Source organism: Lactobacillus sp. ESL0679 (assembly GCF_029433515.1).
In the GTDB taxonomy this organism is placed as follows: Bacteria; Bacillota; Bacilli; order Lactobacillales; family Lactobacillaceae; genus Lactobacillus.
In genome coordinates this window covers 288,356-337,582 of the sequence record NZ_JAQTIG010000002.1, presented here as the reverse complement: position 1 = coordinate 337,582, position 49,227 = coordinate 288,356, and the positions used below count along the sequence as shown (strand labels likewise).

The window sequence follows — 49,227 nt, the reverse complement described above, 5'->3', positions numbered from 1 at the left end:
TTTGTTTTTGAGCATAAAAAATATCCTGTTAAAGAATACCATAAGGAAATTCATCAACAGGAAAAAGTGTACAGCCATTTAATTCTAAGCCCCCTTTTTTCTTGGCGTAAAAACATCAATTAAAGAAATAAGTAAAGAGTAAAAGAATGCGTTTTAAAAAAATATTTTGCTTGTTCAAACTATCATTTGACTTGATAAGTCAATGTAATTGTCTATATTACGGAAATTTGGATGATTATTTCTTTAAAAATCCGTTTAAATGTAAGCGGTTATGTGATATAGTACACTTTAGTAAAAATAAAAATTTAATTATAACTATTGTCAAGAAGAGGCAAATTTTATGCAAATTAAAGCAGCTGTTTTAAATGAACAAAAAAAAGATTTAGATTTAGAAAATGTTGTATTGGACGATCCTAAGAGTAATGAAGTCTTAATTAAGACTGTTGCTTCGGGAATTTGTCATAGTGATATTGAATTCCAAGATGGTGGTTTTCCAATTCAATTGCCAGTAATTTTAGGCCATGAAGGTGCAGGGATTGTCGAAAAAGTAGGTTCCAATGTGACTGCTTTTAAGAAGGGTGATCATGTTGCCGTGGGCTTTGCATCAGACGGCACGTGTCATTTTTGTCGTAATGGCTTGCCTGGATCATGTGTCAACTTTAATAAACTTAACACTAGCGGTGGCCCAATGGCTGATGGTACCTATCGGTTACATAAGCAAGATGGTAAAGATATTGGTAACTTCTTTGGTCAATCTTCATTTGGGGATCATATGGTAGCTAACGTCAATAATTTAGTTAAAGTTCCTGATGATTTAGATTTGAGACTTGCTGGACCTCTTGGCTGTGGTTACATGACTGGTGCGGGAACGGTACTGAATTCTTTGAAACCAGAATTGGGTTCTAATTTAGCTGTGCTAGGAACAGGTTCAGTAGGTTTATCTGCAATTATGGGTGCAGCTGTATCTAACTGCAAGCATGTAATTGCAATCGATAAAAATGACATGCGTTTAGATATGGCCAAAGAGTTTGGCGCAACAGATACAATTAACAATACTAAAGAGAACATGATTGAAGAAATTCAAAAGATAGTTGGTTCCCAAGGATTAAATTATGTTGTTGATACAACTGGTGAGCCTGATGTTATGAAGGCAGGTTTAACTGCTTTGACAATTAAGGGACAATTTGCAGTAGTTGCAATGGGAACAAAGACAATTAAAGAACTTAGTCCAATGATTGATATTTTATCGTTCTCTAAGAGCATTACCGGTATTATTGAAGGTGACTCTGTTCCACAAGAGTTTATTCCAGAGATGATTGATTTGTATCGTTCCGGTAGATTCCCAATTGACAAGATTGTTAAGTTCTATAAACCAGAAGAAATTAATCAAGCAATCAAAGATTCGGTTGCTGGAACAACAATTAAACCGATTATTATTTTTGATGATCAATATCAAGCATAAAGATAGGAGCTTTCGATGATAAAAGATGGAACATTTCAAGGAACTGCACAAGGTCATAACGCTAATATCGAAGTTGCTGTTTCTGTAGAGAATAGCAAAATATCTGCAGTTAAAGTTACTGATCATAAAGAGACGGCATTACTTTCAGATAATGCACTAAAGTTAATTCCAGAAAAAATTGTTGCCAATCGATCAACTGCAGTTGATGCAATTACTGGTGCAACGTTTACTTCAAAAGGAATTTTAAATGCTACAAGAGCTGCTTTGACTAATGCAGGGGCAAGCAAAAATGATTTTTCTGGCTCAGAAAAAATTACTAAGCAAGAACATCAAATTACTACTGATGTTGTAGTTCTGGGTACAGGATTGGCAGGGTTAAATGCTGCAATCACTGCTAAAGAAAGTGGAGCAGATGTTGTCTTAATTGAAAAAACAGGACGTTTAGGCGGTAATTCTGTTGTTTCAGGTGGATTCATGTATGCTACTGGCAGTAAATTTAATAAGGATCAAGATAATGACCCAGAAAATTTACTACAGTTTTATGAAAACTTTGCTAAAAAAGACGGTGGCGAAATTGATCACGACTTAGTTAAAACTATTGCTGATAATTCTGGCGCTGCAGTTGATTATTATGCTGATAAATATGGCGTAGAATTTATGGCTATGTCATTGGGAATTTCTAAGAAACCTCGGACACATATTAATTACAAGCTAGGGCCAGTGGCAATTATGGCACCACTTTATAAGCATATTGAAGAGCTTAACATCCCTGTCTTATACAACCAAAGTCATGAAGAAATTAAAACTGATAATAGTCGAATCGCCGGTGTAACTACAGTTGGTAAATATGACGATTACGATATTTCATGTAAGTCTGTAGTTATTGCAGTTGGCGGTTTTGATGGCTCAAGAAAAACTCGTGATAAATATGCACCAAGTGCTAAAGGCACTCGTTCAATGTCAACACCGTATAATGATGCTGATTATCTTAAACTCACGGAAAGCTTACATGCAGCTTCAGAATTCAAAGATGGCGTAATGGGAATTATGACTGCTAACTACTTATCAGTTGGTGGTGCCGCTAATTCATTAGTTGTCTTAGGTAAAACAATAGCAGTAAACAACTTAGGCAAGCGCTTTACTAAGGAAGGGCAACATTATTCATTAATGTATAATGATGCTCGTAAATCCGAAGGTAACAAGTTCTTCTGGATTTTTGACAAGGATAATGAATCATATAAAGTAGCTGCTACAATACCAGAAGCTAAAAAGTGTGCTTCATTAGCTGATGTTGCTCAAGTAGTGGGCTGTGATCAGCAAGAACTTAGTGATACTGTCTCCCGCTATAATTCTTTTGCTGGTAAAGAAGACCCTGATTTTGGCAGAGATGATATTAAACCTGTTGCACAAGATGGCCCTTATTATGTAATCGAAGGTTACCCAACAACTGTTGCCGGCTTTGGTGGCTTAAAGATTAATACGAATGCCCAAGTTTTAGATACTTCTGATAAACCAATTGCTGGAGTTTATGCGGCTGGTGAATCAGCTACGGGACAAATTTTTGTTCATACTTATCCTTCAACAGGGACAATGCTTACTACTTGTACTGTGTTTGGCAGAATTGCAGGTAAGAATGCCGCAAATTATGCTAAAAAGTAAAGCTCTTTATTAACCGAGGTAAAACTAATGATTGTAAATAAAAATACGTATTATGACGCAAGCTATGATGTAGTTGTTTTAGGCTTTGGTGGTGCCGGTGCTACTGCTGCCCGTTTCGCTGCAGATAATGGCGCTAAAGTTTTAATTGTTGATTCAGCTCCAGAAGGTCACGAAGGTGGTAACACTAGATATGCAGCTGAATTAGTTGGTTATAGCAGCAGTGAAGCTGACTATCGCAATTACTATGAGCATTTAGCACAACATTTTGAGATTGATCCAGAAATTGAAAACACAGTAGTTCATGGTATTACTCACATGAAAGAATATTTTAAGAAATATTTAGGTGTGGACAATCCAGTAAGTTATAAGACCATTTTAGGACTTCGTGACGATGCTGTAATTGCGGATCATCCTGATCTTCCGGGTGCTAAGAGCTACGATATGATTACTTTGAAGCCAGGAATTTTTAATGCTTCATTATGGAATGTATTAAGACAAAATGTCTTAGACCGCAGTGATCAAATTGATGTCTGGTATTCTTCACCTGTTAAGCACTTATTGCAATTGCCAAACAAAAAGATTGTTGGTGCACAAATTGAACGTGATCACGTTTTGCTTAATATTTATGCTAAAAATGGTGTAGTACTGACAACAGGTGGGATTGAAAACAATCCGCAAAAAGTACAAGACTATATCGGCTCTAACAAGTTGGTTCCTTTGGGAACACTGTATAACAAAGGTAAGGGTATTGACCTCGCTCATGAAGCTGGCGCAGACATGTGGCACATGTCAATGTATGCAGCTGGTGGAATGCAACAAGCATTTGCATTTTATGAACCAGGAATGAAGCGGGCACCATTTTACATGGGCAACCCAATTTTCTATACTGGCAGTATCTTTACTGTGGGCGACGACGGTACCCGTTACTTTAAAGAAGACCAAGGGGCACGTGAGGGTTATGTTGAAAATCATGGTTCATGGTATAAACCACTGAATCCAATTCACCCATACTTTGTCTTTGACCAAAAGCAATACGACAAGATTAGCAAGATTGACACGTTCCCTGACAACAAGGCACTTAATTCAGTTGTCAAAGGTGATACTGTAGCTGAATTAGCAGAAAAAATGGGCGTAACTGTTGAAAAACTGCAACAGACAATTGACGAATTTAACTTGTTTGCAGAAAAGCAATATGATTATGCTTTCCACCGTGCTCCAGAAACTTTAACTGCATTTGACAAGACAGGTCCGTATTACGCAGTTCTGCTTGTACAAACAATTGGATGGTCAGAAGCCGGTCCAAGAAGAAATGCCCGTGCAGAAATTCTTGATCCTGACCATAAACCAATTCCTCATTTATATGGTGCAGGCGAGTTGGGCAGCAATATGTCTAACTTATATCAAGGTGGTTCTGACCTTGGTGATTGCTTAATCTTTGGTAAAATTGCGGGTCAAAATGCCGCTCATCCAAAGGATGATGGCAATTGTGGCGGGCTTTGTGTTGATTCAGAAGCAGATAAGCCGCTGCCACCTAAGCCATCCAAATCTCTGGCTTCTGATCTAAAAAAGGAAGATTATCCAGTAGGCCCTAACCAATACATTGGTAAGTCAAATCAGGGCATGGGTGATGAGATTGTTGTCCGGGTTACCACTTCGAACGGAAAAGATTTGGAGAACGTTGAAGTCTTGAAGCAAGCTGAATCAGATGATTATGGTTTGAAGGCAATTAAAGAATTACCGCAAAAAATGGTTCAAGAAGATTCTGTTGATGTTGATGCCGTTTCAGGCGCTTCAAACACAAGTCGCGGCTTAAAAGACGCAGTCAAAGATGCATTAAGTAAAGCTAAATAAATAACTATTCAAAATATTAACGTGGAAGAAAGCCAGTAGGGCTTCTTTACAGAAAAAAAGAGTAAAAAAATAGATCAAGATGTTTCCAAAAGGAATTCTTGATCTATATTTTTTTGTCTAAGAAATCAATTTTTCATAGACGGTTTAAACTATATATACTAGTCTTTGTCAACGCTATCTGGGAAGAAGGCAAGACGTTCGCCATCACCAAGTTCTTCTTCGATTTCAAGCAAACGGTTGTATTTTTCAACACGTTCTGAACGAGCTGGAGCACCAGTCTTCAATTGACCACCGTTAACAGCAACAGCAAAGTCAGCGATAAAGGTGTCACCAGTTTCACCTGAACGGTGAGAAATCATGGTGTTGTAACCATTCTTACGTGAAAGACGAATAGTTTCCAAAGTTTCGGTTACAGTACCAATTTGGTTCAACTTGATTAATGAAGCATTACCAGCACCTTCCTTAATAGCTTTAGTTAAAAGCTTAGGGTTAGTACAAATAAAGTCATCCAAAACAATTTGAATTCTGTCTTTGTGAGTTTCAGTAAATTTAATCATACCGTCAACGTCGTTTTCGTCGTATGGGTCTTCGATTGAGATTAATTCTGGGAATTCACCAAGCAACTTGTCGTAGTAATCTGATAATTCTTGATCATCAAGAACTTTACCTTCGAAGTGGTACTTCTTGTCTTCTTTGTTGTAGAAGTATGAAGCAGCACAGTCACAAGCAATAGCAATATCTTCACCTGGTTTGTAACCAGCCTTAATGATTGCTTCGTGTAAAGCCTTCAAAGCTTCTTCTGAGCTCTTCATGTTAGGAGCAAAACCACCTTCGTCGCCGAGGCCAGTTTCGTAACCCATGTCTTCAAGAACTTTCTTCAAAGTGTGGTAAGTGTTAACGATCTTTTCAAAACCATCACGGAATGAAGTCTTCTTAACTGGAGTAATCATGAATTCTTGAACATCGATACCATTGTCAGCGTGTTCACCACCGTTAATAACGTTATGGAATGTTTGTGGCATTTCAAGGTCAGTTCCGCCAAGGTATCTGTAAAGTGGTTGGTGACTGTCTTTAGCAGCAGCAACAGCAGTAGCCATTGAGACACCTAAGATAGCATTAGCACCAAGAGTAGCCTTGTTTGGTGTACCGTCTAATTCGATCATAACGCGATCAATATTTGCTTGATCGTGAGGATCTAAGCCCTTTAAGGCTTCAGCAATTTTAGTGTTAACATTGTTAACAGCCTTAGAAACACCTTTACCACCAACACGACTGCCACCGTCACGCAATTCAACGGCTTCGTTTTCACCAGTTGAAGCACCTGATGGCACTTCAGCCTTGCCTACAATACCGTTTGAAAGGGTAACAAAAGCTTCAACAGTTGGGTTACCACGTGAATCATAGATTTCCAGTGCATGAACATTTTCAATGACTGATTTTAACATCTAAAAACCTCCTAGAATAATAAATGTTGTACAACTTTTGTGTACATACATTAGCTGGAGCACCGGCTCCATCTCTACATGACAAATTTTAGCCTAACTTTGTGATTCTGTAAACATTTGAAAGCGATTTCTATAATTAAAAATTTTTAGTCGCTTTTTTGCCGGTTTTGCTTTATTATTTATCTATACAATTTAATTCATAAATTGATTTTGTATTTAATTTAAGGATGTATCAATAAATGGAAGAAGTAAAATTAATAATTGATTCTAGTGCCAACGAAAATACCGACCAAATGGTACAAGTAGTGCCGCTGACAATGACCATTGCTGGTCAGGACTTTATTGACGGCGACCAACTTGATGTTGATCAGCTAATTGCCGAGATGGCAAAGAATACTGAAGCTGGTAAGACATCTTGCCCAAGTATTAATGAATGGCTTGAAGCATTAGAGGGCAGTAATCGGGCAATTTTAATGACGATTACTAGTGGTCTTAGTGGCAGTTTTTCTTCAGCGTTTCAAGCAAAAGAAATGTATGAAAAGAAACATCCTAACAGTCATGTAATTGTAGTAGATTCTCGTTCTGCTGGTCCAGAAATGTCTGTTATTTTAAATGAAATTAAGCGATTGATTAATGGTAAATTGCGATTTGTTGATTTAGAACAAAAAATTTCGGAATATAAAACGCATACCCATTTGTTATTTATTTTGCAATCATTGCATAATTTGTCGCTAAATGGCCGTGTTAGTCCTGCTGTTGCTAAAGTTGCACGGATGCTGAAGATTGACCTTGTTGGTACTGCCAGCAAGGAAGGCAAACTAGAGCCACTAGCAAAAGTCCGCGGGATGAAGCGGGCGCTGAAAGAAGTCATTAAGCGGATGGCTGAGATGAAGTATCAGGGTGGTCAAGTAATTATTGATCATTGCAAGAATGAGAAGGATGCCAAGACACTTAAAGAAAAGATTATTGAACTGTATCCGCAAGCTCAAGTAATTATTCGCTCGATGAAAGGGTTATGTACCTTTTACGCTGAAGAGGGCGGATTAATGATTGGCTTTGAAGATTTATAAAGAAAAAAGACAGGTTTCAACTGAAACTTGTCTTTTTTAAATAATGGCTAATAATATCTGCTGCGAAATTGTAAAACAACAGATGGCTAAGCTCGTTGCACCAATAACGTCGGAAGGATAATGTGCTTTAAGACTTAAGCGGGAAATGACAACCATTAACCAAATCATTCCTAATGCAATGACTAGCCAACTAGCGAGTTCCTTGCCGAAAACCTGCAGGATAATGAGAACCATACAAGTAGCGCCCAAGACATGGCCACTGGGAAAGCTGTAGCCATCCTCTAAATCGGAATGCTCAATCGGCCGTTTGCGATGCATCCAACGCTTGAGTAAAATCCCCGTAATATCAGTAAAACCTAACGTGGCAATTACCCATAGTGCTGTGATATTTCTTTCCTCATTAATGAGAAAGCTGGCAAGCAGGATGTCCCAAACTACCATTAACTTAGGATCATTAATGAAAGCAACGATTTGCCAACTAAAGCCATCGTGATTTCTAACTAACTTGTGATGCAGCCAATGATCAAAGAGATTAAAGCGACGTGAATTGCGAATGTTAACAATAAGAATTAGCAGAATAAAAGCGGACAGAGCCGCAAGCCAAATACTTGTTTGCATATATAAATCACTACCTAGAAATACTTACTGAAGCTATTTTACCAGTATTTCAAGACCGGTATGTACCGTTTAAAGCTGGTCTTGAATAAAACTTAAGAAATCAGCATTTTTTGTAACTATTTTGTAAAAATAGTAGAGATGAAAAATAATTCTGTAAGAAGCTTTATTTTAAATTTAGCCACAAATTAATAAATTTGAATAGAAAAAAAGGGAGTTTCTTTTATGAAACTCCTTTTTTTAGTTTAGTATGCATCGCTATAAATAAATGCCATTATATCAGTATATATCTACCTATATTTAAGGAGAGTACAGGATTTGAACCTGCGCGCCAAGGAAAAACTTGGTTCGCCGGATTTCGAGTCCGGTGCATTACCACTCTGCCAACTCTCCACAACAAAGAACATTATACCCTATTGCCTCTTTTTTTCCAAATTAAATTTAGAAATTTTTGCTTACAATTATATTTTTAAAAATCTTTATCCTATTTTTACTAAAGCTATAAGATTTTTTTATCAAATTATTCAAGTTCTCGTCCTGACTGGATTGCCAACATTTAAAAAATTGTATTTTAGGAAAAACACATGATATGATAGGTAACATGTTTAAAAATACTAAATATTGTATCTGTAAGGAGAGGGAATAATGAAAATACAGCCAAATACCGATGTCTTCAGACTTAAGTGGTATGTTGAGCAAATGCGTGGTTGGAGTTTTAAGACTTATTTATTATTAATGCTGGGAATTGGGGTAATTATTGGCACTACCATTAGTTCGCCAATAAATACCATTTCGCTAGTAACAATGATTGCGGCAATTATGGGCTTTACTTGTACGCTGGCAATTACAAATGCTAAGCCATTAAATGGTATTTTGGGGCTCTTATCAGCACTAATTTATATAGTGGTGGCAATTAATGCTCGTAATTATGCCGATGTTGTCTTGCAAGCATCATATATCTTTCTATTAGACTTGCCGGTTTTGTTACTGCCTGCATGGGCAAAAGACGCAGAAAAGCATATTCACGGGTTAAATGCATCTAAATGGCTGCTCACTTTGATTTTCTTTGCTGTTGTTACTGGTGCTCTTTATTTTATGGATACCAAAATTTTTATTAGCCCTCGGCCATGGATTGACGCCTTTGCGGGTTCAATTGGAGTAACTGGCTCATTATTGTGTACTTTGCGTTTTCGCGAACAATATTATTTTTGGACAATTCAAGGAATTATGTCAATCATTCTGTGGGGCGTGACGGCTTTTCAAGGGGATGCTAATTTAACTTTGTTTGTCACTTATATTTTATATATGAGTAATGACTTACTGGCGTTTACGGATAAAAATACCCATTGGTTCCATTAATTTATACTGCTGTTAATACACGATTTCGATATTTTGATCGAAGTTGTGTATTTTTTCTTTAATTGTTGGGGATATAACCGAAAATTAATCATAAAAAAGCCCTAACTTCGAAAAAAGATGGAAGTTAGGGCTAAATTAAAGCAAATTATAAAAAATGCTATACCCTTTCAAACTCTGTTGGCTGCTTTAATGCTGGCTCGGTTAAAATCTTCAGAGCATTATCGCCTAAAGTGATTGGCAAAAGTTCATGCTCGTATAATCGCTCTTCAATAAACATAGCACCTTGATTATTGATCATCACGGGATAACGCCATTTTCCTAAAGTAACCATTAAATTGTCATTGTCAGCGCTCAAAGTAACTAAGCCATATCCTGGATTATGATAATCACCTAATTGAGCAGCGTCAGCTTTAACATGATTCCATGTTGCTCCCTTCAAAGCGTTAAGTTTCTTTTCTTTATTTGCAATCTTAGCTGTCATTGTTTCGGATACTTTAGTTGCCCAATCAACTGTGTTAATGCCTAATGCAGCATCAATTGTTTGGTAAGCTAAAGCAAAAATTGCATCAGTAGAATCCATATTGGTTGTAAATACAAAAGCTAAATCAAGGTCCGGCACAAAGCCCAAGAATGAACAATAGCCAATGTATGAACCACTATGATAAAAATACTTGTGGCCACGATAATCTTCCATCATCATTCCCAAACCATAGGCAGCAAAGTTGGCACCACCATAAGCACGGTTGGGTAGCATAATTGATTGTGGTAAATACCGCTGAGCTGTGACTTCATTTTTAGTTGTTTTTTGCGTTTGCAATTGAAATTTTGCCCAAGTAAGTAGGTTAGAAATAGTCGCAATCATGCTGCTAGCACCGCCAACCTTGCCTGGTGCGATAAAAGGCACTTCTTTTGTCACATTATTATCTCTGATATATGGTTTAGTGATTCTAGCAAATGGTGCTTCATGATGATTAATGTAAGTATCGTTCATTTCAAGTGGCTTAAGCAAATGCTCACGTTCATACGTACCATAATCTTCGCCAATGACTTGTTCCATTACATAGGTTGTTACTGCAAAAATTAAATTGCTATATTGCATTTTTTGTCTTAATTCATGAGTAGGCTGTAAATAACCAACATGTTCTGCTTTTTCTTTTAAAGATAGGTCGTGCTTGTTCATATTGGTAAAACGCATCAAATCATGTGCTGGCAAGCCACTTTGATGACTTAATGCATCTCGCCAGGTCAGGTGTTCTTCAACATATTTATCAACCATTTTAAAATCTGGCCAAGAATTTTTTAAAGGCTCGTCCAAATTTATCTTACCTGCATCTGCAAGCTGACAAATTGCTGTTGCTAAAAATGTTTTCGAAATTGATGCTAGTGGGTACAAGCTATCTTCTTTTGCGTCGCCGTATACATGACTAAAGTCTTCACCATGTTGATAAATGCCCACACCTAAACTTGGTAAGTGAAATTCTTTAATTACTTTTTCAGCAAAATTATTAATTCTTTCATTATCCATAATTAAACCTCTATCTCTCAAATATCATGAAGCTTAAAGCTATATTTAGTATTAATAATAGCTAGTATTTTACCCTAACTAGCTATAAAATTAAACATTATTTCATTAATTTGATGTTTTTATGAAAATATTATGATATATTATTTAAATATGAAATTAAATGTAGAAACGAGTGATATATCATGATGAGCAAACAAAATTTATTTAAATCTATCGGAATTATAAGCCTTTCTGGTCTTGTCCTAGCCGGATGTGGCAAGAACAACAATGGTAAAGATGAAACCAAAACAGCATCTAAATTTCCAATGTCAACCCCGCAAAAAGCTAGCAAAAAGGGCGGCACGGTAAAGATTGGTCTTGAAACTGACACACCTTTTGCTGGAATATTTTCACAAGAATTATCTTCTGATGACATTGACTCCCAAGTAGCAGCCCCAGGTCTTGAAACACTATTTGATAGCGACGACCATTACAAAGTTACTGACAAGGGACCAGCTACTCTTAAATTAAATGTAAAAAAGAAGACTGCTACTATAACGATTAAAAAGGGCGTTAAATGGTCTGATGGCAAGCAGGTTGTCGCTAAGGACTATGAATATGCTTACGAAATTTTAGCTAATAAGGCTACCAATTGTCCAAGATACAGTAGTCAGTTTGAGATTCTTAATGGGCTTAAAGCTTATCATGATGGTGAAGCTAAGACTATTTCAGGAATTGAAATACCTGATGGTGATAATGGTAGAACTGTTATTATGCACTTTAAGGAACTCAATCCTAGCATGTTTAACACTGGAAATCGCTATTTATGGGATGTGGCTGAACCCTATCACTATTTAAAGGATATACCTTTCTCTAAATTAAAATCTTCCGATAAAATCAGAAAAGAGCCACTGTTCTTTGGTGCTTTCAAAATTGATAAAATCGTCCGCGGCCAGTCCGTTACTTGGACACCTAATAAGTACTACTGGCGCGGCACGCCAAAATTAGACAAGATTATCATTTCTGTGGTTTCACCTAATTCTGCTTCACAAGCAATTAAAAGTCATAAATTTGACGTGATGCAGGTCATTAACACCCAGTGGAACCAAGTTAAAGATACTAAAAAAGTCAATTTCATTGCCCAAATTCCGTTGAGCTATCACTACTTAGCCTTTAGAGTTGGTAAATGGGACAATAAGGCAAGTAAAAACATTGAAAATCCTAAAGCAAAAATGAATAACAAGGCATTGCGCCAAGCTATTGGTTATGCAATGAACGTTGATGCGGTTGATAAACGTTATACTTATGGCCTAACTTTTAGAGTTCCAACCTTGATTCCATCGCAATTCGGTGATTACTTTGATAAAAATGCTAAGGGCTATTCTTATAATTTGAAAAAGGCTAACAGCATTTTAGATAAAGCTGGATATAAAAAGAAGGTTAAGTGGCGCAGGCAACCTAATGGCCAACCATTGACTATTAATATTGCGGCCATGAGTGGTGACTCAACCCAAGAACCTATTATTCAAAATTATATTCAACAATGGCATAAAATTGGTCTAAATGTTCAATTAGCATCAGGACGTTTAATTGAGCACAACTCGTTTTATGATAAACTTCAACACGATGATCCGGGAATTGATATGTTTATTGGTGGCTGGTCTATGCCATCAGAACCGTCACCGCAAACCTATTATAGTGAGACTGCGCCATTTAATATGTCTAGATTTGTGACTGTCAAAAATAATAAATTGATGACAGAAATCAATTCTTCAAAGGCTTTTAACCACAAATATCGGGTGCAAAAGTTCCATGAATGGCAAGAATACATGAATGACGAAGCTTATGTCATTCCAATTGATAATTCTTACCAAATTACCGCAGTTAATGACAAGTTGACGGGTTACTCATTGAAGCCATCACACACAAACAACTACCAACCGTTGTGGTATAAAGTAGGATATATCAAATAATTATTAACTATTCGAGGAGAAAATATGAAAACCGGATCAAAAATTATTACATTGGATAATGGCTATCATTTATGGACAAGTACGCAAGGTGAGGGTGACATTCATTTGCTTGCACTACATGGAGGTCCTGGTGGTAATCATGAATATTGGGAAGATGCGGCTGATCAATTAGCCAAGCAAGGTTTACATGTTCAAGTAACAATGTATGACCAATTAGGCTCACTATACTCTGACCAACCCGATTACTCAGACCCTAAAATTGCTGAAAAATATTTGACTTATGAGTACTTTCTTGATGAAGTTGACGAAGTTCGAGATAAATTGGGATTAGACAATTTTTATCTAATTGGTCAAAGCTGGGGCGGACTTCTTGCACAAGAATACTCTGTAAAATATGGTTCACACCTTAAAGGTACTATTATTTCTTCAATGGTTGATGAAATTGATGATTATATCGACTCAATTAATCGCCGCAGACAAGAGATTTTACCGCAAACAGAAATTAACTTTATGCGTGAATGTGAAGATAACCATGATTTTGCCAATCCACGCTATCGCGAAGACATCCAAATCTTGAATATTAACTTTCTGGATCGACGTCAGCCATGCAAGTTGTATCACATTAAGCGGATTGGTGGCTTGCCTGTCTATCATACTTTCCAAGGTGATAATGAATTCGTCGTTACTGGTAAATTGAAGGATTGGCACTTTAGAAAATATCTAAATCAAATTACGATGCCAACTTTGCTGACTTTTGGTGAAGAAGACACAATGCCACTGGAAACTGCAAAAATTATGCAGAAAGAGATTCCCAATTCTCGTTTAGTAACAACACCAGATGCCGGCCATCACCAAATGGTAGATAATCCTGATGTCTATTACAAGCACGTTGCTGACTTTATTAAACAAGTTGAGGCAGGTACGTTTAAAGGAGAATAACCCTTTATTAGAGTGTACAGAGTATTCAAAAATTTAATAGATGAAAAAGAGAACATTGCTACTTAGCAATGTTCTTTTGCTTTGGTAAAAAGTATTGCATTATTATTGACGGATATGAGTGTAGTATCTAAGTTAATAAAAATATTAGAGCTACTAGATTTGTATATTTGGAATTTGAACTGCACAAAATGAATATCTGGATTTATTTTATTAATAGTAATTACAAAAATTTGATAGTTGGTTGTGAATAAGCGCTAGATAAAATACTTTGTAACACAAGGCACAAAATCTTTAATGGTTGGATTAATAGTGTTTTTTAGAAAAGAGAGTCCGTAAACATAAGGAAATTCATCTGGATATCCTAAAGGAATGACCTTAAAATCAGGAGAATCTTTAACACTAGCTAAATCTACCATCATAGCAATGCCAAGATTACCCTTTACAAAGGTATGAGAGAGTAATACTGAATCAGAATATAAATAATTTGCGTTGGGACATATTTTTTTAATTAAGCGTTGAAGCTTGAACTGTCGTGGAGGACAAATATTAGCATTAAAGAAAATCATAGTTTCATTCTTTAAATCGGTAATTTTCAATGATTTGTGGTTAGCAAGGTGATTTGCGTTAGGCACAATACATGCAAACTGTCCCTTGATTAATGGGATAAACTTAATGTTCTGTGAATTAATAATATCTTGCATGGAAAAAATCACATCGCATTGTTGGCTTAATAAATGCTGCTTTAAAACATTGTGGTCAAAATTTTCTAGGTATAGACGAGAATCGGGATGCAACTTATTAAATTGCTTAATTAATTCAGGAAACTTTTGAATTTCGTAATAGGTGCTAGTATAGCCGATAGCAAGGGAAGAAAACTCTTTTTCCTCTGCAGCTCGTGCGCTTTGGATAGTTGCATCTAATTTAACAAGAATTGATTGAACATTTTCGTGTAAAATTTTTCCTCCCTCGGTTAGTTCTACAGTTCTTTTATTGCGGTTGAATAATTTGAAGCCTAAATCTTGTTCTAATTTATTGATTGCATGGGTTACTGCAGGTTGTGTTAAATTAACATTCTTGGCTGTTTGTGAAAAATTCAACGTCTCGGCAAGGTTAAGAAACAATCTTAAATATTCAGTATTCATGGGGTTTTCTCCGTTATTAATAAAACTCTTTTATTAATAATAATACTATTTCATTTCACTGTCTTTAATTTAAGTGATATTTTTAACATGAATTTAAAAAGAAAAAAGGAGAAATTCATAATGGAAAAATTGAAGTCAGGTATATATAAAATTACTGCAGCTGGTTATGAAAATAATTCAACTGATATAGAAGTTGAAATTGCCGATAATCAAATTAAAAAGATAACGGCAAATAAAGAAATAGTTCCTAATAGTCTTGAAGATGCAGTATTTTCTCAAATTCCGCAAAAAATAATCTCAGACCAGTCTTTAGCCGTTGATACTTTAACTGGTGCTTCTTATTCAAGTAAAGGGTTAATAGACGCAGTTGCTAATGTTATTAAGCAAGCAGGTGGTGATCCTAAAGAATTTGAATATGGTACAACAAATAACTCAAAAGAAGTTGATAAAAATACTTCAACGTCAGAGCAGAAATCAGAATATCAAAATTGGTGTAGTAAACCAGATAAGATCGATCAGATAAAAGAAACTGATTTCTTGATTTTAGGAGCCGGTATTTCGGGTTTAGCAGCTGCTGTACAAGCTGGTGAACTAGGAATGAAAACTACTGTAATTGAAAAAAATAGTTTTGTAGCTGGTAATGGTGGCGGTGTTGAAGGTATCTTTGGCATTAATACTGATATGCAAAAAAAGGCAGGTATTCATGCAGAAAAAGAGGAGATCATTGCCCGTGAACAGGAGCTTGCTCAATATCGTACAGGCGGTTCTTTCTGGGTCGATCTAGTTAATAATTCTGCCGAAAATATTAGTTGGCTGTTAAAGCAGGGGGTTCAACTAATTAATGTTGATGATTACCACGGTACCTGTGCTTTTCCAACATTTCATTGGTTTAAGGGCGGTTTTGCCTCAGAAGGCTATGTTCCTTATATGAAGAAACGTGCAGATGAATTAGGTATTAATTTCGTTTTGAATTCTAGTGCTATTGGAATTATGTACGATGGCGACAAAGTAACAGGAGCATATATTCGTAATGCAAATGGTAAGGTAACTCAGATTAACGCTAAAGCCACATTACTAGCTACCGGTGGTGTTGGTCATAATCCAGAATTAATTAGAAAACAGGGTTGGCAGACAGAAAACCTGCATTATTGTTCAATGCCAAGTAATACCGGTGATGGTTACATGATGGCAATGTCGTTAGGTGCTAAAGATATGCTTATGGAATCTGCAGAATTTATGATGAATTATATTCAAGCTCTTCCACATGAAGGCGTTCATTTGTACATTGACCCAATTAATGGTTTCATGTCACTACCATCAGGCGGACCAGTGGTGTTTGTTAACCAGGACGGTGCCCGCTTGGTTAATGAAAATGTTAAGAAATATAATTTGCTTTATCAAAGAATGGCAATCAAATCCACTAAAGTTACTTATGAAGTATTTAGTCAAAAGATTTACGACATGATAACTAAAGGGATAGATGGCGCCGATGAAGTTTTAGCCGAAGCCGTTAAAACAAACGATGGTAACTCTTTATTCAAGGCAGAAAAGATTGAAGACTTGGCCAAAGCTGTTGGCTTACCGGTTGCTGACTTCGCCGAAACAATTAAAAAGTATAATTCTTACTGTGCTAATGGCAAAGATGAAGAATTTAACAAAGAAAAAGAAATGTTAGTGGCTTTGGATGAAGGACCATTTTATATTGCCCGGTTGGATCCATCAAATCTTATTGGTGTTGGTGGTATTGGGTCAAACCGTAAGTTTGAAGTTATTCGTGATAATTTTGATAAAATCCCAGGTCTTTATGTTTCAGGAGTAGACAGTACGATGCAATACCGTAATGTTTATACAATTACTTTAGGTGGATCTGCTTGTGCGCATAATGTTAACTCAGGTCGTCATGCAGCAATGAATGCTCAAAAGTATATTGAAACTCTTTAATTTGAATAGAGTCTTTTATTAGTCATAAAAATATAAACTAAGCAGCAGTTCAGTATTAGCAAAAATACTGAACTGCTGCTTTTTTGTTGCACAACTATTTTTTGAATCAAAAACCATTTGATATATTTCGTTCGAAAATAATTTGATTTTTTTAATAATGAAGCTGCTTGCATTATTGATAAGAAAACTAGCAAGTCAAATGACCTTTACGTTAAACTTGTTAAAGCTGATTTAAAAGTATATTTCAAATGGATAAAGGATTATAAAAGTAAACATACTGATGGTGTTTTATCAAATCCTTAGCTATTTACTTTTTAGTTATTTTTCAGTTATTGTCAATATAATTGAAAATTAATCATAAAGAGATCTAATTTTGAAAAAATAAGAAAAGATAGGTCTAAGTTAAAATTTAAAATACTTCCATAGAAAGTACTATACTTTTTAAAACTCTGGCGACTGCTTTAATGCTAGTTCGATTAATATTTTACTAAAAATTTTTAAAAATACTAAAGGTAAGTCTAATAATTAAGTTGAAAATTCACTATAATAGCTATGAGTATTTGTAGTTATAAAAGTAATATTGTGGATTGAAAGATATAATATTTATGAAAAAAGTCAAATTAAGAGAATACACGACCCCATTACTTATTGATTATGCAGATGAAGTTACTTTGGTGAAAAATAAGAAAGTTGAAAGTACTAATTTTTATAACGCAATTTTTGGACGTGAAATAGCAAGTTTAAGATACCGTTTATTTTTATTAAAAAATCAAAACCAGCCAATTGCTGTAATTAAATCATTAATACCAGTAGATCAATCAAGCAATCAATTGGTTTTACGAGATATAGATGAAAATATGGAATTAAGTGTTGACCATCAGTATTCGGCTCACAACATTTCACAAATGGTCATGTTAACTTGGGCATCACAAGAAGAAAAGAAATTATTGGGCAAAGCTAATACCGATTTACAGGTTTTAATAAGAAGTTTGAAAATAAAAAATGAATATAATTCGATTATTAGAATAGAAGAAGATAGTATGCTACCAGAATATTTTACGTTGGAGAAATAAAATTGGAACAGTACTTATATGAGCAAGCCAAGAAAAAAATATTAGATCTGATTACAACAGGTAAATTTCAGCCTAATCTTAGAATTTGGAATGAACGGTTATTATCACAAAGATTAGGATATAGTCGCTCAACAATTAAGCATGCAATCAATTCATTAGTATCAGATAATATTTTAGAAAAAAGGACAGGAGATGGTACTTATTTAGTAGATGCAGAAATTAATAACCTTTTAGAAATAGGCGAAAATTCACCTAATTCTTTTAGCCAAGTAACACGAATTAATAAGAAAACCTCTTCTAGTCACGTTGAATCATTTAAAGTAGTTTACTATGACCCAACTCAAAGGCACTTGTTTGGAGATATTGAAGAATTTTATGAATTAATTCGAACAAGAATGGCCAATGGTAAGGTTGTGGCTTTACAAAGATCATATATTCCATTTAGAAAATTTTCTGATGCGCATCGATATGATTTCAGTAAGTTATCGTTATACGATTATATGGATAATAAAAATCAAAAGCCTGTTAACTTTAATACAAGTATTAAAGCTGTTGAGCGGTCATCTATTTCATTACAAATGAATTTGATAAAAGAAAAGTATTTACTATATTTTGAATATCTCGGGTATACAAAGGATAATGAATTAGTAGAGTTCACTAAATCTTGGTATGATCCGAATACAATTGAGTTTGCTATGAACATCAAATATTAAATTGGTTGTCAAATTGGTTCAATATTTTAAGCTATTTTTTTGGAATAGCTTTTTTTTATTGCTTGAAAGCGATTGCTCTATTAATATAAAAAACTGGAGGCGATAAGTATGGAGATTATTTTAGCAAGCCATTCTAATTTAGCAAAAGGAATGTATGATTCTGTCAGTTTAATTATGGGAAAACAAAAGAATTTGCATTATTTGACGGCTTACGTTAATGATGGAATTGATTTCAAGGACCAATTAATCCAAGAAATAGAACCAATTAAAGACAACTTGATTTTATTTGTGACAGATATTATTGGTGGTTCTGTAAATACAACAATTGCTCAAGTTGTGGCACAAAATGAAAAATATTTTTTGATTTCAGGAATGAATTTACCTTTAGTTTTAGAGTTAATTAATGGAATTAGTGGTTTAGATGATTCTAATTCGTCAGAAATTAAAACTAAGTTACAGGAAATTGTTAAGTTAGGAATTTCTGGCTTGAAATTAGTTGAACTTAACAACAATGAAAATGAAGAAGATACTTTTTAGGAGGTACTTAAATGATTGTAATGACAAGAATTGATTATCGGTTACTACATGGACAAGTAGCCTTTGCATGGACTAATAATTTATCTGCTAATGCTATATTAATTGCTAACGATTCAGTAGCAAAAGACGTATTTCGAAAGAAGACATTACAACTTGCCAAGCCTGATAATTCGAAATTGATATTCAAGACTATTTCTGATTCTGCAGAGGCTATTAAGAGTGGTGTAACAGACAAGTACCGTGTATTTGTCATTGTTGAAAATATCAGTGATGCATATCGATTAGCTAAGTTGACTCCGGAAATAAAATTGATTGATTTGGGCTTATCTGCAAAAGTAGAAAATTCTAAGAATATTGCGAAATCAGTTTATGTTACTGATGATGAAATAGAAAAGTTAACGGATTTGGAAAATGATGGCATAAAGGTTGTAGTTCAACAGGCTCCAACTGATTCAGCTCCTGAATTTAGTAGCTTAGTTACAAAGGAGAGGTAATAATGGCTTTACAAATTTTGGGAGTGTTTGTAATTGCTTTGATTGCAAATATGCAAGACTTTTTAGGATCATCTTTTATTGGACGTCCAATTGTCACTGGTTGTTTGATTGGACTCGTTTTTGGTAATGTCACAGAAGGACTGAAAATGGGTGCCACTTTAGAATTAGCCTTCTTAGGATTGATGGGTGTTGGTGCAACAGTGCCGCCTGATGAAATAATTGGGGGAATTTTGGCAACAGCTTTAGCCCTGAAAAATGGTTATGGCGTGAGTGTGGCTTTAACTTTAGTTATACCAATTGCAACATTAGGATTACTTGTTAAGAATTTATTATACGTTGTTGTATTTCCAGCAATGGCACATAAAGCCGATAAGTATGCAGATGAAGGGAAAATTATGCAAGCTGGCAATGTGCATCTATGGGCTTCAGGAACACGAATATTATTGATGACATTAGTAACAACTATTTCTTTTGCCCTTGGAAGTAATTTAGTTAGTTCATTTGTCAAAATTATCCCGCAAGCATTAATTGATGGAATTACGATTACAACGGAAATTTTGCCAGCTGTTGGTTTTGCAATGCTATTAAATATGTCGTTTTCTAAAAAAGTGGCCCCATTTTTCTTCCTCGGCTTTGTATGCGCTGCGTATTTAAAACTAGATATGGTTGCAGCCTCAATTATTGGTGCAATAGCAGCCGGAATAATGTATATCATTTTGACAGAAATTAGACAAAACCAATCAACAAGTAATGTAAGTTCAACGGAGGTTGAAGAAGATGACTTCTAATAGCAAAGGTAGCTCAAAACATTTAACCAAAAAAGATTTACGTGGCATCTTTTGGCGTAGTTTACCAATGGAAGCTTCGTTTAATTATGAGCGAATGATGAGTATGGGTTTTGCCTATACTATGGCTGGTATTATTAATAAACTTTACACTAATTCTGAAGAGCGTAAGGCAGCAATGAAGAGACATCTCGAATTTTTTAATTGTACTTCAGCTACCTCACCATTTATTGCTGGTGTTTTAGCTTCAATGGAAGAAAAAAATGCTTCAGATGATGAATTTGATCCTTCATCGATTAACTCGATGAAAACTGGATTAATGGGACCATTATCTGGTATCGGTGATTCTGTTTTTTGGGGAAGTTTAAGAATAATCGCTAGTGGAATTGGTATTTCTTTAGCACAAAAAGGTAGTATCTTAGGACCAATTTTATTTGTAATATTATATAACGTACCAAATATGCTGGTAAGATATTATGGCACAATGTGGGGCTATAAACTTGGAACAAAATTTATTGATCAAATGGCTAATGGTCTAATGAATACTATTACCTATGTCATTAATATTTTAGGAAATACTGTAATTGGAGCAATGGTTGCTTCAATGGTTGTAATTAATATGCCTGTTGCAATCAGTGCCGGTAACCACCCTGACACGATTCAAAGTATGTTAAATTCGATAATGCCTGATTTATTACCTCTTGCTGTTACTTTCTTTGTTGCATGGCTGTTAAAGAAAAAGCATGTAAAGATGATGTGGATTTTACTTGCCATTTTAGCTATTAGTGTATTAGGAGCATTCTTAGGCTTTTTGAAACCATAAAGGATGTATAGGAGATTTTATAAATGTATTTCAATAAAGAAGAATTTATTAATAATTACGAAAAAGCTGTCAACGAATTTCCGAAAGTTGAAGAGGTTGCATTAAACTTAAAAGCTTTAACAATCAAAAAAATATATTTTACTGGATGTGGAGGTTCATTTACTAAATTTGTTGATTTGAGACCTTTAATGTTTAAAATATTAAAGGTTCCTTTCATAATAGTAAGTCCTGAAGAATTAACAGATCTTTATTTAAATGATTTGAATGAAAACAGTTTAGTGGTTTGTGGTTCTAACTCAGGAGAAACAGAAGAATTGATAAAAGCTTTATCAATTATAAAGGATAAGTCTCCTAAAACAACTATTGTAGGGTTTGTTCGTGAAAAGGACACTACAATGGAAAAAATGGGAGCATTAAAATATAAATTAAATTCGATTGATACTGATGTTAATTTGCTTGATTTAGGTTGGTTGTTAGAAATGTATAGCGATCAAACTGTTTCAATGAATACTTCTAAAGCAGTTTCGAATTTGTTAGCAATTAAAGAAAAATTGGCAGATAAAATTGAAGTTTTACTTCCAGATGCAGTTAAAAAGGTTAATTCAACTGATTTAAATGACTTACAAATATGGGTTTCTTCTGGTAGAGCTTGGGGAGAAGTTTGTTGTTTTTCGAATTATATGTCAGAGGAAATTCAAAGAATAAAAAGTCAAGCTATTCATTCAGGTGAGTATTTCCATGGACCGTTTGAAATTACTGATGAAAATCAAAGTATTAATGTAGTTTTAAACAGTAATGATACTAGAAATATTGATTTACGAGTTGTAAATTTTGCTAAAAAATATGCTAAAGATTGTTTTATAGTTGATATGAAGTCGTTTGAATTAAACGATTTACCTGAGAATTTACGAGTTTTTGTTGAACCATATGTTTTAAATCATTATTTTGATGCGTTGCATAATATTTATTCTAATAAGACTGGCAGATCGTCAAGAACACGTAGATATTATCGTCTTATGAAATATTAAATTGAGTATATTCATATTATTAATGCACGATTCCGGTATTTTTTGGAGTTGTGCATTTTAATTTGCTTAATTTTCAATGTTGCTATGTCAGCCAACAAAAAAGGTGAGATTCTTCATTAATTGAAGAATTTCACCTTTTATTTTGCTAAATGTTCTTTGACAATTTTGACTAAAATTGCGGTTGCACCTTTACCAGCCTTATCATCATAATATGACTTGTAGCGAGCTTCTTTTTCATAGTCATCGACTAGTGCTAAGTGGATTTCAGGGGAATAGTTCGGCATAATTATTTGTAGCCATGCCTTATGATTGGCAAAAATGTCGTCGCCTAGTTCCGCTTCTTTGGTAGGATCTTTAACAACTGCTTGCAAACTGCGGACAAGGTTTGCTTCAGCAACCTTCATTTTGTTGAAATTTTCAGCCGTCTTTTTATCGTCTTTTTTAGTCATTACTGATACTCCTCAATTAAATTTATCCTATTAACTATAGCATATTGGCCATTATAATTCCTGAATTAATTTCTAACCACTAATTTAAACTTAAAAGTTAGACCAATCAGACTTCAATAAGCGATAAAATTGGTCAAGCTAAGACCTTAAAGAACAATTAAAGTTAAATAAACCGTATAATAAGGTAGAGGTGAATAGATGATTACTTTTGTATGGGCAGAAGATCAAAAAGGTCAAATTGGTCTAAATGGACATTTACCATGGCAATTGCCGGGGGATATGAAACACTTTAAGGAAATAACAATCGGCCATCCGATAATTATGGGGCGAAAAACTTTTGCAAGTTTGCCGCGATTATTACCGCAAAGGCTGCACGTTGTTTTAACTAAAGACGAGCAACTAATTTCAAAATATGCAGAAAATAAGCAAGTTGTCACGGTAAACTCATTGACTGCATTAAATGATTGGGTTACTGCCCATGAGCAAGAGCAAATCAGCGTAATTGGCGGTAATTCTGTTTTTGCTACATTAAAAGAGCGTGTTGATGTTCTAGAACGGACCGTAATTGACGCCACTTTTGCTGGCGATACGGTGATGACAGCTCTTGATTATCAACAATTTAATTTGATTAAAACAGTAAAGCATACTCCTAATGAGCAGGATAAATATCCGTATACTTTTTTAACTTATTTACGAAAGGAAGTCCAAAAATGAAGCAAGTTATCTGGTCTGGTGTAGTTTTCTTAATCTGTGTTATTGTTTTAATCAGTAGCTTAATTCAAGCTGAGACAGCCAACTATAATTTTTGGTGGCAAGTCATTGGCATGGCAATTGTAACTTATAGCGTTGGTCGTTACCATATGGTTCAGATTAAGGCTTTCAAAAAAACTCACAATAAATAAATTTTATTCTGGGGTTGACAGAGAGTAATTCGAATGTTAAATTAATAAACAATTAAATAATTAATACATCTTGAAAAGCAGAGTAACTATTTTTCTTAACAATAAAGAGAGTTGGCAGTGTGGTGAGAGTCAGCAGTTAAGTAGTAGCGAACATGGGCTTGAAATGATGACTGTTAGTGATATTTAGCTAATGGCGGAGTTGCATCCGTTATCTTTGCAAGCTATTGTTTGATAGCTAGTGAGGTTTATTACGTGAGTAATAAACAATTTAAAGGTGGTAACACGAGCATTCGTCCTTGATTGGGACGGATGCTTTTTTTATTGCAATTTTGGAGGTAAAGGTCGTTGAGTAATAAAAAACGTCGCAATTTAATTGTTGGAATACTAGTTGTTGTTATTGTAATTATTGCTGCTTGGTTTGGATTTGGGTCAGGATTACATCATAACTCAAACTCGCATACTGTAACTGTCGGTGTGGTTGGTGAAAGTAAGCCCGAGGAGGCTATTTGGCAGCATGTTAAACAGACGGCCAAAAAGAAATATGGTGTAACGGTGCAGATTAAAAACTTCACTGATTATAATCAACCAAACAAAGCCTTAAAGAATGGTGACATTGACCTGAATGCCTTTCAACATTATTCTTTCTTGGCAAGTTGGAACAAGGCTAATCATGGTGGTGTAGTTCCAATTGGCAAAACCTATATCGCACCAATTAGATTGTATTCTAAGAAGTATCACAAGTTAACGCAGTTACCTAATGGCGCAACAATTGCGGTACCTAACGACCCAACTAATGAGTCTCGAGCTTTATTTGTCCTAAAAAACGCTGGCTTGATCGGTTTACGCAAGGGTAAAAGTCTTGTTACGGTTTCCGATATTGTTAAAAACCCACGTAATTTAAAGATTAAAGAAATCAGTGCTGAACAATGTGGTCGGGTAATCAACTCAGTTGATGCCGCAGTTGTAAACAATGACTTCTCCGGTCCTGCTGGCTTAGGCAAGAAGCAAACAATCTTTGTTGAGCCAGTTAACAAGGACTCACAACAATGGATTGATATTATCTGTGCTAAGAAAGGCAAGACTGATAATAAATATTATCAAGCCGTTGTGAAGTCATACCAAACAGAAGAAACCAAGAAATTATATAAGAAGTATTACGGCGACATGGAGGTTGCTGCTTGGGACATTACCTTAAAATAGAAAGGAAAAATTATCATGAGTAACAAAAAACGAAGAAATATCATTATTTGGGTAATTATCGCCGTCGTTGTAGTCGTTGCCGCTTGGTTCGGTCTTGGCCCTGGGGTGAATAAGCCTAAGACACAAAATCATGTTGTAACAGTTGGAGTAGTGAGCATGACTAAAGCCGACCAGGATATTTGGGATCACGCAGCTGCTTTAGCAAAAAAGAAGTATAACGTTTCCATTAAAATAAAGAACTTTACTGATTTTAACCAGCCAAATAAAGCATTAAAAAACGGTGACATTGATCTGAACGCCTTTCAACACTATGCTTTCTTAAAAGATTGGAACAAGGCTAATCATGGTAATATTGTTGCTATTGCGCGGACGCAAATTTCACCAATTAGACTTTATTCCAAGAAGTATCACAAGCTTAGTCAACTGCCGGATGGGGCAACAATTGCCGTACCTAATGATGCCACTAACGAATCACGCTCATTAATTGTTCTCAAAAATGCGGGTTTAATTAAATTACGTCCCCATAAATCATTATTAACCGTTGCGGATATTGTCAAAAATCCTCATAATTTTAAAATCAAGGAAGTTAGTGCTGACCAGTGTGGTCGTGTAGTTAATAGTGTTGACGCGGCAGTTGTCAATAATACTTTTGCAACACCTGCAGGACTTGGTGAAAAGCAAACAATCTTTGTTGAACCCCTTAACAAAGATTCGTTGCAATGGGTGAATATCATTTGTGCCCGCAAAGACGAAAAGGATAATCAGGATTATCAAGCAGTTGTTAAGGCCTACCAAACGGCTGAAACTAAAAAGTTAATTAAGAAGTATTTTAAGAAAACCACAATACCAGCTTGGAATATCAAGTTTTAGTAAAGGATGATTGTTCATGAGTATTATTGAATTAAAGCACGTTAATGTAGATTTCCCAGATAAGAAAGGAAAAATTGTTCATGCAGTGCAGGATGTCAATTTAAACGTTGAAAAGGGCGATATTTACGGCGTCGTTGGTTTCTCTGGCGCTGGTAAGTCTACCTTGGTTAGAACAATTAACCTTTTGCAAAAGCCGACGGCGGGTGACATTCAAGTTAACGGTACAGACTTTGTCAAGGATGGCAAGCAAATTATCGCCAACAAGCAGTTGCAATTGGCTCGTAGAAAAATCGGCATGATTTTCCAGAGCTTCAACCTTTTAAATGAAGTAACTGTCCTTGAGAATGTGTCGTTTGCTCTGAAGCATTCTGGATTGAAGGATAAGGAAATAGAAGAAAAGTCATTACATCTGCTTGATTTGGTTGACCTGAAAGACAAGGCAAATTTTTATCCAGTCCAATTATCCGGTGGGCAGCAGCAACGTGTTGCCATTGCGCGGGCACTTGCTAATGAACCAGACATTTTGATTTCAGACGAGGCAACTAGTGCCTTGGACCCGCAAAACACACAACAAATTTTAGCTTTATTGAAAAAACTCAAAAAAGAGCTAAACTTAACGATTGTTTTAATTACGCACGAAATGGATGCCGTTAAAAAGATTTGCGATAAAGTAGCTGTCATGGAGCAAGGAAAAATCGTTGAAAAGGGTAAGTTGCGTGATGTCGTTTTGCATCCGCAGATGGCCTTGACCAAGAGCTTTGTTGGTGGGTCAATTGAAGTTATCAATACCTTGGAGATGTTACACTTAGATCATTTAAATGATGATGAAGCAATTTATCAACTAGTTTATAGTGTAGCTAATGTAACCAAGTCAATTGTCATCGACCTTTATCGTGAAATTGGAGTTGAAGTTAGTATGCTTTATGGCAATGTGGAATTGCTTGATGACGAGCCGATTGGTACCTTGCTAGTATTAGTTAAAGGCGATAGTGAAAAACAGCAGGAAACAGTTGCCTTCTTAAAAGAGCAGCAGGTATCGTTAACCAGATTTGATGAAAAGGGGAATTTGTATGAGTAGTTGGTTTAGTAGTGTATTTCCAAATGTTGTTCAACTCGGTTGGAGTGGGGATGCTGGCTGGGGCACCAGTATTGTTCAAACTCTCTTTATGACCTTCTGGTCAGCTATCTTTGGTGGTATATTAGGAATTGTTTTTGGCGTAGTTCTTGTTTTAACCAAAGATGATGGCATTCGTCCAAACAAATTCTGGTTTAATCTTTGTGATAAAGTAGTTTCAATTTTCCGGGCAATCCCATTTATCATTTTGCTGGCTTTTATCGCCCCAGTTACACAAAAGATTGTAGGAACGCAAATTGGGATGAAAGCTGCCTTAGTACCATTAACTCTGGGTGTTTTCCCATTTTATGCGCGGCAAGTACAAGTTGCCTTAGAGAGTGTGGCACAAGGAAAAATTGAGGCAGCACAAAGTCTGGGTGCAACTATTTGGGATATAATTTTTAGTATTTATCTAAATGAAGCACGTTCCGAACTAGTTCGAGTATCGACCGTTACAATTATCAGTCTAATTGGTTTAACTGCTATGGCAGGTGCCATCGGTGCAGGTGGTCTGGGGAACACGGCCATTTCCTATGGTTACAACCGGTTTAATAATGATGTTACCTTAGTGGCAACAGTACTCGTAATTATTTTGATTTTTATTGTCCAAATTGTTGGTGACTTCTTTGCTAAAAAGCTAAATCACCAAAGTCGTTAAAAAAAGACCAGCAAGCAGATTGCTTGCTGGTCTTTTATATTTTAAGTTAATTATTTAACTGCATCCTTCAATGCCTTACCAGGCTTGAATGCAGGTACTTGAGTAGCAGGAATAGTTAAGGCTTTACCAGTTTGTGGGTTTCTACCTTTTCTTTCTGCACGTTGGCGAACTTCAAATGAACCGAAGCCAATGATTTGTACCTTTTCACCCTTAGTCAAGTTATCCTTGATTGAGTCGATGAAAGCGTCAATAACTCCTTCAGCTTCCTTTTGCTTAAGGCCAGTCTTTGCTGCAACTTCTTTAGTAAGTTCAGATTTGTTAATTGAAGCCATAATGTATCTTCTCTTTTCTATAAAAATTATAAAACAGTCAACACAATTGATTGCAGACAATCGTCATGCTATTCACGTAATGCGTTGTGTCGCTTGATATTCAGCAACTTTAATTATTTTAGCACAGTTAAGCTGACCTTCAATAGAAAAGTTGCGATTGTGCAAATTATTTTTTGGCTTTTGTTAATTTGCTAGTCATTTGCTGATAATTTAGGTAAAGTGCCTTAAAGCGTGAATGGTTTTCTTTTTGCCATGGTTTGGGTTTGCCACAAAAGTGGAGAATGGCGGTATTTTGCATAACCCATTCAAGGTTAAAATCGCCAGTACTTCTAGTTAAATACACAGGATAAGCGCGAGAATCATAATTCCATTTTGTTTCAGGAATTTTAAGGATATCTTCACCGTACAAGTAATTCAAAATGTCTTGATCAGGCAAAATTAAGGTATCGTGATGCTGGTTAATTGCAGCAGTCAGATCGTCAAGTTTGACCTTTTGCCGCATTTGGTCCAGATCCATTAGCATAATACCGGAATTAAAATATTCAGTTTTTGTACCTAAGCGAATGTTGTTAATTGAACTCATGATATCTGTAAGTCCCTCATGAGCAGCTGCAGCGAACATCTTACCCTTTAAATCCAAATGCCATAACGGTTCAATCGAATTAATGACCAAAATATCGGGATCAAGGTAAATAATTCTGTGCAGGCTGGAAGGCAGGATTTTGCCAGATAATAGGCGAAAATACATTTCTTGTGGGTAATCATGCAGGCTGAGTAATGACTCTGGAAAAGTAAAATCCGCATTCATTGCTAAAGCTTCGATTTCGAAGCCGATTTTTTTTGCCAAAGTCTTTTAAAGCAGTCAGTGCAGGATCACTAATATTGTCATAAATTATCCAGATTCGTATTTTTTGCCCTAAATTATTAAGTTTGAGTGAATACATCATCACCTCAAGTGGCTTAATGTAGTTTTGATCGATAGTAACTAGAATTTCAATTGGCTGATCACTTGTGTTTTTCATATGTTCCTTTCTAAAAATAACAATTTACATCGTATTTATTATAAGTTATTTAGTTTTAAATCTAAACATTATCATTTAGTGCTTGAAGATAAATTACAAATCATTACATTTCTTGTAATTGGGGGCAATTGCAATCTTAATGTAGTAAAATAGACTGTAAGAAAAATAATACATCATGAGGTGGAAAATATGAAGAAGAAATTATTGTTAGGTCTAGTATGTGCAGCTTCCTTGTCGTTGGGTTTTAACATTACTCAAGTAGGAGCAGCAACTAACGACCAAGCAGCTACCCAGCCTGCAACTACTGCTACAGATAATTCAAATCAACAGCCAGCGACAACAACAGGGACAGCTGATGCTAATCAACCTGCAAGTAGTGACAAGCCGGCAGTAGATAAGCCTAATAATGGTACAAGTAATGGTGCAGTTGCTGTTTCGTATCTTGGAAAAAATGTTAAAGTGAAACGTAACTCTTATGTTTATAATAAGTCAGGAAAGCGCATTAAGAAGCGTGCACTAAAGAAAAATACAATTGTAACAATTACTGGAATGGTAACTGTTAAAGGAAAATCGTTATTGCAAATTAACAATAAGAAAAATCAATATATTAACGCTAATAATGTTAAGAGTTTTAAAGTAGCTAGCTATAAAGCTAAGCGTAATGCGTTTATTTATAATAGTAAGGGGAAAAGGACTAACAGTTATTACAAAAAGGGTGCCCGTATTCCTGTCATTAAGACTAAGAAAATTAAGGGTACTAAGTATGTAGGTGTTAGTGAAACAGGCTATGTTAAATGGTCAGATTTAAATCATAAGAGTTGGAAAATTGTAAATCAGTAATTGGGAAAGAAGCTTAAAAATGTCAGATCCAATTTTAAAACGCGTTGCAATTCGCAAATATACAGATGAAAAAGTTAGGCAAGATGAAATTGAGCAATTACTGCAGGCCTTTCAAGCCGCACCATGTGGCATGCACGAAACAGATGTTATGCAAGTAACTGTCGTAGAAGATGAGCAGCTGTTAGGCAAAATTGAACAGTTAACTGACAATGCCTGCTATGGCGCGCCACTTTTGTTTGTCATTAATGTCAAGAAGGACAGCCATTTTGGCGAGCGTGATGCTTCAGTTGCAGCTGAAAATATCATGGTGGAAGCCGCAAATCTCAATTTAGGTTCTGTTTACTTAATGATGGCAGCAAGTACTTTAAATACTGCTCCAGATTTACAGGCAGAATTAGGTATCACATCAGAATTTTCGACCGCTGTAATTGTAGCGGTTGGTCACGCTGCAGAAACACCAAGTGAAGACCGAACCAATCGGTATCGAGTAATTAGAAAATAGTATTGAAAGCGAAGAGAAATCTTCGCCTTTTTTATAATAATATATTAGCTAATGAAAGCGCTAACTGATATAATCGAATTGTAATAAAGTTTGAATTTTATAATTGAAAGAGGATTTAAAATGAAGAAAATTATTAATGATCCTGCTAATGTTGTACCAGAAATGGTATCTGGGATAGTTCGGTCGTATCCACAATTTATTGAAAAAGTTCCTGATGCTGAAGCAGTTATGCGGTCCGATAAGGAATCAATGAAAGGCAAAGTTGGACTTGTTACTGGTGGTGGTTCTGGACATGAGCCGACCCATGCTGGCTTTGTTGGTAAAGGAATGCTGAGCGCTGCTGTTTGCGGCGAAGTCTTTACTTCACCAACGCCAGATCAAATTTATGCTGCTATCAAGGCTGCCGATCAAGGTCAGGGAGTCTTTTTAATAATTAAAAATTATTCTGGCGACGTCATGAACTTCGATATGGCAAAGGATTTAGCCGAAATGGACGACATTAAAGTTAAATCAATCGTGATTGATGATGATATTGCCGTTGAGAACAGTACTTTTACGCAAGGACGCCGCGGCGTAGCTGGGACAATATTGATGCATAAAATTCTGGGAGCTGCTGCTCAAAATGGCGCAAGCCTTGATGAGATTGCAGAATTGGCTGAGCAGGTTTTACCGAATATTAAAACCATCGCTGTTGCCTTGTCTGCAGCGACTAACCCGGAAACCGGTAAGCCCGGCTTTGTTCTTCAAGAAGATGAAATTGAGTTTGGTGTAGGTATTCACTCGGAGCCAGGTTATCGCCGGGAAAAAATCAAGCCTGCTAAGGATTTGGTTGAAGAATTAGTCAGCAAGCTGGATGATGAAATGCACCTTGATGGCAGTAATAAATATGCCGTACTTGTCAACGGGATGGGTGCAACGCCATTAATGGAGCAGTATATTTTTAGCAATGACTTACTAAATAAACTTGAGCAATTTAAGATTAAGCCAGCATTCATGAAGATCGGCAATTACATGACGTCACTTGACATGGCAGGATTGTCACTGACCATGTTCGAATTAAAGGATGATAAGTGGCTTGATGCACTAAAGATGCCAGTTGAAACAATTGCTTGGTAATGGAAGGAACATAATAATGACATTAACTGTCGATACTCTAACAGAGTGGATGAATAATTTTACGGCTAAAATTGCCGCTAATCAGCAATTTTTGAGTGACCTAGATACCCCAATTGGCGATGGCGATCATGGATTTAACATGAATCGTGGTATGGCGGCAGTCAGCCAGAAGCTCGCTGAGAAACCAGCTAGTGTTACTGCAGCATTTAAAACAATTGCAATGACCTTGATTTCAACTGTCGGTGGAGCTTCTGGACCACTTTATGGGACTGCCTTTCTGGAAATGGCTAAAAAGAGCAGCTCAACGACTGATTTGAGTGAACTATTAGATGCGGCCTTAGCTGGAATTGAAAAACGTGGTGGTGCTAAGCCAGGCGATAAGACAATGGTTGACGTTTGGACTGCACTGATTCCTGACGTCAAGACTGGTAATCTGACCGCAGAAAAAATTGCTTCTGCAGTCGAAGCTACAAAGGAAATGGTTGCTAGGAGGGGCCGCGCTTCATATTTAGGTGAGCGGTCAAGAGGACATGTTGACCCTGGTTCACAATCAAGTGGCTACCTATTTGAAGCAATGTTAGAAACGAAGGGATTATTATGAGTTTAGGAATCACCTTAGTTTCGCATGTTCCGGAAATTGCAAATGGCTTAAAAAAGTTATTGGATCAAGTAGCAGCTAATGTTTCAATTACTACTGCTGGTGGCACGAATGATGATAGTATTGGTACCAGTATGGATAGGATTATGAAGGCTTTTGCCGATAATCAAGCTGACGAAATCATGGCTTTTTATGACCTTGGTAGTGCCAAAATGAATTTGGAAATGGCCATTGAAATGGCAGGTAAACCCGTTCATTTGTATGATACTGCCTTTATTGAGGGTGCTTATACAGCAGCCTCACTTATCCAAGCTGGCGTTGGCCGCACGGAAGTTGAAGACCAACTCAAAGAATTAGTTATTAAGGACTAAGGAAACCAATTTCTAATTAACGTCTTTCAAGCAAAAATGTTTTTCATCTTCACAAGTTAAGTTATCATTGATTAAGTCGAAATTAATACTTTGAAACTTTAAGTGAGGGAGAAAAGAGAATGCATGATAGTTTAGCAATGCAGATGCTTGGAGAGTTTTTAGGAACAGCTATCCTTGTTTTGTTTGGTGATGGCATCTGTGCTGTCGTTAATTTGAAGAAGTCAAAGGGTAATGGTGCTGGTTGGCTTGCAGTTACACTTGGCTGGGGCTTTGCTTTAGCCTTTGGGATTTACTGTGTAAGTTGGCTTAGTCCGGGTCATTTAAACCCAGCTGTTACTTTGGGAATGGCACTTGTAGGGAATTTGCCTTGGAGTTCTGTTCTACCATACTTTGTTGCTCAAGTTGCCGGTGGTTTTGTTGGTGGTATTCTCGTATGGCTGACATACTACCCACACTTTGCTGCAACCGAGGACCAAGATGTCATTTTAGGCACCTTTGCCACTGAACCAGCAATTAGAAAATATCTCTGGAATTTCTTCGCCGAAATGATTGGGACATTTATGCTTGTCTTTGGCTTATTGGCCTTCAGTAAGAGTCAATTTGCTCCTGGACTAAATCCACTAGTTGCAGGTTTATTATTAGGTGCTATTGGTCTGTCATTGGGCGGTTCAACTGGTGCTGCTCTTAACCCAGCTCGCGATTTGGGACCAAGATTGGTTCACCAATTGTTCCCAATTGCTAATAAGGGCAAGTCTGACTGGGCATATGCCTGGGTTCCTGTTGTTGCACCATTTGTCGGTGGTGTCTTGGCAGCATTATTATTTTTAGTAATTAAATAAATAAGTAGCAATCCTATTTGGAAAACCTTTAGACAAGTTAAGTTTGTCTAAAGGCTTTTTTATTTATAATTTATTCAGGTATATAATATTAAATATTAATATAAGGAGGAAAACCGATGGAAAAAGAAAAAAATAACGAAGGCTGGGGCAGTTTCTTTCGTGAAGTGATTGTCATGATGGCGGTCATGCTAGGGATATTTTATTTATTACTAACTTTTGTGATTTCAAATGATCGTGTCGATGGAGCATCGATGCAACCTAACTTTGAAAATAATGAACGCTTGATTGCCGTGCGCCATACCTCATTGAAACGAAATGACGTTGTTGTGTTATATGCGCCTAAAGCCGCACAGGATGTTCCAGGGGCAGCTTATGTTAAGCGAGTGATTGGCTTACCTGGCGATAAGATTGTTTCTAAAAATGATCAAATGTATGTTAATGGTAAGTTATTGCCGGAGCCATATCTCGAAAATAACTACAAAAAAGCCGACAATGCAGTAGGGCAAACGTTCACAACTAATTTTACGTATCAAGTTCCCAAAGGTTATTATTGGGTAATGGGTGACCATCGTGATATTTCAAAAGATTCACGCTTTTTTGGTCCAGTAAAAAGGCAAAAAATAATTGGTAAAGTGGTATTGCGCTACTGGCCGCTTAATAAAATCCAAAACTTTTAAAAGAAAATAATTAAAAATTCCCCCAATATCTGGTTATTGGAGGAATTTTTTAGTTAAAGCAAAAAATCACATAGTATTTCAAAACTATGCTTTTTGAAATAAATTTTTACTTATGAATTAAGCGAATAAATATCTAATAAAGTCAAGATAGCTATCAGTGTATTGCCATAAGAGCTAATGAGATACATGTAATTTTATTGTTTAAAATATATGAAATATTTTTCACAATATATTTCACAAAGTATGAATTACATATCATAAATTCATTGATTTAACAACAATTATGCAACGAAAAATATTTGTTAATTTTCTATTTACATTTGTGAAAAAATATTATATATTTTTATTAAGCGCTTCCATAATGTTAAGTATTTATAAATATGAAGTTAATAATTCAATTACTAATTTAGAAAGATTGGGAGTTAAAAATGTTACATGATAGTTTGGGTATGCAATTAGTTGGTGAATTTGTCGGAACAGCAATGATGATTTTATTAGGCGACGGTGTCTGTGCAGATATGGGCCTAAAAAAGTCAAAAGCTAGTGGAGCTAATTGGGTTGGCATTGCATTTGGCTGGGGTATGGCAATTACCTTTTCCGTATACTTTGTTAAATGGTTGACACCTGGTTTCTTTAATCCAGCAGTTGCTGTGGCAATGGCAATTTCAGGGAGTTTCTCTTGGTCTTATGTCTTGCCATATATTATTGCTGAGGTTGCAGGAGCTTTTGCTGGCGCCATTTTAGTGTGGTTAATGTTTTATCCTCACTGGAAAGAAACAACAGATCAAGAAGCGATTTTGACAAGTTTTGCTACGGCACCTGCCATTAGAAATTACTTCTGGAACTTCTTTGCAGAAATGTTAGCAACCTTCGTTTTAGTATACGGGTTGCTCGCATTCAGCAAGAGTGGTGTTGATGGTGCACTAAATCCGATTCTTGCAGGTAATTTGATCACTGCCATTGCATTTTCACTCGGTGGTCCTACTGGAATCGCCCTTAATCCAGCTCGTGACTTTGGTCCTCGGTTTGCTCACCAAGTATTACCAATTGCAAATAAAGGTAATTCTGATTGGGCTTACAGCTGGGTTCCAATTGTTGGGCCATTCGTTGGTGGTATCTTAGCTGCTTTATTATTCATTGGTCTTAGATAAGATAAAATAAAAAATAAGCTATTCAAATCCGAATAGCTTATTTTTTATGGTTTAAAATGACGTAAAATTTCAATACCTTCACGCTGGTATTTATTTGGTACAAAACTCTTGCGCATCGCAATCTGCATATATGCCCATAATTTTTGTCCAGAATTCAAGCGGACAATATGAACTCCCGTGACGTCTTTTAAACTACTTTCCATTGCTAGAGCAATACCGACGTTGCGCTTTACAAGGTCAATCATTAACTTCATTGTGGTTGCTGTATAAACAATGTCGGGGGCAAAGTCGCCTAATTTTGCTTCCTGCTCAAGACATTCTCTAGTTAAGAAACCACGCTCGCGGGCAATAAAGCGTCTGTCTCGTAATTGGGCTGCGCTGACTTCATGGACATCTTTCCACGGGTCATCAAGTCCAGTAATGATTACTAATTCTGTCTTTTGTAAGTTATGGATAAAGTAATCTGGGTCGTTAATTTTAACCATCCAGGAGTAAATTGCGACATCAACCTTACCATTAGTGAGATCAGAAAAGGCATCGGCTGACCGTTCAATATGAGTGTCAAGCAGGTGAGTTAGGCCTACTTGGAAAAATTTTTGAATAATATCGGGAATATAAGAACTTCCGGCTTCACCAGAAAAGGCAAGCCGGATTTTTTTGTCACTGGCATGTTTAACGTCGTAATTAATGCTGGCAATATCTTGGATTAAGATTTTAGCTTTTTGATAAAGTAATTCACCGGCATTGGTCAGTATTAACTTACTTTTGCGATTTTTCTGAACAATCAATGGGTCTTCAAACTTTTTGGCCAGCCTTTTGATGGCCATCGAGATTGTTGGCTGAGTAACGCCAAAATAAGCCGCGGTAGTGGTGTAATTACCACTTTCAACCAATTTACAAAAATAAATTAAATCTTTTTCATTCATTCTGAGATAATCCTTTTTTAAGAAAAATAATAAATATTATTTATAAGTGAATCTTTTTATATTATATTAAATCACTTGAATAATTGCAATAAACAGTTGGTAAGTCAAGCTCTAAGAGTAACTTTTTTGAGTAATATCGATTAAAAATAAAGTAGATTTATGTTTATGAAAACGATATATTTATTTCTGTTAATAGATTTATGAAAGTGCAGGTAACTATTTTGCTTTACAATTCAACTCTTAAATGGGATGCCGTCTATGATGTAATTGTAGTCGGTTTTGGTGGTGCAGGTGCAGGTGCAGCTAGATTTGCAGCTGATAACAATGCCAAAGTATTATTAATAGATGCTGCTCCTGAAGGACAAGAGGGCGGTAATACTCGTTATGCTGGTGGTGCTTTTGCGTGGAGCGATAACTTTGAAGATCTACGTGATTATTACAAGCAAACTTATTATCCCTTTAAATATGACCCTAAGGACTTAGATACCTTTGTCAATAATGTTTTGCAGATGAAGGAATACTCAAAGAAATATTTTGGTATTGAAGCTCAATACACAGGTAGAAGACCTGAGGGTGAGTATCCTGAATATCGTCATGCGTCAACAATGCGTTCGCAAAGTATGACTCAGGGAATGTACAATGGTGGTTTCTGGAAATTACTGCGTAAAAAAGTTTACGAAAGATTAGATAAGATTGATGTCTGGTTCTCAAGTCCAGCTCAACATTTAATTCAAGATCCAGAAACCAAAACAATTTTGGGTGTTCAAATTAAGCACCAAGGTCAAGTTCGTTATGTAGCTGCCAAAAATGGTGTTGTTCTCTCATGTGGTGGTTTTGAAAACAATCAAGACATGGTACAAAACTTTTTGGGTCAAGGGTCATTAGCACCAATTGGGACATTGTACAACCAGGGTAAAGGAATTGATCTTGCTGTTGAGTCTGGTGCACGTTTATGGCACATGTCCAACTATGACTCACACGGTTTTTCATTAAATGAAGGTCAACCAAGAGAAAAGTTCGCTTACATGATTAACTGGAAGAGCCTATTTAACGGTAGTATTTTTGTGGCCGGGGATGACGGTACACGTTATTATCGTGAGGACGAAGAAGATCGCCACGGTTATAAGTACAACCACGGTAACTGGATTATGTTGCCTAACCAAAATCATCCGCATATTGTAATGGATCAAAAACAATATGAGCAACTTGCTAAAGATGATTCTGCTAAAGCTGATCAAATTAAGGAATTAATTTCTTATGCCATCAAGGCAGATTCAATTGCAGAATTAGCTGAAAAGATTAAGGCTCCTAAATTGGAACAAGCAGTTACTGATTTTAATTTCTTCACTGACAAAATGGAACGTGACATGGTTTTGGACCGGAAAATTGAGACAATGCGCACATTTGGTGCAGGTCCATACTATGCAATTCCAATTCGTCATAATATCTTGCATACTCACGGTGGTGGTCGCCGTAATGAAAACTGTGAAGTGCTTGATATGGCAAATAACGTCATTCCTCATCTCTATGAAGCTGGAGAATTAGGTGACATTTTTGCTACTAAATATATCGGTGCTAACAGTATTGCTGATTTATTAATTTCAGGAAAAATCGCGGGAGAAAACGCTGCATGGCCAAAGCGCAAGATTATTGACTTTGAAGTTATTAGTCATGCAAGTAAGGCACCAGAATTACAATCTGACGCCCACATTTCGACAAGTGATTATGAAGCTGGTCCTAATCAAGGTATTGGCATCAGTGAAAATGGTATTAATGATGTTCCAATTATCGTTCGGGTAACTGCTAGCGATGACAAGATTACTGATATTGAAACTTTGCAGCAAAAAGAAACACCATCACTTGGTGGTCGTGCTATTCCAGCTTTAACAAAAGCAATGTTGGCTAAGCAAACAGTCGATGTTGATGCCTTCAGTGGTGCTAGTGTAACTAGTGCAGCGTTTAAGGATGCAGTCAAGCAAGCATTGCAAAATATTAAGAAGTAGAAAAGAGCCTTAACCGTGAAAGTAACTAAAAATACTAAATGGAATGGCGATTATGATGTCATCGTTTTAGGTTTTGGTGGTGCTGGTGCTACTGCAGCAAGATTTGCAGCTGATAATGGTGCCCAAGTTTTACTAGTCGAAGCTGCACCATACGGTCATGAGGGTGGCAATACTCGATATTCTGCTCAGCACGTCGCAATGGCCCATGATCGTCAGCAAATTTCTGATTATTATCATGAACTAGCTGCACCTTTTGCCGTTGACGAAAAGACAATGGATGTCTATCTTGATGGCTTTATAGAAATGCCGGAATATTTTAAAAAGTATTTTGGTTTAAACCCGTTTATTTGGTCAAAAGATTTTCAGCTAGGTGATCATTTAGCGAATAAGAAGCAGCTATGTGAATATCCGGAATATCAAGGTGCTACAACGTTTGACTTTGCTTTAGTTCATAATCGTGATTTTGATGCAGGACTGTGGAAGGTTATTCGTCAGGAAACGTTACAGCGAAAAGACCAAATTGATATTTGGCTAAATTCAAGAGCAACAAGATTATTGCAGGACCCAGTAACTGATGAAATCACTGGGGTTGTAATTAAGCGGCAAGAAAAGCAATACTGTATTCATGCTAAAAGGGGTGTAGTGCTTGCAACTGGTGGCTTTGAAAATAATGATAAAATGCAACAGGATTATTTGCATATTACGCACTTAACCCCATTAGGTACCTTATATAATAAAGGCGACGGCATCAAGATGGCCGGCGAAGTTGGCGCCAAGATGTGGCACATGAGCAATTATGAATCCCTTGGCATAGTTCCTAGCTACGTAATTGCAGAAGAAGCTGGTCAGCGTGGTCGCCAAATTAGTCGCTGGCAAAATGTGAAATCAGGTTCGATTATTGCCATAGCTGACGATGGCAGTCGGTTTATGCGTGAGGATGCAAAATTCCGGCACGGTCATATTTTCCAGCATGGCGATTACTTGTTGCCACACGCTTACGATCATGCTTGGCTTGTCTTTGATGAACAACAATATCAAAAATTTGTTCAGGAACAAAAAGCCGGTAATTTAAAATATCAGAATTTCTTTGATAAATTAATTAAGGCTGATTCAGTAGCCGCTTTAGCAGACCAAATGAAGTTATCTGCCAATACTTTGATTGCTACAATCAGCCGGTTCAATCGCTTTGCAGATAGTGGTCGTGATTTAGAATTTGGGCGGGCACCAGAAACAATGAGCAGCTTTAATTTAAACGATGCGGTATATGCTATTAAGCTAGCTCCAGCCGTTTTGAATACCCAGGGCGGCCCGCAACATGATGAACAAGCCAGAGTTCTCAATAACGCTGATCAGCCGATTAAACGCCTATACAGTGCTGGAGAATTGGGCGGCATCTGTGCTAATCGTTATCAAGGTGGCGGCAACTTGGCAGAATGTTTAATTTTTGGCAAAATTGCTGGCGAAAATGTGGCCCAATTATCAGATGCTGCAGAAGTTAAGCTTACTGAACAAGTACCGCGAATTAATGACTTAATTGATAGCGAGAGTGAAAGCAAGATTGAACTTAAGTCTAACCAATATTTAGGGTCATCTGAAGCTGGAATTGGTGGTAAGGTCTTGGTTCGGGTAACTTATCAGGATCAAACTATTAGCAATGTTGAAGTACTTGAAAACCATGAAACTGAAGGCATTGGTGCGGTTGCAATTAAGCAATTGCCTCAACAAATAGTTGACCAAAACTCGACAGATGTTGACGCAATTTCAGGCGCGACAAGTACCACTAAAGCCTTAGTAGAAGCTGTTAACCAAGCAATCGGTAAAGCCAAAAATAAAGGAGAAAAATAATGTTAGATAAATTTGAATGGAAAAAGTGGCTGCTGCCCGTAGCAGTTGGCATCATCCTGTGGCTAGTAACGCCATTAAAACCTGCTGCAATCAGTATTCCTGCATGGCATTTGTTTGCAATTTTTATTGCGACAATTATTGCCTGTGTTACTAAACCACTACCAATGATGGCAACGACGATTATTGCCATCGTGATTGCGACCTTGACTGGTATCTTTAAGATGGATGAAGTCACAGCTGGATTCGGTAATTCAACTGCTTGGATGGTTGCAATGTGCATGTTCATGGCTGCTGGCTTTATTAAGTCAGGCCTTGGCAAAAGAATCGCTTACTTCTTCGTTAAAACCTTTGGTAAGAGAACTTTAGGCTTGGCATATGCATTATCAATGGTTGAAACTGTTTTAGCAATTGGAATTCCAAGTAATAACGCCCGTGTTAACGGTATTATGTACCCAATTATTGATAATTTGTCCAAAGAAATGGGTTCCGATCCTAAGAAGGGTACCCAAAGAAAGATGGGTTCATTCTTAGTCTTTAATGAATACGAAGTGAACATTGTTACCTCAACTATGTTCCTTACTGGACTTGCTGGTAATATGGTAGCATTGGGAATTGCTAAAACGCAGAACATCTCAATCTCATGGATGCAATGGTTTGTTGCTGCAATCGTACCCGGGGTTGTTTCTTTAATAGTTGTACCGCTTATTTTATATAAGATTTATCCACCTGAGGTTAAGGCAACACCAAATGCTCATGCATGGGCTGATAACAAACTGAAGGAATTAGGTAAAACAACTGTTGCCGAAAAAATTATGGCCGTTGTCTTCATCTTGGCCGTTGTTTTATGGCTTATTGGCTCAAAATTTGGTATTGATGCAACCGAAGTTAGTTTTATTGCCGTAGCTCTATTGTTAATTACTGGCGTAATTAATGTTAAAGACTTACTCGGTCAAAGTTTTGCTTGGAATATTTTAACTTGGTTGTCAATTATCATGTTAATGTCACAAAAACTAATGACATTAGGCTTCTTCCCGTGGTTCTCAAAGACTTTGGGTAATGCATTACACGGAATGAATTGGATTTGGGTTTTGGTAATTCTTTACCTAGTTTACTTCTATTTACATTACTTATTCCCAAGTATTTCAACTCAAATTTCAGCCTTGTATGCCGGTTTTTTATCAGTTGCAATTGGTGCCGGTGTTCCACCATTGATGGCAGCTTTAATGCTTGCTCTTGATGGTTCATTATACCTATCAACTTCAACTTATTCTGCTGGTCCTGCAGCCTTGCTTTCATCAACTGGTTATGTTTCTAATAAAGATTGGTGGAAATTAAGCGCAATTATCGGCGTGGTTCTGAATATTATCTGGCTTGGCGGCGGATTACTTTGGACTAAAGTAATCGGTATGTGGTAAAAAGCCCGAAAAAAACTAATACAACAGCATTTTATTGTGCTGTTGTATTTTTTTACGTAATTTTGCTTGACAAATAATGAGTTAATAATTAAAATATTCTTAATATTTGAAAAGCAATGAAAAGAAAAGTAAGTTTGCAGGTAATGTACAGAGAGTTCCGATTACTGAAATGGAATCACGAATGCAAACAGAAAATCCCTTGGAGCTATCTAGTGAACTAAGTAACTAGGATTGGTAACACCCATTATCGTGTTAGCGTATCGCTGCTTTTGGCCGTACGTGAAGTGACTGTTTAATTTAGGCAGATGCATGAATTAACGGTAAAATAGGTGGTACCGTGCCGAGCAAGCACCCTTGAAGAAACTTCAAGGGTGCTTTTTTATTGCAAAATAGGCAGGTGATGGACTGATGAAAGTTAAAATTAGCATCCAAACAAGAATTGAACAATTTTATCCAAATGGAGGTTAAGTATGAATGAATTAGAACAAGATGTTAATCAAAAACCATTAACTTGGAAACAGTATTTAGTTGTAGCATCATTGCTATTTGGCTTATTTTTTGGCGCTGGAAATTTAATTTTTCCCATCCACTTAGGCCAAATGGCAGGAGCTAATTGGGGTCAAGCTACCCTTGGCTTTTTGGTAACTGCTGTCTTATTGCCGTTACTATCAGTATTAGCAATTAGCGTCACGCATGCCAAAGGTGTTTATGACATTGGTCTGCCGCTAGGTTCTGCTTTTGCGTTAATTTTTATGGTGTTAATTCACTTAACAATCGGTCCGCTCTTTGGGACACCACGTACTGCCAGCATTTCATTTACCGTTGGTGTTTTGCCGCTCTTGCCTAAATCATGGGCACAACCAGGATTGTTTGTCTTTTCCGCACTGTTTTTTATCTGTGCCTTTTTAGTCGCATATAAGGAATCTAATATTTTAACTAGTATCGGAAAAATACTAAATCCACTCTTTTTGTTACTACTATTTGTTATCTTTTTGTTAGGCTTTTTTTCACCAATGGGTCGCGCTAATGCTCAAAAGGTGACTGCTGCTTACCAACAAGCACCATTTTTTAACGGCTTTTTGCAAGGTTATAATACAATGGACGCCTTGGCTGGACTAGCATTTGGGGTAACAGTAGTAACTGCTGTTCGCCAAATGGGTAAGACCACTGCAAAGAGCAATGCTAAAGTAACGGCTAAAGCTGGTGTTCTAGCTACAAGCACGATTGGCCTGATTTACGTTGCGTTAATTTGGCTTGGTGCTACTACCTTGAATCATTTTAAATTATCACCAGATGGTGGAGTAGCCTTTAACCAAATTGTTACTTATTACCTCGGCAGCTTTGGTCATGCTTTACTAGCAACTCTAATCACAGTAACCTGTTTGACGACTGCTGTTGGTCTGATTGCAGCATTTGCACAAGATTTTCACCGTAGTTTTTCTAAAGTGAGTTACCATGCTTGGCTATTTTTGATGACGCTAGCTTCATTTTTGACAGCTAACTTTGGCCTTGATACGATTATTTCTTGGTCAACACCAATGCTCATGTTTCTGTATCCATTTGCAATGGTGCTCATCTTACTATCAATTTCATCGTCATTATTTCACCGTGACCCTGTTGTTTACTTCTGGGTTGTACTGTTTACATTAATCCCAGCATTTTTAGACATGGTTGCTGCCTTTCCGCCAGTGATCAGTCAAAGTCCATTAGCACTGGCTTTACATGCTATGCAGCTTAAATATTTACCGTTTGCAGCAATTGGGATGGACTGGTTAATTCCCGCTCTTGTTGGTTTAGTAATTGGTCTTGCTTGTAGTTTTGTCAAAGTAAAAACAGCACAGACAGAATCATAGTTTCAGCAAATTTTTTCATTTTCTTGTTGACAAAAAATGGCTTAATGATTAAAATATTATTAATATTTAAACAAGCGAAGAAAAGAAGAGTACAGTTGCAAGTAGTGCTAAAGAGAGTTCAGACGGTGAAAATGAACCACGACAGCAACTGGAAAGTAACTTTGAGCTATCTAGTGAAGTAAAAGTAGCTAGTATTGGTGACACCCATTAACGTGTTAGCGTATCGCAATTGCTGTACGTGAAGTGATTAATAAGTTGATATTTATGTTGATTTATTAGTAAGATAGGTGGTACCGTGCAAAAGCACCCTTGATTTTTTAAGAATCAAGGGTGCTTTTTTAGTTACCTGCTAAATTTCGCTTTTTAGGAAGTGACAATCTTGAAAAATAAATACGTGTGCTAGCAGTAATGAATTTATTATTGCATTGAATAAAAACTGGAGGTTAATTAAATGGAAGAAATCGAACGAGACATAAATACCAAGCCATTAACGTGGAAACAATATTTGGTTGTTGCTTCATTATTATTTGGACTATTTTTTGGGGCAGGAAACCTAATCTTTCCCATTCATTTAGGACAAATGTCCGGCGCAAATTGGGGAATTGCCACAATTGGCTTTTTGATCACTGCCGTTCTGTTACCACTTCTGGCAGTTTTGGCAATTAGTGCCAGCCACGCCAAGGGAGTTTTTGATATTGGTCGGCCATTAGGACCTAAATTCGCTTTGGTCTTTATGGTCTTAATTCACTTAACTTTAGGGCCACTATTTGCTACTCCAAGAACGGCGAGTATTTCCTTTTCGGTTGGTTTACAGCCAGTTTTACCACAAAAATTAGCTAAACCTGGTTTACTAATTTTTTCAGCAATTTTCTTTATTTTGGCATTTATCATTTCTTATGAGCAATCAACGATTTTGGACAGCATTGGTCGAATTTTAAATCCAATTTTTCTATTGTTGCTTTTTGCCATTTTCTTAATGGCCTTTTCTTCACCAATGGGTGCAGCCAAACAGCAACAGGTAACCGCGGCTTATCAAAGTGCACCATTTTTTAACGGCTTCTTGGAAGGCTACAACACAATGGACGCCTTAGCAGGGTTAGCTTTCGGGTATACAATTGTTTCTGCTGTTCGGCAATTAGGTAAGACAAGTGCCAAAAGCAATGCAAAAGTTACAGCTCGTGCAGGGGTCTTAGCGACCAGCGCCATTGGTATTATCTATATTGGCTTGATTTGGCTTGGGGCAACAACTCTCAATCATTATCACATTTCACCAGATGGCGGAACAGTTTTCAATCAGATTGTTACCTATTATTTAGGTAATTTCGGTCATGCTTTATTGGCAACTCTAGTTACCTTAACTTGTCTAACGACTGCAGTTGGCTTAATTGCTGCATTTGCACAAGATTTTCATCGTAGTTTTAGCAAGGTTAGTTATCATGCTTGGCTGGGAATTATGACTTTTGCGTCGTTTTTAACTGCTAATTGTGGGTTGGATACGATTATTTCTTGGTCGACGCCAATGTTAATGTTTATTTATCCAATTGCAATGGTTTTAATTATCCTGTCAATTACAGCAAGCTTGTTTGATCACGACCCAATAGTTTATTTCTGGGTAGTTTTATTAACAATTATTCCTGCGATTTTTGATATGGTTGCTTCATTTCCACCAGTTATCAGTCAAACTCACTGGGCTTTGCAAGTTCGGGCATTGCAATTACGGCTTTTGCCATTTGCGTCAATTGGTATGGATTGGATTATTCCGGCAGTAATTGGATTAATCATCGGTTTAGCATTTCATTTTTATCGTCAAACAAAATTAGCTAAATAATTCATCAAAAGCTAGGATTTTAGTCCTAGCTTTTTAGTACCGAATTTTTGACAACCATCATTTGCCACAGTAGATTAAGGGTGCAGAACAGATAGAGTTAGTTGTATAAAGATAGGATTGATTTATTTTGGCAAAAATGAAAATGACGGGTAAACCTGAAATGCAGATGCATCAGCAACAGCCGATTACGCACATGGGTAAAATGTCAATGCATGGTAATGACATGATGATGCATGGTGGGCAAATGATGCACATGGGTAATTTAAAGCAAAAATTCTGGGTATCGCTGATTTTGGCATTACCAATTTTGTTTTTAAGTCCAGCAATGGGAGTTCATCTTTTATTTCAGTTTTCTTTTCCAGGCTCTGACTGGGTAGTGATAATATTTGCAACTGCCTTATTTATCTATGGCGGCAAACCATTTCTCAGTGGTGCCTTTTATGAGTTAAAAGATAAAAAGCCAGAAATGATGACGTTAATTTCACTTGGGATTACTACTGCTTACATTTACAGTTTATATGCGTTTATTCAAAACAATTTTTACCCAAACTCTGGTCATGTGATGGACTTCTTCTGGGAACTAGCAACTTTAATTTTGATTATGCTGTTAGGGCACTGGATTGAAATGAATTCAATTATGCGAGCTGGGAGTTCTGTTAATGATTTAGCTAAGTTATTGCCTGATCAAGTTCATGTTCAAAGGGATAATCAAATAATTAACGTTCCACTTGCACAAGTAAAAAAGGGCGCTGTAGTTATTGTCAAAGCTGGTGAAAGTATCCCGCTTGACGGTACTGTTATTGCTGGAAAAAGTGAGGTAAATGAATCACTTGTTACTGGCGAAGCACGATTGGTCACGCGCCAAAAGGGAGACCAGATAATTGGTGGTGCCAGCAATGGTTCTGGAAAGTTAACCATTAAGGTAACAAATTCTGCTAATAATGGTTTTTTGGCTAATGTTAATCAGTTGGTTCAATCCGCGCAAAGGGATAAATCAAATTTGCAAACACTTGCCGCTAAAGTCTCAGGCTGGCTATTTTATGCAGCACTAATTATTGGAATAATTGCGCTGATTGTTTGGACTACTAATCAAGGGATTGCCGCCGGACTTGAGCGACTAGTGACAGTATTAGTAATTGCTTGTCCGCATGCATTAGGATTGGCGATTCCGCTAGTTAGTGCCAAGAGTATGGCGATTGGTGCCAAGAATGGGTTACTAATTAGAAACCGTAATGTGATTGACTTGAGCCCCAAAATTAATTACATGTTACTTGATAAGACTGGAACCTTAACCGAAGGCAAGTTTCAAGTGCGCAAATATGCCAGCCTAAATGAACAAATGACGCAAGAACAAGTATTGACGCTGATTGCTTCACTTGAGCAAGATTCGACTCATCCAATTGCACAGAGCATTCTACAATTTGCCCGCACTCACAAAATAGATTTGTTACCAATCTCTGATAGTAAAAATCTGCCGGGAAAAGGAGTTACAGCAACAATTTCTGGTCAAAAATATTTTCTGATTAATGAAAAAGCCGTTCGTGAACAAGTCCCTGACTTTCACCAAGTTGTAACTGCAGATTATACAGTTAGTTATTTGCTGAAGGGACATACTGTGTTGGGCTACGTAGCGGTTGGTGATCAACTTAAACCCGACGCAGCTTCATTGATTAGTAAAATTAAGCAGCATCAGATTACACCAGTGATGTTGACTGGCGACAATCAGTCTGCGGCACAGGGGATAGCCCGCCAATTAGGTATTACCGAGGTCTATGCGGAATTGATGCCAGCGGATAAAGAAAAAATTGTCGCTAATTTGCAGCAAAATGGCAGTAAAGTGATGATGGTTGGTGATGGGATTAACGATGCACCAAGTTTGGCCCGTGCGGATATTGGCGTAGCAATTGGTGCCGGGACTGACGTGGCAGTTGACTCTGCAGATGTAGTTCTGGTTAATAGTCGTCTGTCAGACATTGTTGATTTTTTAGAATTAGCTCAAAACACGCACCGAAAAACTGTTCAAAACTTATGGTGGGGTGCAGGCTATAATATTGTTGCATTACCACTAGCAGCAGGTATTTTGGCACCAATTGGGATTATGTTAGATCCAGCAGTGGGCGCAATCTTGATGTCGTTATCAACGGTAATTGTTGCGATTAATTCAGAAATTTTAAAGATATAGTTAACTTTTTTACTATATTTAACTTTATTATTAAAAAATAATTCGTATTTTAGCAACGCTTAAGGTATAATTATAATTAAATGTTTTGATTTATGGAGAGAATGCAATGGAAAACAAAGAGGCATTACTAATTATTGATTATACCGATGATTTTGTTGCTGATCACGGTTCATTAACTTGTGGTAAGGCAGGTCAAGATTGCGAGAAAACGATTATTACTTTGGCTGAACAATTTGCTAATACAGGTAATTATGTTATTTTACCAACAGACTGTCATCATTTAAATGATCCTTTTCATCCAGAAAGTAAGCTATTTCCGCCACACAATATCGAGGGAACAAGTGGTCGTGACTTTTATGGCCAGTTAAAGCCGTGGTATGAGGCAAATAAGGATAAGACTAACGTATGGGCAATGGCTAAAACACGATATAGTTCTTTTGTTGGGACAAATCTTGATTTAGATTTGCGGATGCGGGATGTTAAAAAAGTCCACTTGGTCGGGACTTGTACTGATATTTGTATTTTGCAAACAGCCATTTATGCTTATAATCTAGGTTATCAAGTTGTTGTGCATCAAGCTGGTGTTGCTGGAACAACACCAGAAAATCATCGTTTTGCCTTAGCTAATATGAAAAATAATCTTGCTGCTGAGATTATTTAATTAAAACCGCGTTTATCAGAACGCGGTTTTATTTTATGCCAGCTTTTGCTGTTGTAGATTATAAATTACTACGTCTTTACGTTTACCAGAAAGAAGGAAATAAGTAAAGACAAGATAAATTATGCAGAGCGTTAATGTTTCTTGCCAATCAAATGTTGTCGGAACGGGCATAATAATCTGACCGCTGGTCACAAATGCAGCTAGATCAAATATACTATGATAAATTATGGTCAAGAGAATAGAGTTGGTATATAAATATATAGCTGCAAAGACAATACCACTACAAAATGCATTAATTGCTTGTTGAATACTGGCTGCTACTGATTGTCCGGCTATTATGTTAAAAAGATGCAATAAGCTGAAGAGCATACTTGAAATGGTAACGGTTCCTAATATTTGTCCTTGCCAGTGTTTATGATAAAAAAGTTTTAGCAATAAATTTAACGTGCAAAAACGTATTAGCATTTCTTCACTAATTCCAGCCTTAACGCCACTTAAAAGCATCATTAAATTAAAAGCTTTAAAATGAAAGTTCCAGTTAGTAATTAGGTTATTCCAATTGGTAGCCCGATTAAAGCCGTTGAAAAAGCAATCTGCTGTAACAAAAATAATTATTAAGAGTATGACTTTAGTGTTAGTCTGTTTACTTATCTTAAGTTGTGGTAATTGAAAATTCCATTCGTGCATGGCAATTAAAGCAACAATAGTAAATAAAATAGCGTTGGTAAAACCAGATGATGTTAGTACAATTAACCAGCTACTACAGTGAATAGTGAGACCTTTTGGATCGATACCTGAAAAAATGATGAATAGAATAAAAAAGCGACCAAGAGTACTTTTAATTTGTGAGATAGCCAATTTGGTTATTGGAATAAAAGCAATTAAAAGATATAGAATAGCGATTGTGACTGCAAAATCAAGATTAATTAAGTAAAACTTTCGAGTAAATTTAGTAATTATTATAAGCGACTGTGGAATGGTAAAAATAGAGATAAATACTTGAAAATAATTATTTAAAGGTTGGATTACAGTATCAATTAACTGAGTAAATTCTAAAATAATGAAGAAAAATGCTAGTGTAGCACTATGATTATTAAATAAGATCATATCTGCAGTAGCAATTAGTAATTGCATAATTGTTTGCCATAAATACCAACGTTTGATTATTTTAGTTGTTTGCATAATTATATTTTCCTCTGCCTATGTTTGAAATTAATATATTATACTAATATATTGTACTATAAATATCGCTATAACTTTAAAAAATAATAGGAGAATAAGATGCTTAAAGAAGTTTGTGTTGAAAATTTTACTGTTATACCAAGAGTAATTGCGGCAGGAGCTAACAGAATCGAATTAAATAATAATTTAGCTGTCGGCGGAACGACGCCATCATATGGTGTGATTGAGCAATCTGTTGATTATGCTCACCAGCATAATGTGCCGGTAGTTGTTATGAT

At 36.4% G+C, this 49,227-nt stretch carries 46 protein-coding genes, 1 tRNA gene and 3 other annotated features (1 of these 50 running past the window's edge); of the genes, 37 read left to right on the top strand and 10 right to left on the bottom strand.

Going from position 1 to position 49,227, the window contains the following annotated elements:
• Nucleotides 1-340 precede the first annotated feature (340 nt).
• From PT287_RS04555 to PT287_RS04545, 3 genes are read left to right on the top strand one after another with little or no spacing between them, the layout of a single operon-like run.
• Nucleotides 341-1,462: an NAD(P)-dependent alcohol dehydrogenase gene (locus tag PT287_RS04555; protein ID WP_277132963.1), complete on the top strand. Its 1,122-nt coding sequence runs from the start codon at nucleotides 341-343 to the stop codon at nucleotides 1,460-1,462.
• Between the two features lie 15 nt (nucleotides 1,463-1,477).
• Nucleotides 1,478-3,121 (top strand): FAD-dependent oxidoreductase, encoded by a 1,644-nt coding sequence (locus PT287_RS04550; protein WP_277132961.1) that lies wholly within the window; start codon nucleotides 1,478-1,480, stop codon nucleotides 3,119-3,121.
• Between the two features lie 27 nt (nucleotides 3,122-3,148).
• The gene (locus tag PT287_RS04545; protein WP_277132959.1) at nucleotides 3,149-4,972 is read left to right on the top strand and encodes an FAD-binding protein; all 1,824 of its coding nucleotides are present in this window, start codon (nucleotides 3,149-3,151) and stop codon (nucleotides 4,970-4,972) included.
• Nucleotides 4,973-5,130: 158 nt separating this feature from the next.
• Here the strand turns inward: PT287_RS04545 and eno are convergent, their stop codons facing one another.
• Nucleotides 5,131-6,417, bottom strand: coding sequence for a phosphopyruvate hydratase (eno, locus tag PT287_RS04540; protein WP_277132958.1), 1,287 nt, complete (start codon nucleotides 6,415-6,417; stop codon nucleotides 5,131-5,133).
• Between the two features lie 239 nt (nucleotides 6,418-6,656).
• Between eno and PT287_RS04535 the strand changes: the two genes are divergently transcribed.
• On the top strand, nucleotides 6,657-7,487 hold the full coding sequence (locus tag PT287_RS04535) for a DegV family protein (RefSeq protein ID WP_277132956.1): 831 nt from the start codon (nucleotides 6,657-6,659) through the stop codon (nucleotides 7,485-7,487).
• A gap of 36 nt (nucleotides 7,488-7,523) precedes the next feature.
• Here the strand turns inward: PT287_RS04535 and PT287_RS04530 are convergent, their stop codons facing one another.
• Nucleotides 7,524-8,105, bottom strand: a complete 582-nt coding sequence (locus PT287_RS04530) for a phosphatase PAP2 family protein (RefSeq protein ID WP_277132954.1) — start codon at nucleotides 8,103-8,105, stop codon at nucleotides 7,524-7,526.
• 300 nt (nucleotides 8,106-8,405) lie between these two features.
• Nucleotides 8,406-8,495: transfer RNA gene (locus tag PT287_RS04525), tRNA-Ser, on the bottom strand.
• Nucleotides 8,496-8,747: 252 nt separating this feature from the next.
• Here PT287_RS04525 and pnuC point away from each other — a divergent pair.
• Complete coding sequence (gene pnuC, locus PT287_RS04520) at nucleotides 8,748-9,461, top strand: nicotinamide riboside transporter PnuC (protein WP_277132952.1); 714 nt, start codon at nucleotides 8,748-8,750, stop codon at nucleotides 9,459-9,461.
• Nucleotides 9,462-9,618: 157 nt separating this feature from the next.
• On the opposite strand, the gene PT287_RS04515 is transcribed toward pnuC, so the two are convergent.
• Entirely contained in the window at nucleotides 9,619-10,986 is a 1,368-nt protein-coding gene (locus PT287_RS04515) for a serine hydrolase domain-containing protein (protein WP_277132950.1), read from the bottom strand.
• Nucleotides 10,987-11,171: 185 nt separating this feature from the next.
• On the opposite strand from PT287_RS04515, the gene PT287_RS04510 reads away from it, so the two are divergent.
• Entirely contained in the window at nucleotides 11,172-12,938 is a 1,767-nt protein-coding gene (locus PT287_RS04510) for an oligopeptide ABC transporter substrate-binding protein (RefSeq protein ID WP_277132981.1), read from the top strand.
• Nucleotides 12,939-12,962: 24 nt separating this feature from the next.
• A complete protein-coding gene (locus tag PT287_RS04505) occupies nucleotides 12,963-13,877 on the top strand; it encodes a proline-specific peptidase family protein (protein ID WP_277132949.1) in 915 nt (304 codons plus the stop codon).
• A gap of 254 nt (nucleotides 13,878-14,131) precedes the next feature.
• On the opposite strand, the gene PT287_RS04500 is transcribed toward PT287_RS04505, so the two are convergent.
• Nucleotides 14,132-15,019, bottom strand: a complete 888-nt coding sequence (locus PT287_RS04500; RefSeq protein WP_277132948.1) for a LysR family transcriptional regulator — start codon at nucleotides 15,017-15,019, stop codon at nucleotides 14,132-14,134.
• Nucleotides 15,020-15,139: 120 nt separating this feature from the next.
• Here PT287_RS04500 and PT287_RS04495 point away from each other — a divergent pair, with 120 nt between their 5' ends.
• From PT287_RS04495 to PT287_RS04460, 8 genes are all read left to right on the top strand, one after another.
• Nucleotides 15,140-16,960, top strand: coding sequence for an FAD-dependent oxidoreductase (locus PT287_RS04495; RefSeq protein ID WP_277132946.1), 1,821 nt, complete (start codon nucleotides 15,140-15,142; stop codon nucleotides 16,958-16,960).
• 605 nt (nucleotides 16,961-17,565) lie between these two features.
• Nucleotides 17,566-18,033: a hypothetical protein gene (locus PT287_RS04490; RefSeq protein ID WP_277132945.1), complete on the top strand. Its 468-nt coding sequence runs from the start codon at nucleotides 17,566-17,568 to the stop codon at nucleotides 18,031-18,033.
• A 2-nt stretch (nucleotides 18,034-18,035) separates the two neighbouring features.
• Nucleotides 18,036-18,746, top strand: a complete 711-nt coding sequence (locus PT287_RS04485; protein WP_277132944.1) for a GntR family transcriptional regulator — start codon at nucleotides 18,036-18,038, stop codon at nucleotides 18,744-18,746.
• A 108-nt stretch (nucleotides 18,747-18,854) separates the two neighbouring features.
• Nucleotides 18,855-19,283, top strand: a complete 429-nt coding sequence (locus PT287_RS04480) for a PTS sugar transporter subunit IIA (RefSeq protein WP_277132943.1) — start codon at nucleotides 18,855-18,857, stop codon at nucleotides 19,281-19,283.
• An 11-nt stretch (nucleotides 19,284-19,294) separates the two neighbouring features.
• Nucleotides 19,295-19,777, top strand: coding sequence for a PTS sugar transporter subunit IIB (locus tag PT287_RS04475; RefSeq protein WP_277132942.1), 483 nt, complete (start codon nucleotides 19,295-19,297; stop codon nucleotides 19,775-19,777).
• A gap of 2 nt (nucleotides 19,778-19,779) precedes the next feature.
• Nucleotides 19,780-20,565 carry a PTS sugar transporter subunit IIC gene (locus PT287_RS04470; protein ID WP_277132940.1) on the top strand — a complete coding sequence of 262 codons (786 nt, stop codon included), beginning with the start codon at nucleotides 19,780-19,782 and terminating at the stop codon, nucleotides 20,563-20,565.
• Entirely contained in the window at nucleotides 20,555-21,385 is an 831-nt protein-coding gene (locus PT287_RS04465; RefSeq protein WP_277132939.1) for a PTS system mannose/fructose/sorbose family transporter subunit IID, read from the top strand. The genes PT287_RS04470 and PT287_RS04465 overlap by 11 nt, the downstream gene beginning before the upstream one ends.
• A 23-nt stretch (nucleotides 21,386-21,408) precedes the next feature.
• A complete protein-coding gene (locus tag PT287_RS04460; RefSeq protein WP_277132937.1) occupies nucleotides 21,409-22,413 on the top strand; it encodes an SIS domain-containing protein in 1,005 nt (334 codons plus the stop codon).
• Between the two features lie 137 nt (nucleotides 22,414-22,550).
• On the opposite strand, the gene PT287_RS04455 is transcribed toward PT287_RS04460, so the two are convergent.
• Nucleotides 22,551-22,862, bottom strand: a complete 312-nt coding sequence (locus PT287_RS04455; RefSeq protein ID WP_277132936.1) for a TipAS antibiotic-recognition domain-containing protein — start codon at nucleotides 22,860-22,862, stop codon at nucleotides 22,551-22,553.
• A gap of 198 nt (nucleotides 22,863-23,060) precedes the next feature.
• Between PT287_RS04455 and PT287_RS04450 the strand changes: the two genes are divergently transcribed.
• From PT287_RS04450 to PT287_RS04425, 6 genes are all read left to right on the top strand, one after another.
• Nucleotides 23,061-23,576, top strand: coding sequence for a dihydrofolate reductase (locus PT287_RS04450; RefSeq protein ID WP_277132935.1), 516 nt, complete (start codon nucleotides 23,061-23,063; stop codon nucleotides 23,574-23,576).
• Nucleotides 23,573-23,764 (top strand): hypothetical protein, encoded by a 192-nt coding sequence (locus tag PT287_RS04445; RefSeq protein WP_277132934.1) that lies wholly within the window; start codon nucleotides 23,573-23,575, stop codon nucleotides 23,762-23,764. The genes PT287_RS04450 and PT287_RS04445 overlap by 4 nt, the downstream gene beginning before the upstream one ends.
• Nucleotides 23,765-23,825: 61 nt before the next feature.
• Nucleotides 23,826-24,065 (top strand) — a binding site (T-box leader).
• Between the two features lie 44 nt (nucleotides 24,066-24,109).
• A complete protein-coding gene (locus PT287_RS04440) occupies nucleotides 24,110-24,964 on the top strand; it encodes a MetQ/NlpA family ABC transporter substrate-binding protein (RefSeq protein WP_277132933.1) in 855 nt (284 codons plus the stop codon).
• A gap of 15 nt (nucleotides 24,965-24,979) precedes the next feature.
• Nucleotides 24,980-25,834 (top strand): MetQ/NlpA family ABC transporter substrate-binding protein, encoded by an 855-nt coding sequence (locus PT287_RS04435; RefSeq protein WP_277132932.1) that lies wholly within the window; start codon nucleotides 24,980-24,982, stop codon nucleotides 25,832-25,834.
• 16 nt (nucleotides 25,835-25,850) lie between these two features.
• Nucleotides 25,851-26,912 (top strand): methionine ABC transporter ATP-binding protein, encoded by a 1,062-nt coding sequence (locus tag PT287_RS04430; RefSeq protein WP_277132931.1) that lies wholly within the window; start codon nucleotides 25,851-25,853, stop codon nucleotides 26,910-26,912.
• A complete protein-coding gene (locus tag PT287_RS04425) occupies nucleotides 26,905-27,606 on the top strand; it encodes a methionine ABC transporter permease (RefSeq protein WP_277132930.1) in 702 nt (233 codons plus the stop codon). The genes PT287_RS04430 and PT287_RS04425 overlap by 8 nt, the downstream gene beginning before the upstream one ends.
• A 50-nt stretch (nucleotides 27,607-27,656) precedes the next feature.
• Here the strand turns inward: PT287_RS04425 and PT287_RS04420 are convergent, their stop codons facing one another.
• Both PT287_RS04420 and PT287_RS04415 read right to left on the bottom strand, forming a co-directional pair.
• Nucleotides 27,657-27,938: an HU family DNA-binding protein gene (locus PT287_RS04420; RefSeq protein WP_277132929.1), complete on the bottom strand. Its 282-nt coding sequence runs from the start codon at nucleotides 27,936-27,938 to the stop codon at nucleotides 27,657-27,659.
• Nucleotides 27,939-28,104: 166 nt separating this feature from the next.
• The gene (locus PT287_RS04415; RefSeq protein ID WP_277132928.1) at nucleotides 28,105-28,785 is read right to left on the bottom strand and encodes a glycosyltransferase family 8 protein; all 681 of its coding nucleotides are present in this window, start codon (nucleotides 28,783-28,785) and stop codon (nucleotides 28,105-28,107) included.
• Nucleotides 28,786-29,149: 364 nt separating this feature from the next.
• On the opposite strand from PT287_RS04415, the gene PT287_RS04410 reads away from it, so the two are divergent.
• From PT287_RS04410 to PT287_RS04375, 8 genes are all read left to right on the top strand, one after another.
• A complete protein-coding gene (locus PT287_RS04410) occupies nucleotides 29,150-29,800 on the top strand; it encodes an SLAP domain-containing protein (protein ID WP_277132927.1) in 651 nt (216 codons plus the stop codon).
• A 19-nt stretch (nucleotides 29,801-29,819) separates the two neighbouring features.
• The gene (locus PT287_RS04405) at nucleotides 29,820-30,302 is read left to right on the top strand and encodes a nitroreductase family protein (RefSeq protein WP_277132926.1); all 483 of its coding nucleotides are present in this window, start codon (nucleotides 29,820-29,822) and stop codon (nucleotides 30,300-30,302) included.
• Between the two features lie 120 nt (nucleotides 30,303-30,422).
• On the top strand, nucleotides 30,423-31,418 hold the full coding sequence (gene dhaK / locus PT287_RS04400) for a dihydroxyacetone kinase subunit DhaK (RefSeq protein WP_277132925.1): 996 nt from the start codon (nucleotides 30,423-30,425) through the stop codon (nucleotides 31,416-31,418).
• A gap of 16 nt (nucleotides 31,419-31,434) precedes the next feature.
• Nucleotides 31,435-32,019 (top strand): dihydroxyacetone kinase subunit DhaL, encoded by a 585-nt coding sequence (gene dhaL, locus PT287_RS04395; protein WP_277132924.1) that lies wholly within the window; start codon nucleotides 31,435-31,437, stop codon nucleotides 32,017-32,019.
• Nucleotides 32,016-32,387 (top strand): dihydroxyacetone kinase phosphoryl donor subunit DhaM, encoded by a 372-nt coding sequence (gene dhaM, locus PT287_RS04390; protein WP_277132923.1) that lies wholly within the window; start codon nucleotides 32,016-32,018, stop codon nucleotides 32,385-32,387. The genes dhaL and dhaM overlap by 4 nt, the downstream gene beginning before the upstream one ends.
• A gap of 119 nt (nucleotides 32,388-32,506) precedes the next feature.
• Nucleotides 32,507-33,226, top strand: a complete 720-nt coding sequence (locus PT287_RS04385) for an MIP/aquaporin family protein (RefSeq protein ID WP_277132922.1) — start codon at nucleotides 32,507-32,509, stop codon at nucleotides 33,224-33,226.
• A gap of 116 nt (nucleotides 33,227-33,342) precedes the next feature.
• Nucleotides 33,343-33,903, top strand: a complete 561-nt coding sequence (lepB, locus tag PT287_RS04380) for a signal peptidase I (RefSeq protein WP_277132920.1) — start codon at nucleotides 33,343-33,345, stop codon at nucleotides 33,901-33,903.
• Nucleotides 33,904-34,331: 428 nt separating this feature from the next.
• Nucleotides 34,332-35,054, top strand: coding sequence for an MIP/aquaporin family protein (locus PT287_RS04375; protein ID WP_277132919.1), 723 nt, complete (start codon nucleotides 34,332-34,334; stop codon nucleotides 35,052-35,054).
• Nucleotides 35,055-35,098: 44 nt separating this feature from the next.
• On the opposite strand, the gene PT287_RS04370 is transcribed toward PT287_RS04375, so the two are convergent.
• A complete protein-coding gene (locus PT287_RS04370) occupies nucleotides 35,099-35,980 on the bottom strand; it encodes a LysR family transcriptional regulator (RefSeq protein ID WP_277132918.1) in 882 nt (293 codons plus the stop codon).
• A gap of 221 nt (nucleotides 35,981-36,201) precedes the next feature.
• Between PT287_RS04370 and PT287_RS04365 the strand changes: the two genes are divergently transcribed.
• The 7 genes from PT287_RS04365 to PT287_RS04335 all read left to right on the top strand — a co-directional run bounded on the left by PT287_RS04365 (nucleotide 36,202) and on the right by PT287_RS04335 (nucleotide 47,767).
• Nucleotides 36,202-37,983: an FAD-binding protein gene (locus tag PT287_RS04365; RefSeq protein ID WP_277132917.1), complete on the top strand. Its 1,782-nt coding sequence runs from the start codon at nucleotides 36,202-36,204 to the stop codon at nucleotides 37,981-37,983.
• Between the two features lie 15 nt (nucleotides 37,984-37,998).
• Entirely contained in the window at nucleotides 37,999-39,828 is a 1,830-nt protein-coding gene (locus PT287_RS04360; protein ID WP_277132916.1) for an FAD-dependent oxidoreductase, read from the top strand.
• Entirely contained in the window at nucleotides 39,828-41,243 is a 1,416-nt protein-coding gene (locus tag PT287_RS04355) for a DASS family sodium-coupled anion symporter (RefSeq protein WP_277132914.1), read from the top strand. The genes PT287_RS04360 and PT287_RS04355 overlap by 1 nt, the downstream gene beginning before the upstream one ends.
• Nucleotides 41,244-41,350: 107 nt before the next feature.
• Nucleotides 41,351-41,602, top strand: a binding site (T-box leader).
• A 111-nt stretch (nucleotides 41,603-41,713) separates the two neighbouring features.
• Nucleotides 41,714-43,096 (top strand): branched-chain amino acid transport system II carrier protein, encoded by a 1,383-nt coding sequence (brnQ, locus tag PT287_RS04350; protein ID WP_277132912.1) that lies wholly within the window; start codon nucleotides 41,714-41,716, stop codon nucleotides 43,094-43,096.
• 68 nt (nucleotides 43,097-43,164) lie between these two features.
• Nucleotides 43,165-43,410 (top strand) — a binding site (T-box leader).
• A 137-nt stretch (nucleotides 43,411-43,547) separates the two neighbouring features.
• Nucleotides 43,548-44,924 carry a branched-chain amino acid transport system II carrier protein gene (brnQ, locus tag PT287_RS04345; RefSeq protein ID WP_277132910.1) on the top strand — a complete coding sequence of 459 codons (1,377 nt, stop codon included), beginning with the start codon at nucleotides 43,548-43,550 and terminating at the stop codon, nucleotides 44,922-44,924.
• Between the two features lie 136 nt (nucleotides 44,925-45,060).
• The gene (locus PT287_RS04340) at nucleotides 45,061-47,106 is read left to right on the top strand and encodes a copper-translocating P-type ATPase (RefSeq protein ID WP_277132979.1); all 2,046 of its coding nucleotides are present in this window, start codon (nucleotides 45,061-45,063) and stop codon (nucleotides 47,104-47,106) included.
• A gap of 106 nt (nucleotides 47,107-47,212) precedes the next feature.
• The gene (locus tag PT287_RS04335; RefSeq protein WP_277132908.1) at nucleotides 47,213-47,767 is read left to right on the top strand and encodes an isochorismatase family cysteine hydrolase; all 555 of its coding nucleotides are present in this window, start codon (nucleotides 47,213-47,215) and stop codon (nucleotides 47,765-47,767) included.
• A gap of 33 nt (nucleotides 47,768-47,800) precedes the next feature.
• On the opposite strand, the gene PT287_RS04330 is transcribed toward PT287_RS04335, so the two are convergent.
• A complete protein-coding gene (locus PT287_RS04330; RefSeq protein ID WP_277132907.1) occupies nucleotides 47,801-48,949 on the bottom strand; it encodes a CPBP family intramembrane glutamic endopeptidase in 1,149 nt (382 codons plus the stop codon).
• 99 nt (nucleotides 48,950-49,048) lie between these two features.
• Between PT287_RS04330 and PT287_RS04325 the strand changes: the two genes are divergently transcribed.
• Nucleotides 49,049-49,227, top strand: partial view of a copper homeostasis protein CutC gene (locus PT287_RS04325; RefSeq protein WP_277132905.1) — the start only. Its footprint extends 466 nt past the window's final position; only the first 179 of its 645 coding nucleotides appear in the window; it begins with the start codon at nucleotides 49,049-49,051; the stop codon falls past the right edge of the window.

Coding starts and splice junctions, on each gene's coding strand:
- PT287_RS04555 (WP_277132963.1), top strand. CDS start 341: ATGCAAATTAAAGCAGCTGTTTTAAATGAACAAAAAAAAGATTTAGAT.
- PT287_RS04550 (WP_277132961.1), top strand. CDS start 1,478: ATGATAAAAGATGGAACATTTCAAGGAACTGCACAAGGTCATAACGCT.
- PT287_RS04545 (WP_277132959.1), top strand. CDS start 3,149: ATGATTGTAAATAAAAATACGTATTATGACGCAAGCTATGATGTAGTT.
- eno (WP_277132958.1), bottom strand. CDS start 6,417: ATGTTAAAATCAGTCATTGAAAATGTTCATGCACTGGAAATCTATGAT.
- PT287_RS04535 (WP_277132956.1), top strand. CDS start 6,657: ATGGAAGAAGTAAAATTAATAATTGATTCTAGTGCCAACGAAAATACC.
- PT287_RS04530 (WP_277132954.1), bottom strand. CDS start 8,105: ATGCAAACAAGTATTTGGCTTGCGGCTCTGTCCGCTTTTATTCTGCTA.
- pnuC (WP_277132952.1), top strand. CDS start 8,748: ATGAAAATACAGCCAAATACCGATGTCTTCAGACTTAAGTGGTATGTT.
- PT287_RS04515 (WP_277132950.1), bottom strand. CDS start 10,986: ATGGATAATGAAAGAATTAATAATTTTGCTGAAAAAGTAATTAAAGAA.
- PT287_RS04510 (WP_277132981.1), top strand. CDS start 11,172: ATGAGCAAACAAAATTTATTTAAATCTATCGGAATTATAAGCCTTTCT.
- PT287_RS04505 (WP_277132949.1), top strand. CDS start 12,963: ATGAAAACCGGATCAAAAATTATTACATTGGATAATGGCTATCATTTA.
- PT287_RS04500 (WP_277132948.1), bottom strand. CDS start 15,019: ATGAATACTGAATATTTAAGATTGTTTCTTAACCTTGCCGAGACGTTG.
- PT287_RS04495 (WP_277132946.1), top strand. CDS start 15,140: ATGGAAAAATTGAAGTCAGGTATATATAAAATTACTGCAGCTGGTTAT.
- PT287_RS04490 (WP_277132945.1), top strand. CDS start 17,566: ATGAAAAAAGTCAAATTAAGAGAATACACGACCCCATTACTTATTGAT.
- PT287_RS04480 (WP_277132943.1), top strand. CDS start 18,855: ATGGAGATTATTTTAGCAAGCCATTCTAATTTAGCAAAAGGAATGTAT.
- PT287_RS04475 (WP_277132942.1), top strand. CDS start 19,295: ATGATTGTAATGACAAGAATTGATTATCGGTTACTACATGGACAAGTA.
- PT287_RS04470 (WP_277132940.1), top strand. CDS start 19,780: ATGGCTTTACAAATTTTGGGAGTGTTTGTAATTGCTTTGATTGCAAAT.
- PT287_RS04465 (WP_277132939.1), top strand. CDS start 20,555: ATGACTTCTAATAGCAAAGGTAGCTCAAAACATTTAACCAAAAAAGAT.
- PT287_RS04460 (WP_277132937.1), top strand. CDS start 21,409: ATGTATTTCAATAAAGAAGAATTTATTAATAATTACGAAAAAGCTGTC.
- PT287_RS04455 (WP_277132936.1), bottom strand. CDS start 22,862: ATGACTAAAAAAGACGATAAAAAGACGGCTGAAAATTTCAACAAAATG.
- PT287_RS04450 (WP_277132935.1), top strand. CDS start 23,061: ATGATTACTTTTGTATGGGCAGAAGATCAAAAAGGTCAAATTGGTCTA.
- PT287_RS04445 (WP_277132934.1), top strand. CDS start 23,573: ATGAAGCAAGTTATCTGGTCTGGTGTAGTTTTCTTAATCTGTGTTATT.
- PT287_RS04435 (WP_277132932.1), top strand. CDS start 24,980: ATGAGTAACAAAAAACGAAGAAATATCATTATTTGGGTAATTATCGCC.
- PT287_RS04430 (WP_277132931.1), top strand. CDS start 25,851: ATGAGTATTATTGAATTAAAGCACGTTAATGTAGATTTCCCAGATAAG.
- PT287_RS04425 (WP_277132930.1), top strand. CDS start 26,905: ATGAGTAGTTGGTTTAGTAGTGTATTTCCAAATGTTGTTCAACTCGGT.
- PT287_RS04420 (WP_277132929.1), bottom strand. CDS start 27,938: ATGGCTTCAATTAACAAATCTGAACTTACTAAAGAAGTTGCAGCAAAG.
- PT287_RS04410 (WP_277132927.1), top strand. CDS start 29,150: ATGAAGAAGAAATTATTGTTAGGTCTAGTATGTGCAGCTTCCTTGTCG.
- PT287_RS04405 (WP_277132926.1), top strand. CDS start 29,820: ATGTCAGATCCAATTTTAAAACGCGTTGCAATTCGCAAATATACAGAT.
- dhaK (WP_277132925.1), top strand. CDS start 30,423: ATGAAGAAAATTATTAATGATCCTGCTAATGTTGTACCAGAAATGGTA.
- dhaL (WP_277132924.1), top strand. CDS start 31,435: ATGACATTAACTGTCGATACTCTAACAGAGTGGATGAATAATTTTACG.
- dhaM (WP_277132923.1), top strand. CDS start 32,016: ATGAGTTTAGGAATCACCTTAGTTTCGCATGTTCCGGAAATTGCAAAT.
- PT287_RS04385 (WP_277132922.1), top strand. CDS start 32,507: ATGCATGATAGTTTAGCAATGCAGATGCTTGGAGAGTTTTTAGGAACA.
- lepB (WP_277132920.1), top strand. CDS start 33,343: ATGGAAAAAGAAAAAAATAACGAAGGCTGGGGCAGTTTCTTTCGTGAA.
- PT287_RS04375 (WP_277132919.1), top strand. CDS start 34,332: ATGTTACATGATAGTTTGGGTATGCAATTAGTTGGTGAATTTGTCGGA.
- PT287_RS04370 (WP_277132918.1), bottom strand. CDS start 35,980: ATGAATGAAAAAGATTTAATTTATTTTTGTAAATTGGTTGAAAGTGGT.
- PT287_RS04355 (WP_277132914.1), top strand. CDS start 39,828: ATGTTAGATAAATTTGAATGGAAAAAGTGGCTGCTGCCCGTAGCAGTT.
- brnQ (WP_277132912.1), top strand. CDS start 41,714: ATGAATGAATTAGAACAAGATGTTAATCAAAAACCATTAACTTGGAAA.
- brnQ (WP_277132910.1), top strand. CDS start 43,548: ATGGAAGAAATCGAACGAGACATAAATACCAAGCCATTAACGTGGAAA.
- PT287_RS04340 (WP_277132979.1), top strand. CDS start 45,061: ATGAAAATGACGGGTAAACCTGAAATGCAGATGCATCAGCAACAGCCG.
- PT287_RS04335 (WP_277132908.1), top strand. CDS start 47,213: ATGGAAAACAAAGAGGCATTACTAATTATTGATTATACCGATGATTTT.
- PT287_RS04330 (WP_277132907.1), bottom strand. CDS start 48,949: ATGCAAACAACTAAAATAATCAAACGTTGGTATTTATGGCAAACAATT.